This is a genomic window from Sphingobium bisphenolivorans, from assembly GCF_000412635.1.
In the GTDB taxonomy this organism is placed as follows: Bacteria; Pseudomonadota; Alphaproteobacteria; order Sphingomonadales; family Sphingomonadaceae; genus Sphingobium; species Sphingobium bisphenolivorans.
In genome coordinates, this window is sequence record NZ_ASTG01000031.1 from 1 (window position 1) to 41,335 (window position 41,335).

35 protein-coding genes are annotated in these 41,335 nt (G+C 62.0%); 19 read left to right on the forward strand and 16 right to left on the reverse strand.

Annotation, left to right across the window (positions count from 1 at the left end; all coding sequences use genetic code 11):
* Positions 1-77 precede the first annotated feature (77 nt).
* The 3 genes from L858_RS0117825 to L858_RS0117840 all read right to left on the reverse strand — a co-directional run bounded on the left by L858_RS0117825 (position 78) and on the right by L858_RS0117840 (position 3,412).
* Positions 78-842, reverse strand: coding sequence for an IS6 family transposase (locus tag L858_RS0117825; protein WP_006949122.1), 765 nt, complete (start codon positions 840-842; stop codon positions 78-80).
* A 394-nt stretch (positions 843-1,236) separates the two neighbouring features.
* Complete coding sequence (locus tag L858_RS0117835; protein ID WP_022684453.1) at positions 1,237-2,484, reverse strand: MgtC/SapB family protein; 1,248 nt, start codon at positions 2,482-2,484, stop codon at positions 1,237-1,239.
* Positions 2,485-2,539: 55 nt separating this feature from the next.
* Positions 2,540-3,412 (reverse strand): MBL fold metallo-hydrolase, encoded by an 873-nt coding sequence (locus L858_RS0117840; RefSeq protein ID WP_022684454.1) that lies wholly within the window; start codon positions 3,410-3,412, stop codon positions 2,540-2,542.
* Positions 3,413-3,478: 66 nt separating this feature from the next.
* Between L858_RS0117840 and L858_RS0117845 the strand changes: the two genes are divergently transcribed.
* From L858_RS0117845 to L858_RS0117855, 3 genes are read left to right on the forward strand one after another with little or no spacing between them, the layout of a single operon-like run.
* Positions 3,479-3,796, forward strand: coding sequence for an ArsR/SmtB family transcription factor (locus tag L858_RS0117845; protein ID WP_152639871.1), 318 nt, complete (start codon positions 3,479-3,481; stop codon positions 3,794-3,796).
* A gap of 4 nt (positions 3,797-3,800) precedes the next feature.
* Positions 3,801-4,322, forward strand: coding sequence for a rhodanese-like domain-containing protein (locus L858_RS0117850; protein ID WP_022684456.1), 522 nt, complete (start codon positions 3,801-3,803; stop codon positions 4,320-4,322).
* A 9-nt stretch (positions 4,323-4,331) separates the two neighbouring features.
* On the forward strand, positions 4,332-5,111 hold the full coding sequence (locus L858_RS0117855) for a sulfite exporter TauE/SafE family protein (protein WP_022684457.1): 780 nt from the start codon (positions 4,332-4,334) through the stop codon (positions 5,109-5,111).
* 9 nt (positions 5,112-5,120) lie between these two features.
* On the opposite strand, the gene L858_RS0117860 is transcribed toward L858_RS0117855, so the two are convergent.
* The 5 genes from L858_RS0117860 to L858_RS0117880 all read right to left on the reverse strand — a co-directional run bounded on the left by L858_RS0117860 (position 5,121) and on the right by L858_RS0117880 (position 10,029).
* Entirely contained in the window at positions 5,121-5,747 is a 627-nt protein-coding gene (locus tag L858_RS0117860) for an ABC transporter ATP-binding protein (protein ID WP_238564995.1), read from the reverse strand.
* Between the two features lie 62 nt (positions 5,748-5,809).
* Positions 5,810-7,060, reverse strand: coding sequence for an ABC transporter permease (locus tag L858_RS0117865; RefSeq protein ID WP_022684459.1), 1,251 nt, complete (start codon positions 7,058-7,060; stop codon positions 5,810-5,812).
* Positions 7,057-8,055, reverse strand: a complete 999-nt coding sequence (locus L858_RS0117870; RefSeq protein WP_022684460.1) for an efflux RND transporter periplasmic adaptor subunit — start codon at positions 8,053-8,055, stop codon at positions 7,057-7,059. Before L858_RS0117870 ends, L858_RS0117865 begins: the two co-directional genes overlap by 4 nt.
* Before the next feature lie 61 nt (positions 8,056-8,116).
* The gene (locus tag L858_RS0117875) at positions 8,117-8,611 is read right to left on the reverse strand and encodes an Hsp20/alpha crystallin family protein (protein ID WP_022684461.1); all 495 of its coding nucleotides are present in this window, start codon (positions 8,609-8,611) and stop codon (positions 8,117-8,119) included.
* A 428-nt stretch (positions 8,612-9,039) separates the two neighbouring features.
* The gene (locus L858_RS0117880) at positions 9,040-10,029 is read right to left on the reverse strand and encodes a zinc-dependent alcohol dehydrogenase family protein (RefSeq protein ID WP_022684462.1); all 990 of its coding nucleotides are present in this window, start codon (positions 10,027-10,029) and stop codon (positions 9,040-9,042) included.
* Positions 10,030-10,176: 147 nt separating this feature from the next.
* Between L858_RS0117880 and L858_RS0117885 the strand changes: the two genes are divergently transcribed.
* Positions 10,177-11,214: a zinc-dependent alcohol dehydrogenase family protein gene (locus L858_RS0117885; protein WP_022684463.1), complete on the forward strand. Its 1,038-nt coding sequence runs from the start codon at positions 10,177-10,179 to the stop codon at positions 11,212-11,214.
* Between the two features lie 12 nt (positions 11,215-11,226).
* On the opposite strand, the gene mgtA is transcribed toward L858_RS0117885, so the two are convergent.
* Positions 11,227-13,836 carry a magnesium-translocating P-type ATPase gene (gene mgtA, locus L858_RS0117890; RefSeq protein WP_022684464.1) on the reverse strand — a complete coding sequence of 870 codons (2,610 nt, stop codon included), beginning with the start codon at positions 13,834-13,836 and terminating at the stop codon, positions 11,227-11,229.
* Between the two features lie 172 nt (positions 13,837-14,008).
* Between mgtA and L858_RS20585 the strand changes: the two genes are divergently transcribed.
* Positions 14,009-14,989, forward strand: coding sequence for a lysylphosphatidylglycerol synthase transmembrane domain-containing protein (locus tag L858_RS20585; protein WP_051132684.1), 981 nt, complete (start codon positions 14,009-14,011; stop codon positions 14,987-14,989).
* A 14-nt stretch (positions 14,990-15,003) separates the two neighbouring features.
* Here the strand turns inward: L858_RS20585 and L858_RS0117900 are convergent, their stop codons facing one another.
* A complete protein-coding gene (locus L858_RS0117900; RefSeq protein WP_022684466.1) occupies positions 15,004-17,688 on the reverse strand; it encodes a bifunctional acetate--CoA ligase family protein/GNAT family N-acetyltransferase in 2,685 nt (894 codons plus the stop codon).
* Between the two features lie 202 nt (positions 17,689-17,890).
* Here L858_RS0117900 and L858_RS0117905 point away from each other — a divergent pair, with 202 nt between their 5' ends.
* The 3 genes from L858_RS0117905 (at position 17,891) to L858_RS0117920 (ending at position 20,356) form a co-directional block, all read left to right on the forward strand.
* Positions 17,891-18,646: an ATP-binding protein gene (locus L858_RS0117905; protein WP_022684467.1), complete on the forward strand. Its 756-nt coding sequence runs from the start codon at positions 17,891-17,893 to the stop codon at positions 18,644-18,646.
* On the forward strand, positions 18,618-19,271 hold the full coding sequence (locus L858_RS0117910) for a BON domain-containing protein (RefSeq protein WP_022684468.1): 654 nt from the start codon (positions 18,618-18,620) through the stop codon (positions 19,269-19,271). Before L858_RS0117905 ends, L858_RS0117910 begins: the two co-directional genes overlap by 29 nt.
* Before the next feature lie 284 nt (positions 19,272-19,555).
* Complete coding sequence (locus L858_RS0117920; RefSeq protein ID WP_022684470.1) at positions 19,556-20,356, forward strand: universal stress protein; 801 nt, start codon at positions 19,556-19,558, stop codon at positions 20,354-20,356.
* Here the strand turns inward: L858_RS0117920 and L858_RS20590 are convergent.
* On the reverse strand, positions 20,336-21,931 hold the full coding sequence (locus L858_RS20590; RefSeq protein WP_051132679.1) for a bifunctional aminoglycoside phosphotransferase/ATP-binding protein: 1,596 nt from the start codon (positions 21,929-21,931) through the stop codon (positions 20,336-20,338). The two genes, L858_RS0117920 and L858_RS20590, sit on opposite strands and share 21 nt — an antisense overlap.
* 247 nt (positions 21,932-22,178) lie before the next feature.
* On the opposite strand from L858_RS20590, the gene L858_RS20595 reads away from it, so the two are divergent.
* From L858_RS20595 to L858_RS20605, 9 genes are all read left to right on the forward strand, one after another.
* Entirely contained in the window at positions 22,179-24,158 is a 1,980-nt protein-coding gene (locus L858_RS20595) for a PAS domain S-box protein (RefSeq protein ID WP_338010746.1), read from the forward strand.
* Complete coding sequence (locus tag L858_RS0117935) at positions 24,127-24,747, forward strand: response regulator transcription factor (RefSeq protein WP_022684473.1); 621 nt, start codon at positions 24,127-24,129, stop codon at positions 24,745-24,747. Before L858_RS20595 ends, L858_RS0117935 begins: the two co-directional genes overlap by 32 nt.
* Positions 24,748-24,834: 87 nt before the next feature.
* Positions 24,835-25,218, forward strand: a complete 384-nt coding sequence (locus L858_RS0117940) for a response regulator transcription factor (RefSeq protein ID WP_028056267.1) — start codon at positions 24,835-24,837, stop codon at positions 25,216-25,218.
* An 8-nt stretch (positions 25,219-25,226) separates the two neighbouring features.
* Positions 25,227-25,502 (forward strand): response regulator transcription factor, encoded by a 276-nt coding sequence (locus L858_RS0117945; protein ID WP_028056268.1) that lies wholly within the window; start codon positions 25,227-25,229, stop codon positions 25,500-25,502.
* A 167-nt stretch (positions 25,503-25,669) separates the two neighbouring features.
* Positions 25,670-27,007, forward strand: coding sequence for an erythromycin esterase family protein (locus L858_RS0117950; protein WP_022684474.1), 1,338 nt, complete (start codon positions 25,670-25,672; stop codon positions 27,005-27,007).
* A 2-nt stretch (positions 27,008-27,009) separates the two neighbouring features.
* On the forward strand, positions 27,010-27,666 hold the full coding sequence (locus L858_RS0117955) for a dienelactone hydrolase family protein (protein ID WP_028056269.1): 657 nt from the start codon (positions 27,010-27,012) through the stop codon (positions 27,664-27,666).
* Positions 27,663-28,340, forward strand: coding sequence for a phosphoribosyltransferase (locus L858_RS0117960; protein WP_022684476.1), 678 nt, complete (start codon positions 27,663-27,665; stop codon positions 28,338-28,340). The genes L858_RS0117955 and L858_RS0117960 overlap by 4 nt, the downstream gene beginning before the upstream one ends.
* Before the next feature lie 660 nt (positions 28,341-29,000).
* Complete coding sequence (locus L858_RS0117975) at positions 29,001-29,951, forward strand: 1-phosphofructokinase family hexose kinase (protein ID WP_022684479.1); 951 nt, start codon at positions 29,001-29,003, stop codon at positions 29,949-29,951.
* Between the two features lie 49 nt (positions 29,952-30,000).
* Positions 30,001-30,420, forward strand: coding sequence for a CBS domain-containing protein (locus tag L858_RS20605; RefSeq protein WP_022684480.1), 420 nt, complete (start codon positions 30,001-30,003; stop codon positions 30,418-30,420).
* On the opposite strand, the gene L858_RS0117985 is transcribed toward L858_RS20605, so the two are convergent.
* The 4 genes from L858_RS0117985 to L858_RS0118000 form a co-directional block, all read right to left on the reverse strand.
* The gene (locus tag L858_RS0117985) at positions 30,417-31,301 is read right to left on the reverse strand and encodes a ribose-phosphate diphosphokinase (protein ID WP_022684481.1); all 885 of its coding nucleotides are present in this window, start codon (positions 31,299-31,301) and stop codon (positions 30,417-30,419) included. The genes L858_RS20605 and L858_RS0117985 overlap by 4 nt on opposite strands.
* Positions 31,298-32,785, reverse strand: coding sequence for a thymidine phosphorylase family protein (locus L858_RS0117990; protein ID WP_022684482.1), 1,488 nt, complete (start codon positions 32,783-32,785; stop codon positions 31,298-31,300). The genes L858_RS0117985 and L858_RS0117990 overlap by 4 nt, the downstream gene beginning before the upstream one ends.
* A gap of 103 nt (positions 32,786-32,888) precedes the next feature.
* Positions 32,889-33,560, reverse strand: coding sequence for an NAD(P)H-dependent oxidoreductase (locus L858_RS20610; protein ID WP_022684483.1), 672 nt, complete (start codon positions 33,558-33,560; stop codon positions 32,889-32,891).
* A gap of 20 nt (positions 33,561-33,580) precedes the next feature.
* Entirely contained in the window at positions 33,581-35,107 is a 1,527-nt protein-coding gene (locus tag L858_RS0118000) for an MBL fold metallo-hydrolase (RefSeq protein ID WP_081643394.1), read from the reverse strand.
* 206 nt (positions 35,108-35,313) lie between these two features.
* On the opposite strand from L858_RS0118000, the gene ppsA reads away from it, so the two are divergent.
* Positions 35,314-37,743, forward strand: a complete 2,430-nt coding sequence (gene ppsA / locus L858_RS0118005) for a phosphoenolpyruvate synthase (RefSeq protein ID WP_022684484.1) — start codon at positions 35,314-35,316, stop codon at positions 37,741-37,743.
* Positions 37,744-37,817: 74 nt separating this feature from the next.
* Positions 37,818-40,391, forward strand: a complete 2,574-nt coding sequence (locus L858_RS20615) for a cation-translocating P-type ATPase (RefSeq protein ID WP_051132682.1) — start codon at positions 37,818-37,820, stop codon at positions 40,389-40,391.
* Between the two features lie 768 nt (positions 40,392-41,159).
* On the opposite strand, the gene L858_RS21425 is transcribed toward L858_RS20615, so the two are convergent.
* A partial coding sequence (locus L858_RS21425; RefSeq protein ID WP_152639872.1) for a hypothetical protein occupies positions 41,160-41,335 on the reverse strand: 176 nt, incomplete at its 5' end.

Consider the following 41,335-nt stretch of genomic DNA (forward strand, 5'->3'; position numbering starts at 1 on the left):
AGGGCTCGCATGACTTCGAATCCCTGGCTCTGTTGCAAACATGGGGCACGGCCGCGCGGCGTCACCCAGTTGGGGGATTAGGCAGCATTGGCGAAATGCTTATTGAGCATAATCATGGTTTCGGTCAGGGCCGAGGGTCCAATTCCGAATGCTCTTTCAACCAGGCGCACCTCCCCCATGATACCTGGCTGCAGGCACCATGCCTGGGCCTGTCCTTTGCGTAGGGCGCGCATGACCTCGAAGCCCTTGATCGTGGCGTAGGCCGTTGGCATCGACTTGAAGCCACGTACCGGCTTGATCAGCATCTTCAGCTTGCCGTGGTCGGCCTCGAGCACGTTGTTCAGATATTTCACCTGCCGGTGCTCGGTTTCCGCCGCCAGTTTGCCTTCGCGTTTCAGCTCAGCGATTGCTGCGCCGTAGCTGGGTGCCTTGTCGGTATTGAGTTTGGCCGGCTTTTCCCAGTCCTTCAGGCCACGAAGAGCTTTGCCCAGAAAGCGCTTCGCCGCTTTGGCGCTGCGTGTCGATGACAGATAGAAATCAATCGTGTCGCCCCGTTTGTCGACCGCCCGGTACAGGTAGGTCCATTTGCCCCGCACCTTTACGTAGGTCTCATCCAGACGCCAGCTCGGATCAAAGCCGCGCCGCCAGAACCAGCGGAGACGCTTCTCCATCTCCGGCGCGTAGCGCTGCACCCAGCGATAGATCGTCGTATGATCGACATCGATCCCACGCTCGGACAGCATTTCCTCGAGATCACGGTAGCTGATGCCGTATCGACAATACCAGCGCACCGCCCATAGGATGACCTCGCCGGTAAAATGCCGTCCTTTGAAATCGTTCATCGCAACTGACCTTGACAGTACATGAGCCCAATCTTGGAAACCGTGTCAGAGTTTGCAACAGAGCCGGATTTTGGGCGTGATCGAGGGCGCCAACGGCATTATTCTGATCGGCTGGTCGACCGCGTTCTTCTTTTCCATCGTGGACCGGCTAAAGCTTCTTGAACGGGATCTCGAGAAAGGCTGAGAAGCAAAGTGTAGAGAAGGAGGAAATGATAACCATCATCACTCTTCTGGAACGATTTCCTTCGCGCAGGCAACAGCTCGTAGCGTCGCAAACTGATTGAGCAGCGGTGGCGATCAACGCCAAGGACGAGCCGCTGCACAGAGACCGCCTTGTCAATGCGAGTTGGGCCTGCCGTGCGGGAGCCAATTGTCCCCCAACAGCGTCTGTAAATCAGCTGATCGCGATCCAGGCAGCAAGGCTCGCAGCCGCGGCTACAAGAGCGGCGAATAGCGGTAGCGCGGCTCTCATGCCGCCATGACCCCAACCGATGACTACAGTAATGACGCCTTTCGCCAAAGTGTTAGCGAGGACCGCGCCCCCCAGTACAAACCCGGCCGTCCGATCGCCGATCGCATGGGGCGGGAGCCCGGCCATGGTCATCACGGCTGCGTCCACATCTGATATGCCTGTCAGGGTCAGGACGACCGCCATGCCCTCCTGCCCAAAATGTTCCAGTGCCCACCGCGCGGCAAGTGATAATCCTGCCACCAGTGCAGCCAGGATGAGGGCGGGCGTAAAGCCCAGTGGATTGGCGATCGCCGTGCCATCGCTGCCCTTGCCAAATGTTCGCCAGGCAACCACGGCGAACATCACGGCCACAAGTGTTGCGGGCGCCATGGTCAGCGCCAGAGAGGGTAACGCGCGTGGAACGAGTGCCATTGCTACCAACTGGACTCGCACGAACATCACGATGGAAGCCACCGCGATGCCAGCTGACAATAGCTGCCGTCCGCCGGGTTCATCGCGCAGCCGCCGGGCATAATCGGCGGTGACTGCGGTGGATGAGACGATCGCGCCGGTCAGCGCCACCAGCAGCACGCCGCGGTCACGGCCGAAGCGCCTCGAAATGGCGTAGCCCGCGAAGGACAACCCCATCACGAACACCACCACCATCCAGATTTTCCGGGGGTTCCAGGCGTCATAGGGGCCGTAGGCGGCATCAGGCAGCAGCGGCAGGATGATGAGGGCAACGAGCAGGAAGCGAGAGACGCCCTCTATTTCGCTTTCATCCATTCCCCTGAGCAGCGCGTGCATGGATTGCCGCGCGCTCAGGATCGCAAAGATCGCCGCACCGGTGGCGAGGCCAAGCGTGGGCGAGACTCTCGTGGCGCAAAATCCCGCCCCGAACGTCAACAGGCCTGAAAGCGTGGTCGTTGCGGAGAGATTGTTCTGATCGGCGCTCCGGCCGTAGCCTACCGTCAGCACCGCCGCTGTGCCAATGCCGAGAGCCGCCGCGACCATGTCGGGCACAAGCCCGCCTATCCCTCCCAGCAACCCGATCAGCCCAAAGGTGCGGAAGCCCGCTACCCTGCGGCCCTTGCCGAAATCCCGTTGCGTCCAGCCCCGCTCAAGCCCGACAAGCAGCCCAACGGCAATGGATGCGATCAGGGACAGATAGGGATGGGTGATATCGGGCATGGGACGCTGCTAAGCTATACGCATCGGGGCGGATCGCGATAGGTATAAGCCACGATCAGATCGCCTTCGTCTTCACCGGAATTTTGAGATAGCGAACGCCATTGCTCTCGGCTTCCGGAAAACGCCCGGCACGGATATTGACTTGGATCGAGGGCAGCAGCAGCCGGGGCACCGCGAGCGTCGCATCCCGCGCCTCGCGCCTCGCGACGAAACTATCCTCGTCCACACCGTCATGGATATGGACGCTTGTGCGCCGTTCTTCGCCTACGGTCGTTTCCCAACGATAGTCATCGCGCCCCGGCGCCTTGTAGTCGTGGCAGAGAAACAGGCGGGTTTCCTCGGGCAGGCTCAAGAGCCGCCGGATGGAGCGGTAGAGGGTGCGAGCGTCGCCACCGGGGAAATCGGCACGCGCCGTGCCATAGTCGGGCATGAACAACGTGTCGCCGACAAAGGCTGCGTCGGCGACCAGATAGGCGATGTCGGCGGGCGTGTGGCCGGGCACGTGCATGACCGTGAACCGCAGCGTGCCGACCGAAAACTGCTCGCCCTCGCGAAAAAGCCGGTCGAAGTCCGATCCATCCGTCCGCAGTTCATCCAGGCCGAAGACCGGACGAAAGATCTTCTGCACGTCGCGGATATGTTCACCGATGCCGATCGGGGCGCCGGTCCTCGCCTTGATGAAAGGTGCGGCAGAGAGGTGATCGGCATGGGCATGGGTTTCAAGCACCATCGAGATCCGCCAGCCCTTCTTTTCCGCGAAGGCCAACAGCTGCTCGGCCGAGCGCGTGTCCGCCTCGCCGCTGGCGATGTCGAAGTCCATCACCGGGTCTATGACCGCCGCCTCGCGGGTTTCGGGATCGGCGACCAGATAGCTCACGGTAAAAGTCGTTTCGTCGAAAAAGGCTTCGATCAGGGGCTTCGCGTCCATGCCATCCTCCACTGCTTCTTGACAATATATTCACAAGAACTAAATTAGCAATAGCTAATGGAGTGCATGATGATCCGTCCGCCAATGGACCTCGCCACCTTCGAGACGAAGGCCAGCGAAGTGTCGAACCTCTTGAAAGCGATGGGCAACGCCCGGCGCCTGATGGTGCTGTGCAAGCTCGTCGAGCATGGCGAGATGACGGTGGGCGACCTCGCGCGCGAGGTGGGCCTGTCGCAATCCGCCTTGTCCCAGCATCTCGCCCGGATGCGGGAGGAGGGGCTGGTCGCCTTCCGGCGGGAGAGCCAGACGATCTGGTATCGCATCGCCGATCCGCGGACGGAACAGTTGCTCGCCAGTCTCTATACCATCTTCTGCAAGGAATGATCCGATGCCGATCACGACCATCACGCCGCACGATGCGGACAAAGCCATGGCGAAGGGCGCCACGCTCGTCGACATCCGTGGCACCGACGAACATGCCCGCGAACATATAGCCGGCGCGATCCATGTCCCACTCGATCGCCTTGGCGCGTTGCCGAACCTGCCAGGGCCCATCATCTTTCATTGCAAGTCGGGCATGCGCACCAAGGCCAATGAAGCGGCGCTGCAAGCCGCCGCAGGTTTCACGCCCTGCCACATTCTTGAAGGCGGCCTCGACGGCTGGCGGGCGGCGGGGCTGCCGACGCGCCTCGACCGCAAACAGCCGCTGGAGATCATGCGGCAGGTACAGTTGGCGGCTGGCGGACTGGTACTGCTGGGTGTCTTGCTCGGCTTTCTGGTCGCACCGGCCTTTTTCAGCCTGTCGGCCTTTGTCGGCGCGGGATTGATGATGGCGGGGGCGACCGGCTGGTGTGGCATGGCGAAGCTGTTGCAGCTGATGCCATGGAACCGCCGCGCCCTTGGGGCATAAGAGGCAGCCATGCCCACGGCCATGATCGCTGCGGCTCTGGCTTCCGGCGGCCTTATAGGTGCTGTCCTGGGCTTGATCGGGGGCGGCGGGTCGATCCTTGCCGTGCCGCTTCTCGTCTATGTGGTGGGCGTTGGTTCCGCCCATGCCGCCATCGGGACGGCGGCGGTCGCGGTCGCCGCCAATGCCGCCTTCAGCCTGATCGGTCATGCGCGCGAGGGCACAGTGAAATGGCCCTGCGCTCTGGTCTTTGCAGCAGCGGGGGTCACCGGCGCGGCGATCGGCGCTGAAATCGGGAAGGCCGTGGACGGTCAGCGGCTGCTGATGCTGTTTGGCCTGCTGATGATAGGGGTCGGCCTCTCCATGCTGCGGAAAAAGCGGGCGGCTGAGGCTCCCGATGTCCGCCTGTCGCGCGCGACCGCGAGCCACCTGCTGCCCCGCCTTGTGCCGATCGGCCTGGGGGCGGGCCTCGCGGCGGGCTTCTTCGGGATTGGCGGCGGCTTCCTGATTGTGCCGGGACTGATGATGGCGACGGCGATGCCGCTCAAGAATGCGGTTGGAACTTCGCTGGTCGTCGTCACGGCGCTGGGCCTCACCACGGCGGCATCCTACGCGCTGTCGGGCTATGTCGATTGGTTGCTGGTGGGGATGATGATCGCGGGCGGAACCGGCGGCGCGGCGATCGGCATCACGCTCGGGCGCAGGCTGGGCGCGCGCAAGGGGCTGCTGGGGCGGCTGTTCGCCGTCACGGTGATTGCCGTAGGCGCTTATGTCACGCTGCGTGGCGTCTAACATCACCGCTTACTGTTTCCGGATGTCGGTTTCGCTGATGCGGCCGTCCAGCATCGAGATCTGGACATCGGCAGCGGCGGCAACATCGGCATCATGGGTCACGCACACGACCGCGCGGCCCTGATCATGGGCTAGGGTATGGAACATCTCGACCACGCGGGCGCTGTTCTGGCTATCGAGGTTGCCGGTCGGTTCGTCACACAGTATCAGGACCGGGTCGTTCGCAATCGCCCGTGCGATCGCCACGCGTTGCCTTTCGCCGCCGGACAGGCGGTTGGGCGTCTTGTCCAACTTCTTGGCCAGGCCAACATCTATCAGCAGGTTCTGCGCCTTCTCCCGCGCCTGCGCTTGCGACAACCGGCCCAGCCTGCGCATCGGCAGCATCACATTTTCGAGCGCGCTGAACTCGGGAAGGAGGAAATGGAACTGGAACACGAAGCCGAAGCTCGCCAGCCGGATCTGTGCGCGCTCGTCGCCGTCCAGCGGGTTCATGTCCTGTCCCTCGAACAGCACAGATCCTTCCGTTGGGCGGTCTAGAAGCCCCAGCAGATAGAGCAGAGAGGATTTGCCGCATCCCGACGGTCCGACAATGGCGACGAAGCTGCCCGGATCGATCTTCAAGGAAACGTCGCTCACCAGTATCACCGGGGGTGTTCCCACCAATTCGCGTGATAGCCCCTGAGCCTGCATGATCGCGCTCATACCGCGCCCCGCAATATGTTGACGGGATCGACGCGTGCAGCCTTTCGTGCTGGGAGCCAGGCCGCGATTACGCCAGAAAATAGGGAAGCCGCAGCGGCTATGGCATATTGACGGGCCGAGCGGTCGAGCGGCAAGCGCTCATTTTCGCCGCCAATGGGAAAGTGGAGCGAGCCCAGGATCGCCAGCAGCCCGTAGCCAAGCAGCCATCCTGCAAGGATGCCCACCAGCGCCAGCGCCAGTCCTTCGAATACGAAGATCAGTTGAAGGTCGCCTTCGGAAAAGCCGATGGAACGCATGATCGCGATATCGCGCCTTTTGTCCGACACGCTGTTCGATACGACGGTGTAGATGCCGAAGCTGGCGACCAGCAGAATGGCTGATACGACGCTATACATGATGACGTTGCGGGTCACGAGGAGCGAGAGCAGGTCGGCGGAGCGTTCCTGCCAGCTTTGGGCCTTATAGGCGAAGCGTGCTTCGAGACGCCGGCTGATTGGCTGTGCATCATAGGGATCGCTAAGATGCACGCCGATGCGATTGATGATGAAGGGCCGGCCCAGCAGCGACTGCGCCTCTCGCAGTAGCACATAGCCGAGCGCAGAGGATAGCTGGGTCTGGCCGCGCTTAAACAGGCCGACGATGCGGAGCGAGCGACTATTGCCCGATGCGGAAGTCGCGCCCACCACATCGCCCATCGCAAGACCGAGCCGCTGCGCCATCTCCTCGCCGAGGATGATGCCGCCTTGCGTGCTTTCCAGATCGCGGAGGCGGCCGGTGCGCAATTTGTCCTCGATGGTGCTGACCTTCTCTTCGACCGCCGGATCGACGCCGACGATGGTCAGAGCTTCCTCTCGCCCACCGCTGCGCAGGGTGATCGCGCCCGTCAGGCTGGGAGAGCCTATCGCGCCGGGCAGCGTATTCACGGCTCGGAGGATTTCGGGCCAGCCTTTGAGGCCGCGCACCTCATTGCGGACCTTGTAGTGGCGCAGGTCGATCGCAGCGCCCTTGTAGAGCCTGACGCCTGGCTGCGGCGGCGGGCTGCGCAGCTCGTCGGAAATGATGATGTGCGGCGCGGCGTCGATCAGCGTCTTGATGAAGTCATTCTGGCTGCCGATCATCATCGCGGAGACGGCCAGGAAAAAGCCCACGCCCACCGCAACGCCGCTCACGGCGACGAAGGTCTGCCGTCTTCGGCCTGCCAGATGCCGCGCGGCGACGCTCGCCAACAGCCGCAGCTGGCCGCTCATCGCGCTATCCGCACCCGCATATTGTCCGAGATCTTGCCCTCAGGCGTCCTGACGACGATCTCGCCCCGCGACAGACCTGAAAGGATCTGTATTTCACTGGATCCAGCAATGCCTGTGCGGACCGCCCGTGGACGAGCCCGTCCGTCACGTACGACCCAGACCTTGCCGCCTTCTATTGCACTCGCCGGCACCAGCAGCGCGCGATCCGCGCGCCGGGTCACGATATTGACTTCAAGCGTCAGTCCGAGCGGCAGCGCCATGGGCTTGTCCGTCATGATGCGGGCGCGAAAGGCGCGTTGTTCGGGATCGCCGCCAGGCGTCACTTCACGTATATGGCCGCTCAGCACCCGGCCTGGCCACGCATCGCTCGACATCAGCGCAGCTTGTCCAGCATGGATACGTGGCACGTCGCGCTCGTCTACCGTCGCGGTGATGCGGATGCGTGCCGGATCGCCGAGCGTCATCAATGTGCGGCCAGGAACAGCGAGATCGCCCGGCTCCACGTCCCGGCGCAGGACGATGCCGTCTATGCCCGATCGCACGACCATCTGATCGAGCCGTGCACGGGCACTTTTCTCCGCTGCCTTCGCGCTGTCAGCTGCCGCTACCGCTGCATCGCGCGCTGCCCGCGTGACCCACCCTCTGGCGAATAGCGCCAGGATACGCTGTTCGTCCTGCAGGGCAACGCGGCGCTGTGCTGTGATTTGTTGCAGCGCATGGCGCTGTTCCTCGTCATCCAGCAGTACAAGCGGCTGCCCCCGCGCCACGCGCTGGGCTTCTTCGACGAGCACCAAACGGACCGGCGCGGTGAGGCGGGCGGAGACGGTGACGGGATGCTCGGCCTCGACAAAGCCCGTGGCATACACCAGTTCGATCGCCTCCCCCATGCGTGCGGGCATGACCGTCACTTCGGGCGCTCTTCCGGCGAGCAGCCAATAGGCTCCTGCTGCCGCCGGCAGCGCCAGCGGTAGCAGCCAGAGCGCGATGCGTTTCATCCCAGCTCTATAGCATCAGGCGGAAATCATTGCGCGTTCGTATCGGAACGACCTTCGCCCGTCACTTGGGTCCGATCGGAATCTGGCGCGGCTTGCTTGCCTCTGTTGCGAGACGCGGGACGATGACCTTCAAAAGCCCTTTCTCCAGATGCGCGTTCGCCTTGTCGGCATCCGCTTCAAAGGGCAGGGCGACCCGCCGCAAAAAGCTTCCCCGGCTGCGCTCAACCAGATGATAATGCTTCTTTTCGTCCTTTTCTTCGCGCTCTTCCTTATGTTCCGCCTTGATGGTGAGGATGCCGTCGTGGACATCGAGCGACACATCCTTCTCATCGAACCCCGGCAGTTCGGCCGTCAACTCAAGGCCTTTGTCAGTTTCGGCGATATCGACCTTGGGCAGGAGAAATCCTTTGCTGTCGCCATTGCCGCTGGTGAGCCAGCCTCGACCAAAATCATCGGTCAGCCGGTCCATCTCCCTGCGCATATCGGCGAACGGATCAAATCCGCTGCGGAACATGCTGTTGCGTCCAAAGGGGATCAGTGAACGAAAATCAGTCATTGTCCTTCTCCTGCTTTTTTGTGAGGTGATTGCTGGCCCGACGGGTGCATTGAATGTGGCTGTCCCCGGGCGGCAGCTGAACTGTGCAGGGCGCTGCAATGCTCCATGCCATCCGGCATCCGATGCGCTTGTCCCATTGACGAAGGCGCGCCATCCGGCCCCATCATTGGGCCGCCTTCTCCCTTCATCATGGGACAATCATGCCCGGCATCCGCAGATGCCGAGGGCGGCTGCTTTGGTCCTTCTGCCGGGTGGTGTTCGGCGTGCGGCTTTACGGTCTGTGCTGACACTCCTGCAATGAACATGAGGTTCCAAAGGCAGGCAGTTGCGAGGAAACGGCGCATAAACGGTCCTCCATACAAGACTCTCCATCGAAGTTTCGCGCCGACGGCAGTTGCGCGCCATAAGTAGAGTCACGCATGTGCCGATCAGGGCACGAGCACCGCGGCGCCCTTCACCTTGCCCGTGCGCACGCTTTGCAGAGCCTCATTGGCATCTTCGAGCGGGAAGGTTTGCGTGACGGTGTGCAGGTCGATGCTGTCGGCAAGTTCGAAAAAGGAGGTGCCGTCTTCCCGCGTCAGGTTGGCGACGGAGCGGATCTGCCTTTCCTCCCACAGGTCCGCATAGGGGAAGGAGGGGATGTCGCTCATATAGATGCCCGCACAAATAACGCGGCCTCCCTTCCTTACCGCTCGCAAGGCTCGGGGCACCAACTCGCCCACAGGCGCGAAGATGAGCGCGGCATCGACCAACTGCGGCGGGTCGTCGGAAGAGCCTCCCGCCCAAGCGCAGCCAAGTGACCGCGCGAAATCCTGCCCTTCCTTGTCACCATCCTTTGTAAAGGCATAAACCGTGCGTCGCTGGTGCCGGGCGACCTGCGCGAGAATATGCGCCGCAGCGCCGAAACCATAGAGGCCGATCACGGGTGCCGCGCCAGCGAGTCGCAATGCTCTCCAGCCGATCAGCCCGGCGCAAAGAAGGGGAGCGGCTTCGACGTCGGAAAAACGCTCGGGCAGATCGAAGCAATAATGGGCGTCCGCCACCACATGGCTGGCATACCCCCCATCGCGTGTGGCGCCCGTGAAGAGCGGCGCGTCGCAGAGATTTTCCCGGCCTGTCCGGCAATAGGGGCAGGTGCCACATGTATGTCCCAGCCATGGCACGCCGACGCGCTGACCGAGCGTGAAGCCACTGACGGTGGGGCCGATCGCAGCGACGCGGCCGACAATCTCGTGCCCGGGTATGACCGGGTAGCGTGCCGAAATTTCGCCATCGAGCACATGCAGATCGGTTCGGCACACGCCGCAGGCTGCGACCTCGATCAGCAATTCGCCGGTATCGGGTTCGGGCAGGGGCCGCTCGATGCGAATCAGAGCTTTGCCAGGGACGCGGACCTGCATGGCAACCATTCCGCTCATAGATGGCGTTCCTTCCTTGCCAGAGGAGTCAAGAGCCTATCCGATTGCGCGCGCAAACGCCGTTCGTGAATCTACGCATAGGCTGACCGGCCTGATGACCCGATATTGGGCTATTAAGCTGAGCGGTTCGCAAAGGAACGCACGGTCATGAGAGCGTTGATCTATGATGGCCCGGGCCAAAAGCATCTTGGGCAACGGGAAGCGCCAAGGATTGCGGACGTCGGTGACGCGATCGTCCGCGTGACGCACACGACCATATGCGGAACTGACCTTCATATATTGAAGGGCGATGTGCCCATCTGCGCGCCGGGACGGATCTTGGGGCATGAGGGAGTTGGGGTGGTCGAGGCGGTCGGCGCTGCGGTCGCCAACTTCAAACCGGGTGACCATGTCCTGATTTCCTGTATCACCGCTTGCGGCAGATGCGATTACTGTCGGCGGGGCATCTATTCGCATTGCACAAGCGGCGGGTGGATATTGGGGAATGCCATAGACGGCACGCAGGCTGAATATGTCCGCATACCGCATGCCGATACGAGCCTCTATCTGGTTCCGCCCGGGACCGACGAGGAAGCCCTTGTGATGTTGAGCGACATTCTGCCGACAGGGTTCGAATGCGGCGTCCTCAACGGCAAGGTGGTGCCCGGAAGCACCGTCGCGATCGTCAGCGCGGGACCGATCGGTCTTGCCACCTTGTTGACCGCGCAATTCTATTCGCCCGGTCAGATCATCATGATCGACATCGACGCGAACCGGTTGGCGATCGCTGAAAAATTCGGTGCGACGCGAACGATCGACAGCCGGACGGAAGATCCGGTGGCCGCCGTCAAGGCACTGACGGGCGGACTGGGCGTCGATACTGCTATTGAGGCGGTCGGCATCCCCGCGACATTCGAACTGTGCCAGGATCTCGTTGCCCCCGGTGGCGTCATCGCCAATATTGGCGTGCATGGGAAAAAAGCGGACCTGCATCTTGAGCGTCTATGGGCGCATAATATCACCATCACGACCCGGCTGGTTGACACAGCGACCACCGCGATGCTGCTGAAGACGGTGGCGAGCGGGAAGATCGACGCGAAGAAACTCGTCACCCATCGTTTCACGCTTGATGCCATCATGGAGGCCTATGAGGTCTTCGGCAGGGCAGCCGAGACTCAGGCGCTCAAGGTCCTGATCACGCCCTGAGCCGCTCACGCACTATTGCCGCATCGCCACTCGCTTCAGCGCTTCGGCGGACAGCAGGTAAGCGGCGACCAGTAGAGCCGTCACCGCGATGATGGAAACGCCCGGCGCGGCGAAGCCTAGTGTGGAAGCGATCGGCAGGAAAGGCAGCATGACTGCTGCGCCGAGGCAAAGACCGGCGGTCGTCACCAGGAGGCGATGAGGCCGTTGCCGCCACAATGGCGCAGATGTGCGGATGACGAAGACAACCAATATCTGCGTTGCCATTGATTCGATGAACCATGCGGTGCGGAAGGTCGGCACATCGACATGGAAAAGGGCGATCAACGCGCCGAAAGTGGCAATATCGAATAGCGACGATAAAGGTCCCATGATCATGGTGAAGCGCACAAGGCCCGGCATGTCCCAGCCATGGGGCGACGCAAGATCACGGCTCTCTGCGCTGTCGAACGGAATGCCTGTCTGGGAGAGATCGTAGAGCATGTTGTTGAGGAGGATCTGCACCGGCGTCAGCGGCAGGAAAGGCAGGAACAGGGATGCGAGCGCCATCGTCAGCATGTTACCGAAATTGGAACTTGTGCCCATGCGGATATATTTGAGGATATTGGCATAGGTGCGTCGTCCTTCCGCTACCCCCTCGGCAAGCACCGCAAGATCGGGCGCCAGCAGGATCATGTCCGCTGCCTCGCGCGCCACGTCCGTTGCGCCATCGACGGAAAGGCCGACATCCGCTGCCCTGATCGCCGGCGCGTCGTTGATGCCGTCACCGAGAAATCCCACGATGTGGCCGCGTGCCTGTAGCGCTCGTACGATCCTCAACTTCTGGTCGGGGGTGACGCGGGCGAACAAGTCAGTCTCCCCGACGCGCACCGCCAGTGCCTGATCGTTAAGCGTGGCGATCTCCTCTCCCGTGAGAAGGCTGGAGGATGGGCTTCCAAGGGCAGTCATGAGATGCTGTACGGCGGGGGCGGAATCCCCTGAGATGACCTTGGTGCCAATGCCTGCCGCCTCCAGCCGCCCGATCGCGGCCGCGGCGGAGTTTTTGGGTGGATCGAGGAACAGGCAGAAGCCGACGAATATCAGATGGTCGTCATCGTCCGTCTCGATGCGCTCGCGGCTCTCGGCGGCTTTCCAGGCTATGCCGAGCAGGCGGAGGCCCTGACCGGCATGGTCATCGTGCAGCCCCATGAGACGCGTCTTCAGTGCAGCGTTGAGTGGCAGGATCGTGCCGTCCTGCGCTTCAGCTTGCGTGCAGAGGCTGATGATCGTTTCGGGTGCACCCTTGACGATCTCGATCCTTGCGCCCTGCCATTCGGCCAGAACGGACACGCGCCGCCTTTCGAAATCGAACGGCCGCTCGTCAAGCTTCCGCCACCCGGTGAGCGGATGATGCCCCGTGTGCGCCAGCAAGGCGTCGTCGAGCGGGCTGCGCAGGCCGCTTTCAAACCGGGCATTGACGGCGGCAAGCTCAAAGACGCGCTCACTGTCCGTGCCGTCGATCCCGGGATGGCCCGTCATCAAAATCCGTGCCTCGGTGAGCGTGCCCGTCTTGTCGGTGCATAATATGTCCATTTCGCCCAGATCATGGATCGCCGAAAGCCGCTTCACCACAACCTTTGCGGCTGCCATGCGCTGCGCGCCGCGCGCCAGACCGATCGTCATGATCATCGGCAGCAACTCGGGCGTGAGGCCGACCGCCAGCGCCATCGCGAACAGGAAGGATTCAACCGGCGGCCGGCCGAGCGCCAGATGGGCTAGGATCACGAAGAGCACGAGGAAGATCGTCATCCGCACGATCAGCAGTCCCAGCCGGTGGATGCCCCGTTCGAAAGCGGTGGGAGGCTGTTTATCGCCCAGTGATCTGGCGATGCCGCCGAAATGCGTGCGGTCGCCCGTCTGGACCACCAACATGGTCGCGCTGCCGCCGATCATCGAACTGCCGTGCAGCAGGAGGTTTCTTGCCTCGCCCATGGCGGCGTCGGGTTCGACGCCTGGCGATTTCTCGACCGGGAAGGGTTCTCCTGTCAGGGCAGCCTGGTTGACCTGGGCCGCGTTCGCCGACAGCACGAGCCCATCGGCGGGCACCAGATCGCCGGCCGCCAGCAGGACAATGTCTCCCGGTACCAAAGCGCGCACCGGCAAGGTGGCTGTGGACCCGTCCCGCAGCGTCCTTGCGGTGAGGGCAATCGCTTCCTTGAGCGCCGCCGCCGTCGCTTCCGCTCGCCGTTCCTGCACCGTGTCGAGGATTGTGGACAGCAAGACCATGGCCACGATCAGGAGGAAGCTGGGCAGGTCGCCGGTCGCGCCCGCCACGGTGGCAGCGGCAAGCAGCATCAGCACAAGCGGATTGCCAAGCCTGCGCGCCAGATCGACCGCAAGGCGCCGCCGGGATTGCTGGAAGAGGATGTTGGGTCCAGCCAGCGCCAGCCTGCGGCCGGCTTCGATGGAAGAAAGACCCCTTTCAGTCGCGGCGAGTGCAGCAAGCATCTTGGTCGGGGGCAATCGCCAATATTCGGGCGGCAACTGGACCGCTGCACCTCCCGCGATTATGTCGACAGGGCCGTGATCCCCTCCGGGCGCCTGAAAATCGGCATGTCGGAGCTTCTGGGGAATGGGAAAAGCCATCGCGGCTCCGCAAGGACAAGGTATCGGGTTTTACGAAATGAACTATCCTGCGCTCTGCTCGAATCCGTTAAGCTACGTAACTGTCCGAAGTTCGCTAGCCATCCGGCACCCATAGTCTCCGGGGGCACAAGATAACCGTTGGGCTCAAGCATCGGGGAGCCCGGAGGTGGATATGGCATCTGCGCGATGGCGAAGCTGGTTCCTCGCGGTTTTGATCGTGGCCGGGTTGGTTGCTGCCCTTGCCCATTGGGGAGAGGTGAGGCGGTTCGCCGCTCTGCTCCGGGAAGCCGAGCCTGGCTGGATCGTCCTCGCGCTGGCCCTTCAGTTGACCACCTATGCCAGTGTGGCGAGAGGCTGGTCCGCGGTGTTGCACCAGGCCAGCGCCCCAAGGCCTATACGGCCGCTGATGCGGCTAGCCCTCACCAAGCTGTTCGCCGACCAGGTGCTGCCCAGTGCGGGCATGGGTGGGAACATCCTGCTCGTCGATCAGCTTCGGGCGCTTGGCGTGCCGAAGGGGACGGCGGTTGCGGCCCTTCTTCTGTCCATGATCGGCTTCTATGCGGCTTACGCCTTCTTCGCTCTTGTGATGCTGATCCTGCTCTGGCTCCATGACCGTGCCACGCCAATGATGGCTGGCACTGTCACGATCTTCCTCCTTGTAGCGCTCGCCATTCCTTCGCTCGCGCTGTGGCTGCGCAGTCGCGGAAGCCGGCCTTTACCTGACCGGATCGAACAGATCGACTTCGTGCGCAAGTTATTGGAGACAGCAGCGCAGGCGCCAGCAGTAGTTTTGCGGGACAGGCGGCTGATCCTTACCGTCACGGGCTGCAACGCCATGATCTTCCTGGCCGATGCCGGGACGCTCTACGCCTGCCTGCATAGCCTCGGTCAGCAGGCCGCGTTCGGGACGGCCTTCATTGCCCTCATCATGGCGTCGGTCGTTGCGACGCTGGGGCCGATCCCACTCGGCCTTGGAAGTTTTGAAGCGACATCGGTCGCGATGCTGCACCTGTTGGGCGTCGCGCTGGAGGCGGCCTTTGCAGCGACCATGCTGTTGCGTCTGTTCACGCTCTGGCTGCCGCTTATACCCGGCATGGTGATGATGCGAGCCGTCGCGAAGAGAAAGCCGGCTGACGGCAGGCCGTTGCAATAGCGACGATGCGGTGATCAGCTGGCGGGCTTGGCTCCAGCCATGTCTTTCCTGGCGACCCGGATGGTCGGGTCGTCTGGATCGACGATGGTGACAAAACCAAGTTCGCGCTCCATGCGCAGGGCCGCATCATGATCGGCGCATTCAATGGACTCGACAGTCTCGATGCCTTCCGCCCTCGCGTAGCGCAACACATGTTCAAGCAGCGTCCAGCTTATGCCCTTGCCCTTCATGTCGGCGCGTGTGGTGAGCGCGATCTCTGCCCGGCTGCGGTCCGGATCGGTCGCCAGCATGGCGAGGGCGACAACTCCGCTTTCTTCATCGTCGAAGGCAAGGAAGCTGATCGTGCGCAGATAATCGACCCTCGTCATCATGATGATCTGCTCATGACGCACTTTCGGGAGGCCAGACATGAAACGGAAGCGCAGGTCTTCAGGCGAAACCTGGTCGAAGAAACTTGCCACGGCTGGCTCATCGTCAGGCCGCACGGGCCGGACATGGAAGCGAAAGCCATGCTCCGTTACAAGGTCAGATGCCCAGCCTTCAGGTGCGGCGCGGATGACCAAGCGGGAAGCAATAGCTGGCTCTGGCGTGATCCGCGCCCGCGCGTCGAGTGCTATGACACCCGCCGCGCTCACCACCAAGGGGTTGATGTCGAGTTCGAGGAGGTCCGGGAGATCGACAGCCATCGCTGACACCGCATTGAGCACATCGGCCAGCCCTGCCACATCGGCGGCCGGCACGTTGCGGTAGCCCGCTAACACTGCCGAGATGCGCGTCCGCGCTATCAGGGCGCGCGCCTGGGCATGATCGATGGGGACCAGGTCGATGGCCTTGTCGTCCAGAATCTGCGTAGCGATGCCGCCTGCGCCAGCCATGATAATGGGTCCGAATGCCGGATCGGCCGTGATGCCGACGATCAACTCGGTGCCGCCATCGACCTTGATCATGTCTTCGACCGCAAATCCCTGAATATGCGCGTCCGGGAAATCGCGCCGGATCCGTTGCTCCATGTCCTGCGCAGCCGCGACCGCGGAACGGGCATCGGGGAGATTGAGCGCCACCCCGCCGACATCGCTTTTATGTGGAAGATCGCGAGAGACGATTTTGACGGCATAGGGCGCGCTCAGCCAGCAGCAGGCTTCCTCCACTGCTTGTGCCGAGGCGGCGAAGCGCGTGGCCGCGATGGGGATGCCATAGGCCTCCAGCAACTTCTTCACCTTGATCTCCGAAAGCAGCGTGCACTTTTCCGCCTGCGCGCTGGCGATGATCGCGCGTGCAGCGGCCCGGTCGACCTTGATCTCTCGCGTTTGCGCGGGTGCATCGGTCAGGTGTCTGCGCAGGCGACGCGCCTCAGCCAAGTAGCCAAAGGCACGCACGGCATCGTCAGGCGTGGAAAAGACGGGAATGCCGGCTGCTGTGAAGACCCGCCGGACGGCATCGGCGTTGGCATCGCCGAGCCAACAGGCCAGGACAGGCTCGCGAATGCGCTCCTGTGCCGCCGCCGCGATCTCCTCGCATATGGCGCGGGCCGTCTCGCCTGCTTCGCTGCGGGCGGTTGGGCAGTTCATGACCAGTACAGCGTCACTGCCCGTGTCTCGCAAGAGAAACCGCAATGCCCTGCTGTATCTGTCCGCGCCGGCGTCGCCCAACACGTCGATGGGATTGCCGTGCGACCAGCCAGTTGGCATGTCCGTTTCAAGTGCGGCCAGTGTCTCCGGCGCCAGGGCAGCCAACTGGCCGCCGGTCTTCGCAATAGCATCGACCGCCAATATGCCCGCTCCGCCGCCATTGGTGAGGATTGCCAGCCGGTTGTCCGGAATTGGCTCGCAGGTGCAGAGGATTTCGGCGGCATCGAAAAGCTCGGTCAGGGTGTCGACTAATATGATACCAGCCCTGGCAAACGCGGCTTCATAGACATCATAGGAGCCAATCATTGCTCCCGTATGGGAGAGCGTCGCCTGCGCCGCGAGCTGGCTCTTGCCCGCCTTGATTGCAATGATGGGTTTGGTGAGCGCCGCCGCCCGTGCGGCGGCCATGAACTCGGCCGCCTGGGTCACCCCCTCTATGTACAGAAGAATGGCATGGGTGTGCGGATCGGCCGCCAGAAGGTCTATAAGGTCGCCCAGGTCAGCATCAGCCATGTCTCCGGCCGAGATGATCGCGGAGAAGCCGACGCTGCGTGTCTGCGCCCAATCCAGCACGGCGGTGATGATCGCGCCGCTCTGCGATATGAGGCCAAGATGCCCTGGCCGCGCCGGAGTTCGCGCGAAGGTGGCGTTGATCCTGGCATGAGGCGCCATGATACCAAGGCAATTAGGCCCGACGAGACGTAGGTCGTGCCGCATCGCTGCATCCAAGACCGCACGGCGATGGCCGCCAATATCGCTCAGGCCAGCTGAAAGGATTACAGCGCAGCGGGTGCCAAGGCTCCCCAACTGGTCGATGATTGACGCCACGGTCGATGCCGGTGTCATGATGATCGCGAGTTCAGGCGTCTGCGGAAGAGCATTGACCGTGGCGAACCACCTCACGCCTTCTCTGGCGATGGGACGTGGATTAACGACATAGATCGCGCCATCGAATAGGCCGGCAAGGAGATTGTCGAGGACGAGCGTGCCTACGGCGCCCTTCCGGTCCGATCCTCCGACCAGAACTATGCTTCGTGCGTGCAGAAGGGGTGGCAGGTTGTGGATCGTCATGGAGCTTCTCGCCTTTCGCAGAAAAGCGCCTTTCGACGCCTGCGTGTGTGATCCTATGGGGCGCGGTGCTCAAACCGATATTCGTAAATGCCGCAGGCCTTGTCGTTCGGACCGAAGATGATGGGAGGCTACTTACGGGAAGTTGCGAATAGGGAAGCACCGCGCATTAACTACAATCGCCTCGACCAGCGAGGAGGCGATCATGCGGCATACGGGCGACGCGAAGGGCAGCCTTTCCAATCAAGACCCTGCGCGGGAAATCATTCATGATCTTCGCAACCTATTCGCGGTTATCGCCTCGATTCAGCACCTGTTGACCAAGAATATTGACGGACGTGAACGGGAAAATCTGCTGCGGGGTTTGGAGGAAGCCGCCGGGCGGGGCGGTGAATTGGCTTCCCGATTGCTCTCGAAGGAGGCTCAAGGAGAGCGTCACCTCTTGGACGTGGGCACCCAAGTGGCGGAGGCTGCGCCTATGCTCCAGGCGATCGTCCGGTCTCCGGCTTCATTGGAGATCGACACCCAGGTGGCCGTCCCGGCCGCGCTCGTGAGTGCAGATCCCGCGGAGCTTGAAGGGGTGATGCTGGAGCTTGTCGCGAATGCCACAGCTGCCGGCGCCCGCCGGGTCATGCTGCGTTGCCGCAGGATTGGCAACTGGATCTGGCTTATCATTGCCGATGACGGGCCCGGCCTACTTCAAAATGGAATCACGAAATGGCCAAACGCCGCGCAGGGGTCAGGCCATGGCATCGGCCTCGGCCGGGTTCGGCGAGCGGTCCGCGACATGGGCGGCAAATTACTTGTTCGCGGCAGTGCTGGCGCAGGCGTCGGCACAGCTGTCGCCCTGCTTTTGCCGGTGGCGCTCCACGCCCTCAGCAAACCACGCGCCCGGGAATGGCGCGCATCCCACCTGCACAAGGAGAGTTGTGATGAAAACCGACGGACAGTTGCAGCGTGACGTCATGGACGAACTCGAATGGGATCCAAGCGTCGATCATGCTGACATTGGCGTGGCCGTGAATGACGGTGTTGTCACCCTGTCAGGCTATGTAACCAACTATGTCGAAAAGATGGCTGCCGAGAAGGCTACAAGGCGCGTGAGCGGCGTCAAAGCGATCGCCGAGGAAATCCACGTGCGCTTTACGTCCGAGCCGCACACGGCCGACCATGAAATCGCCAAGCGTATCCTCGATATCTTCTCCTGGAATGTCTCCATTCCGCACGAGAAGATCAATGTGAAGGTGGAGAAGGGCTGGGTCACGCTTTCCGGCATGGTGGACTTTTATTATCAGAGCGCTGAGGCCAGGAAGTCGGCGGCGAGAATTTCGGGTGTAACAGGGGTCAGCAACCTCATTGAGGTGAAGAAGCTGCCTGTCGCCTCCGATGTTCGCGAGCGAATAGTGGCCGCTTTCAAGCGGCAGGCGGATTTGGATGCCGCAGGCGTCACCATATACACCGACGGCAACACGGTTCGGCTGGGTGGCCGGGTGAAGGCCTGGCACGAACGCGGTGTTGCCGAGCGAGCGGCCTGGGCAGCTCCGGGTGTGACCAAGGTTGAGGACAATATCATAGTCAGCTTCTGACCATGGCGGCCCCCGGTGAAATCCGACTTGCTGACAGCGGTCGGTCATCGGGGGCTTCGTACCCAGCGCGGCATTAATGAACTGTGTGATGGAGGACAACATGCCTCTCATGGATCGCCTGCGACAGTCCTTGGACGTTATCTTTCTCGCGGGTCTCTCATTTGGCCTCATGGCCGCAATCGCCGCCATGATCCTCGCCAAATTGCCGGGATGACGGTCGCTATTCAGGTCGTGCACGCCGCGTCATCGGCATCGACCGGACGCGCAATAATGAGGAAATTGACATGAAGAACGTGCTTCTGCCCATTCATGAGGATGCAGGCCAGGAGGCGCGCCTTCAGGTCGCGCTGGATCTGACCCGATCGATGGCTGGCCATCTGACGTGCCTTGACATCGTCCAAATTCCTCTGCTGGCCGGGACAGAATATTATCCTGATGCGGAATTGATGCTGCTGGCCCAGGCGCGCGGCCGCGAAGCTGCCAATGCGCAACATGTCAGAAAGCGCCTTGAGGTGGAGGATGTCGCCTGGAGCTGGATCGATCAAACGGGACATATCGCCTCCGTCATCGCTGATGCGGCCGCTCTCGCCGACGTGATCGTGCTCAACACATCGCTTGCTGACCGTATGGAACCCGAAATGCAGTCAGTCGTGTCGGACGTTGTGCTGAAAGCCGGCAAGCCGATCCTGGCGGTTCCTGAGACAAAACGAGGCATCGAGCTTCGCGGCCATGTGCTCGTCGCTTGGGACGGCTCGCGTCCCGCGGCCGAAGCCCTACGCGCAGCAACGCCACTCGTCCAGCAGGCAGTAGGTGTGACGATCGTGCAGATCGGCGCGATTACGGGTGATCCTGCCGAAGAAGCTGCATCCTATCTCTCCAGGCATGGCATTCACGCGCGTGTCGATCGTCTGGATGAGCTCGAAGGCGGCGTCGCGGGAACGTTGCTCATGATGCTGGAACAGCGCCAGCCCACTTATTGCGTAATGGGCGCTTATGGCCATTCCCGTTTGCGGGAGAGCCTGTTCGGCGGGGTCACGCGCCGCATGCTGGCAGAGGCGCCCGTTTCACTGTTCCTCGGCCACTGAACTGGATGGCTCCGAGTCCGTTCCGGTAGTTGGCAGCCGCAGCGCGCCGACTGCGCTGGCAACAGCTTCGTCGATGGAGCCTCCAGCGCTGATCTGCTGCCAGCCTCCGAGCATGCCAATGTCATATCTGGATTGGGTACGTGCCACCTCTGCATCGGCATCCGACGCATCAGGTGCGCGCGACTGGATGCGTGCCGTGCGTTGGCTCTCCTCGGCGGTCAACCAGATTCCATCGAACGCTACGCCAGCGGCGTGCGCCAAGCTCTCGGCGGCGGCGCGCTCCCCTTCATCTGCGAAGACGGCATCGACAATCACGGCGCTACCCTGCCGGATTGTGTCACCGGCTAATTCATTGAGCCGCAAATAAACCTGGCGGGAGGCGGCAGCCGAATAATGCTTGCGCGGCAGGTGGGCCTCTGGCGCCATGCCAGCCAACTGCTTGCGGATCACGTCGCTGCGCAGGATACGCGCGCCGGGCGCGCGGCCCAAAAGATGGCCGATATGACGCGCCAGAGTAGACTTGCCGGACCCCGATAGACCGCCAATGGCGATCAGGCGCGGCTGTACCGGGTCAAGGAGTGTCCGTGCGAAAGTCAAATACCCCCTCGCTTGCTCGGCGATCTGGAGATTTCTGCCGCATCTCAAGCTTTGCGCGGCAAGGACGTGCGCCCGTATAGCAGCGCGCACCGAGAGGAACAGGGGCAGGAGTTCGATCCCTGCCTCGTCAATGGCGGAATGGTCGAGATAGTGGTTAAGGACGATGTTTGCGCCATGCTGCAAACGCTTGTGCCACAGGTCCATGAGCAGGAAGGACAGGTCGTAGAGCACATCCACCTGTGCGAGTGCCTCGCTGAACTCCAGGCAATCGAAGGGCGTGGGTTCGCCATCGATCATGGCGATATTGCCCAGATGCAGATCGCCATGCCCCTGCCGGACCCTGCCTTCCCGCCCGCGTGCCTGAAGCAGCCCCTGTAGCCTGTCGCATAGCGACTGATGCCCTGAGGCAAGCAAGCCTGTCTCCTTTACGCCCAGTATATCGGCGACGGCAGCCATGCTGGCGGCATTATCCTCGATAACCTTCTTGAATGACGCGGCCGCGTCCATCCAGGTCACGATTTGGGCTTGCTGGTGGAACTGCTGAAGGCGTTCAGCTAGGCGCATCAGCACTGCGGCATCGAGATTGCCTGCCTCTGCCTGCTCGCTCAGAAGCGCGTCGTCGGCGAAACGGCGCATTTCCAGCACCCAATCGATAGGACGGCCCTCGCCACCGATCGACAGTTTGCCTTCGCTGTCGCGCGCGATCGGGTGAACAGCGATATAGAGCGTTGGCGCGGTCCGGCGATTTAGGGCGAACTCTGCCTCGAGGGCTGCCTTGCGTCGGTGCTGCGTCGTGAAGTCGAGATAGCCAAATCGGACGGCCTGCTTGAGCTTCCAGACGCGGTCGGCCGTCAGGAATATGCTGGCCGCGTGGGTGTCGATCCTTCGCGTGCCCGGTCCGCATATGCCATGCATGAAGGCGGCGACCTCTGACTGGGACTCGCTTGTCGGTATGGTAACGCTGGGCCTTGCCCTCATCGCATCAGCCCCTCTCAATAGGGATATTCATGGGGATGCCGTCGCACTTCCATCCTGGTCCGCCGTCATTTCCAGGCATCTTCCTCAAGCCGCGCGGTGATCCATGTTTTGAAAAAGCTGGGAAATCCAACGCCGGAGAACCGGCGCGCAGCCTTGATTTACCATTAGCATCATTTTCAATGAGCCGACATCGAACGGTAAAAAATATCTCATTTACTTTCGGAACATTGGGGAGCTTATCTTCAAATTGTGTTTCTCTTCAAAACTCAAAGTTAAGAAGAGGCGCTCGAACAATCGTAAGCTGAAGCGGATACGTTTCAGTAGGGGTGAGTCTATGCTGAGATGGATGACCGCTCCTCCGGTTCGATATGGCGCGGCCGTTTTTGCTGTCGCGATCGCATCGGCGGTGCGGATTGCTTTCGATCCCTGGCTCGGCGACCGCTCCGCCTACATGACTGACATCCTGGCGATCATGGCCGTCGCCCTATGGGTCGGTAGAGGACCCGCCATCATAGCGACATTGCTTGGCATTGTCGCAGGTTCTGCTTTTCTGCGCAAATCACTCGGCCAAAGCCCGGACATATTCGAAGTCGCCATGTTTGGTGCGACTGCCGCGGGCATCATCCTGATGAGCAGCCTTATCCGCAGGTCGAACCAGCGACTGGAGAAGGCTGAAAGGACAGCTGAGCAGCGCGGTGCTGCGAGCGAACGGTTAGCCGAAGAACTGAACCTTCTGATCGAGGGTGCCCAGGGGCTCGCCATATACATGCTTGATCCCGACGGCCGAGTAGCGATCTGGAACCGCGGGGCCGAGCGTCTCAAAGGGTGGAGTGAGAAGGAGATCCTCGGCAGGCACAGTTCGATCTTCTATCCTGCCGATGCCGTTGCTGCGGGCAAGCCTGAAGCCGACATCGTGAGGGCGTGCGATATGGGCAGGTTTGAGGAAGAGGATTGGCGGCTGCGCAAGGATGGCACGGAATTTCTTGCCTCCGTCAGTTGGACAGCCCTTTTCGAGGATGGCGAGCTTCGCGGATTTGCAAAGATCATTGCCGACATTACGCAAATGCGAGCCGCCGAAGACCAACTGCGCGCGCATGAAAGTCAGTTGACCGCGATCCTCTCGACCGTACCCGACGGGATGGTGGTGATCGATGAAAGCGGCAAGATGCTATCGTTTAGTGCCGCTGCCGAGGCGCTTTTCGGGTATAACGAAGCTGAGGTGCTGGGCAGTAATGTGCGCATGCTTATGCCTTCGCCCGATCGCGAACGCCATGACAACTACATCCAGCGTTACCTGGAAACCGGCGAGAAGCGGATCATCGGCAAAGGACGGGTTGTCCTGGGCCGCCGTAAGGACGGTTCGCTCTTTCCCATGGAGCTTTTCATCGGCGAGGCGACGCGTGGCAATGAGCGGATATTCACCGGATTCATCCGCGACCTTACGGAACGGCGGATGGTCGAGCAGCAGATGGCGACCTTGCAGGCCGAGCTCATCCACGTCGCCCGGGTGAGCGCGATGGGCACCATGGCTTCAACGCTTGCCCACGAACTCAACCAGCCGATCGCGGCCGTCACCAATTATGTCGAGGCGGTTCGGGACCAGATGTTGCAACCTGAAGAAGATGAGTGGCCAATGATGCGCGAAGCGCTCGGCGAGGCCGCCAAGGAGGCGCTCAGAGCCGGTCAGATCGTGCGGCGGCTTCGGGAATTTGTTTCGCGAGGCGAAGTCGAGAAAACCGTGGAAAATTTGCCAGACCTCGTCAACGAAGCTGCCTCGCTAGGGCTCGCCGGGACGCGAGAGATGGGAATTGAGGTGCATCTTGAGCTTGACCCCAACGCCTCGCCGGTACTGGTCGACAAGATTCAAATTCAGCAGGTGCTTATCAATCTCATCCGCAACGCATGTGAAGCCATGGGCGACAGCCCGGTGAAGAGGCTGACGATATCCAGCCACGCCGAGACGGAGGGCTATGTTCAGGTGACGGTGTCCGACACGGGCTGTGGCATTCCCGCAGGGGTCGCCAACCAGCTGTTTTCCGCGTTCGTGAGCACCAAGCCGACCGGGATGGGCCTTGGTCTTTCCATATGCCGCACGATCGTGGAGGTGAATGGCGGCAAGATATGGATGGATACCCGCGAGGGAAGGGGCACTGATTTCCATTTCACCCTTGTTCGAGCGCAGGCGGAGGAGGCTTATGACCGACAAGAAGCTTATTCACATCATTGATGACGAGGATTCCGTTCGCCGGTCAGTTGGCTACATGCTCAAGACGTCGGGCTATGGGGTCGAGCCCTGGAGTTCGGGCATCGGCTTTCTGAAGAGCGTTCCGTCGGCCGAAGAAGGCTGCATCCTCCTCGACATCCGCATGCCTGAGATCGACGGCCTGGAAGTGCAGCGCATATTGGCCGAACGCGGGGTCACGATGCCGATCATCATAATGACGGGGCATGGTGACGTTTCCGTCGCCGTGCAGGCGATGAAGGCCGGTGCGGTGGATTTTTTGGAAAAGCCGTTTGAGAAAGCTGTCTTGATCGACGCCATCGAGCGCGCTTTCGATCGTATCCATTCTGACCAGGATATGGTGGCGCGGGCGGCCCGTGCCGATATCATCATCGGCGCTCTCACGACGCGCGAACGCGAGGTTCTGGACGGGCTGGCGCAGGGTTTGCCCAACAAGACAATCGCTTATGATCTGGGCATCTCATCGCGGACGGTGGAGGTGCATCGGGCCAATCTGATGACGAAGCTGCACGTCCATAGCCTTTCAGACGCGCTTCGGATCGCCTTTGCGGCCGGGATGGGCACGAGGGCCTGACTGGGACCAATACGTAATGACCTGGCAGCCGCGGCGTGCCACCTTTCATGCATGTTGCTGAATCCTGCGGCGCAAGGCGCGAAGAGCATGGCCGATCCCGAGATCCCCATAGTGATTCTGGACGATGATCCGGGGGCAAGGCGATCCATGCAGTTGCTGTTGCAGGGCCGGGGCTTCCAGGTCCGCTCCTTTGCCACTCCTGAGCTGCTGATAGCCGATGTGAAGACCAATAATCCGGCATGTCTGGTGACGGATTACAGGATGACAGGCCATGATGGCCTCCAGGTGCTCGATGCGCTCCGCGCGGCGGGGTGGATGGGCAAGGCGATCCTCGTCACTGCCTTTGGCTCCCCGGAACTGATGCAGAAGGCCATTGCTCACGGCTTTGCAACTGTCCTCGACAAGCCCTGCAAGGAATCCGCGCTGGTCAACGCCGTGACTGAGGCGACAGCGCGCAACAAAGATCCATAGGGACGGCCATGATGGGTAATCGGGAAAAGGCCGAACGCTGTCGTTCTTCCGCTGCTTCCTTGGAGCTCCTGACGCCCCGGGAGCGGGAAGTGTTTGCGGCGGTGGCCAAAGGCCTAACCAATAGGCAGACGGGCGAATTGCTGGGGATCAGTCACAGGACTGTCGAGGTCTATCGCGCCAAATTGATGCGGAAGCTGAAAGTGGAATCCGTTGCCCAACTTGTTGCGCTTTATGTCCTCAAGGACTTTTCAGGTTCCAAAGCGCGAAGGCCTCTGCCTCACTGACGACCGAACTCAAGCTGAGCGATTGCGGCGAGCCAATTCGTATAATCCCCAATTTCGGTCCTCGCCGATTTCGCCATGATAGATTCGATCCAGGATGATGGCGACAGGCTGGAGAAGATCAATGGCTGTCGCGTTCCACCGTGCCCACATTGTCGGGGATTGACAGGATGACGCAGGCAACCCTTCGATCGACGACCCTAGCGACCGACGCACTCGTCGAGACTTTGAGACGACACGCGGAGCCATTACCATCCCCTGACAAGGCGGACGATTTCGGCGCCTGCTTCGACCGGTTCGGGGACGCCAGGATCGTCCTGCTGGGGGAGGCGACGCATGGAAGCTCGGAATTTTATCGGGCGCGTGCCGCGATCACCCGCCGTCTGATCGAACGGCACGGCTTTACGGTGGTAGCGGTGGAAGCGGATTGGCCCGATGCGGCGCGCATAGACGATTATGTCCGGCATCAGGCGCCGCGCCCTCGACGATGCGACGTGTTCGTGCGCTTCCCAACGTGGATGTGGCGCAACCATGAAGTGTTGGCCTTTGCCGATTGGCTGCGGCGGCATAATCAGGCTTTGTCGAAAGGGCGTCAGTCCTCGTTCCACGGCCTGGATGTCTATAGCCTCAGGGAATCCATCCATGCGGTGCTTGCCTATCTCGACAAGGCTGATCCCCAAGAAGCGGAGGAAGCCCGACGCCGCTATGGATGTCTGACGCCATGGCAGGATGAACCGGCCCATTATGGGCGGGCGATGATGCTTTCGGGCGGCAGCGGATGCGAGGATGGTGTGGTGACGCAGCTCCGCATGCTCCTTGATCAGCGGCTCGAACTACTGCAGCATGATGGGGAGGGATGGTTCGATGCCTATCAGAACGCGCGGATTGTCCGCGCGGCGGAGCGCTATTATCGCGCCATGTATCGCAGTTCGACCGAGAGCTGGAACCTGCGCGACAGGCACATGTTCGAAACGCTCCAGGCCCTGATGGCGCATCGCGGCGATGGGACGAAGGCAGTCATCTGGGCTCACAACAGCCATATCGGCAATGCAGCGGCCACCGCGATGGGCTGGCAGGGAGAATTCAACATCGGCCAGCTTTGTCGTCTCGCTTATGGCGACGACGCGGTGTCCATCGGCTTCGGGACCGACACCGGGCTGGTGGCGGCGGCGAGCGACTGGGGCGGCGCGATGGAGATCAAGTCCGTGCGTCCCGCTCGTCCCGACAGTTATGAACATGCCTTCCGGCGCACAGGCGTTGTCCGCAGCCTGACCGACTGGCGCGGGCGGGAGAAGGCGGACTTGAGAGATGCGCTCAGTCACCCGCGGCTGGAGCGAGCCATCGGCGTGGTCTACCGGCCCGGAACGGAACGGCTCAGCCACTATTTCGAGGCGGTGATGTCGGAGCAGTTCGACGCCTGGGTCTGGTTTGAGCAGACATCTGCGGTGAGCCCGTTGGGACCGGAAAGACCTATGGGCGCGCCAGAAACCTGGCCGTTTGGACTTTGACCATGACACAGCAACTTGTGAACCGACAGGATGTGCCCATCGGCAGGCATCACCTTCGGGGATTTCTGGATGTGCCGGAAAACGCGACGGGGTTGGTGATTTTCGCCCATGGCAGCGGGAGCGGCCGATATAGTCCGCGCAATCAATATGTAGCGGCAGGGCTGCATCGCTCGCGGTTAGCCACGCTGTTGGTCGATCTGCTGACCCCGCAGGAAGAGATGGACAGGCGCAACGTGTTCGACGTGCGCTTGCTTGCCCGGCGATTGCGGGAGGCAGCCGATTGGGCGGATACGGTGGAGCCGCTAGCGAAGCTGCCGCTCGGCTATTTCGGTGCAAGCACGGGCGCGGCCGCGGCGATCATTGCCGCATCAGCGCCCGACGACCGGTCGGCCGCCATCGTGTCGCGTGGCGGGAGGCCCGATCTCGCAGGGGCCGATGCGCTTGGCCGGGTTCGCGCGCCGACGCTCCTGATCGTCGGCAGCCTGGACCATGATGTGCTGGGACTCAATCATGATGCGAAGTCACTGATGATGGCACCGACAGAGCTGGTGGTTGTGCCGGGTGCCAGCCATTTGTTCGAGGAACCCGGAACGCTCGACCAGGTGATCGGTCTTGCGGAGCACTGGTTCCGCTCTCACCTCAAAGGGGAAACCCAATGAAGCTCAAGCCCATGCTGTTCCACGACCGGCGCGATGCCGGCATTCACCTGGCAAAGGCGCTGGCCCATCTGGCGCCCAGCCATCCCTTGATAGTCGCCCTCCCGCGCGGAGGCGTCCCCGTCGCCTTCGAGGTGGCACGCGCTCTGGAAGCTGACCTCGATCTGTTGTTCGTACGCAAACTCGGCGGGCCGGGCTATGAGGAACTGGGAATTGGTGCCGTCGCCGATGGCGCCGATCCGCAGTTGGTCCTCAACGAGGAAGTCGTGCGGCAGCTGGGGCCGACGCCGGAATATATCCGCGCCGAGATGCGCAGGCAGTTGGCGGAAATCGATCGGCGGCGTCACGTTTATCTCGGTGACCGCGTGCCCATTCCGGTGGCGGGCCGCACCGTCATCGTGGTGGATGACGGGATAGCGACGGGCGGCACGATCAAGGCTGCGCTCAAGGGGATGAGCAAGGCGCACCCCGCGCGGCTCATCCTGGCGGTGCCTGTAGCGCCTGCCGAGGTCATCGCAGCACTGCGGGAGGAGTGTGACGAGGTGATCTGCCTCTACGAGCCTTATCCTTTCTACGCGGTGGGCGCGCATTATGTCCTGTTCGATCAGACGAGCGACGAAGAAGTCGTGAGACTGCTAGAGACCGCCTACCGGGAGCGCAGTGGCCAGTCGGCTTGATGCTGTAGCACATGGGAGCATAGGTTCAGCCCAATTCGCGCTGCCATATCGCGTTAAGGAAGACCCACAGCCATTCGCTGCGGGCCATTCGCCAGGCCAGGATCAGGAGGATCAGCAAGACGGCCATCTTTGCGAACAAGATCCAGAGCCGTGTAATCTGACTATTTCTGTTCGTCATGCCGATCCGCCAAAGCTCTAGAGGATATGCGCTGTGGCTTAGGGTGTGGTCCGGCTGGCGACCACGGCTGAACCATCAGGCTTGATGTGAATAAGATGATAGGCTTTGTCCTCGCACTGTGCCCGCCAAGTCACAGCTGGCGGTGGAGCACCAGGCATGGGCCTGCTGTCGATGACCTGCTGGCAAGGCAGCCCAGCATCCCGGATGGCCCGAAAGAGGGCAGCGTCCCTAGCCTGTCTGGGCAGTTTGGCGATCTCGTTGGCATAGTTCATCCCCTGCTCAGCAGTGCGGGATGTGGAGGCTTTTTCCTCCTCGGCTGGTTTGCAGCCGCTCATAATTAGAAGGGCTGCCAATAAGGCCGATGTTCGCACCGCGCTTCTCCTGCTCGAGGGCATTGTGGAAGTTCTCCCATGCCGTGAGCCTGTCTTCCATTGGGACATCTACTTATTCCGATGGCATGGCTGCGCAGATAGCCTCATCCCATGAAAAGGATCGTCACCCTCACGATGAATCCGGCCATAGATGTTGCCTATGAGGCGGATCGGGTCTTTCACACCCGCAAGATCCGGGCGCGCCAGGAACATTATGACCCAGGCGGCGGCGGGATCAACGTGGCCCGGGTGATCGCGCGGTTGGGAGGCACGGCCCGAGCCTATTATCTGTCCGGCGGGGCAACCGGATGCGCGCTCGATGGATTGCTGGATCAACATGTGCTGGTCCGTAGCTGCATTCCCATCAAGGGCGACACGCGCGTCAGCACATCGATCTACGAGCGAGAGACCGGCAAGGAATTCCGCGTGGTGCCACGTGGACCAGAACTGACTGCCGAGGAATGGCAGGCGGCGCTTGGTCATCTGGAGAACGCGCGTTCGGACTTCCTGGTAGCGAGCGGATCGCTGCCGCCGGGTGTACCGGACGACTTCTACAGCCGCGTCCAGCAGCTTGCGCAGCGTCACGACACGCAGCTCATCCTCGATACCTCGGGCAACGCGCTGTGCGAAGCCGTAAGGGGCGGTGGTCTTTATCTGATCAAGCCGAGCATTGGTGAGTTGCGGCAGCTGGTCGATCGGGCTCTCAGCGAGGAGCAGGATATTGCGGCAGCCGCGCAGGAGATCGTCGATAGCGGCAAGTCGGAATTTGTGGCGGTAACGATGGGACGCGACGGCGCCATCCTGGCGAGCCGTGCAGGGACATGGCGACTGCCCGCGCTTGCAGTCGAGGCGAGGAGCACCGTAGGCGCAGGAGACAGCTTTCTGGCTGCAATGGTGTTCGCGCTCGGATGCGAGCGTGATCCGATCGAGGCGTTCCGCTACGGAGTTGCCGCGGGCGCGGCTGCTGTACTGACGCCGGGGACGGACCTGTGCCATCGCGATGATGTCGAGCGGCTGCTCGCCCTCGTGCCATCCCTTGTCCCGGCGTTCCCTGGCGGGTGAGAGGTCATTCGCTGACGGAACGCCAGCCCAGAGAAAAAGGATCAGTGCGATGAAGGCCAGCGACATCATGACTATGGGAGCGGCCACGACCACCGCTACCAGTTCCTTGGCAGCGGCGATCAAATGTATGTCCGATCACGGGATCAGCGCGCTCCCCGTCCTTGATGAGGATGGGCATCTGCAGGGCATCGTCACGGAAGGCGATTTCTTCCGGCAGGATCTTGGGCCATTTCGGCTTGATGCCTTGGTCGGGATCGGAGCCGAGGAACGAGCGCGTTCGTTGGGGTCCATGACGGTTGCCGAGATCATGTCGACGCAGCCGATCACAGTGGATGGAGGTGAATCGCTGGAGGAAGCGATTGCCATCATGGAAGGACGGGGGGTGAAGCGTTTGCCAGTCACATCCCACGGCAAGCTGGTCGGCCTGCTCAGCCGCGCCGACATTTTGCGCGCGTTGATAACGGACTAAGTGAAACCGTTCTCCTGAAGCGCACGGCAGATCAGTGGCGCCAGTTGAGCCTTGCTTGTGGGTCCATCGACACTGTCGCTGCTGGCGATTGGCGCGATGCCGTTCGCTTCCAGAACCGCTAGGTCGTCGGCGCTGGCGAGGCAGTGGGTGACGAGCGCTTCGACCGAAGTCGCGCCAGCGCCGTAAAGAACCCCGGCTGCCTCGACCAACGTGCGGCCGCTGGAGATCATGTCATCGACCAATATCGCGCGGCGTCCCTTCACCTGATCCACGTGGGGGATTGCAAGGCTTACCTGGCGGTCGCCGAGACGTTGCTTCGACGCGACGAGTGTTTCTAGGCCCAGAGGCGCAGCGATCGTCTCTGTCCACTGGCGGGATTCGCTGTCCGGACCGACGACGACGGGGCTATCCCGGGCGTCGACAAGCGTGGCCAGCACCGGCGCAGCGGACAGGCTTATCGTCGGGATGCCGGTGACAACTTCGTTCAAGGCGGAAATGCGATGGAGATGGGGGTCCACGGTCACCAGGCCGTCGAAATGTCCGGCGATCAAACCGCCAATCACCTTCTGGCTGACCGCTTCGCCTGCATGGAAGGCTCTGTCCTGGCGCATATAGGCGAGATAGGGCGCGACAAGGATGACGCGCTCCGCGCCTTGATCCCGCGCGGCTGACGCAGCAAGCAGCAGTTCGATAATTTTGCGGTCCGGGTCATCGAGCGAGCGGTAGAGTATGACGGTCCGAGCCGATGCCGGGACGCGGATCAGGCATTCCTTATCCGGAAAGCGGTGGGTTTTCACCTCATGAACTGACACGTTCAACACAGCGCCCAGTCTGCGTGCAGCAGCCATGCCGTCAAAAAAGCCCAGGACGGTCGTGCTCACGGCGTCACCTCATAGCCTGAATCTTCCGTCGCCAGGTCACGCGCAAAGCCAAGCCCGGTGCGGGATTGGGCGTGAATGCGATAGAGGGTCTGCCCTTTGCGGACCTCGGCACCAACCTTGTACAGAAGGTCGATCCCAGCCCCCTTGTCCATGGGCGCGCCGGCGAGGCGGGCGATGCGCGCTATTCTGTGGCAATCGATCGCGCTCACGCGTCCTTCACGAAGCGCGTGCACCTCATGGATATGCTCGCCCAGAGCAAATCTGCTTGCTTGCCGTCCCTGCGCCTCGATCAGCCGCTCCATGGCGACAAGCGCCTCCCCCGAAGCGAGCAATTCCATGGCCCGTGCATAGCCTCTGCCGCCGCGAAGCGCCGGGTCGAAGTCCAGCACGCGGCCCGCCAAAAACAGGGCATGATCGCGAAGATCCGCGGGCGCATCGGCATCGTTATGGAGGACTGCCATGACATCGCGCGCCTCCAGCACCGGTCCGACGCCGCGCCCAACCGGTTGCGATCCGTCCGTGATCACAATATCAATGACAAGGCTGATCTTGTCGGCGACATGTTCGAACAACTTGCGCAGTCGGACCGCATCGTCCTGCGTGCGGACCTTCGCTGTCGGGCCAACGGGTATGTCGAGCACCAGATGCGTGGAGCCTGCCGCGAGTTTCTTCGACAGGATGGATGCGACCATCTGGTCGAATGTGTCGATCCGCAACGGCCGTTCGACGGAGATCAGCACGTCGTCCGCCGGCGACAGGTTCACCCGGCCGCCCCAGGCGAGCACGGCCTTTTCCCGAGCGACGATGGCACGCATATCCTCTTCGCACAGATCGACATTGGCCAGCACTTCCATCGTGTCGGCTGTGCCGGAGGGCGAGGTGATCGCGCGGGACGAGGTCTTGGGCATGATCAGGCCATGCGCCGCCACGATGGGCACGACGATCATCGACGTGCGGTTGCCGGGAATTCCGCCAATGCAGTGCTTGTCGACGACGAGCGGGGCTTTCCAGTCGAAGCGGTTGCCGACATCGGCCATCGCGCGCGTGACGGCCAGCGTTTCCTGAGTACTCATGAAATTGGCGCAGGCGACCAGAAAGGCCCCGATTTCCATGGGTGAGTAGCGGTGTGCGGCAATGTCGCCGATGATGGCCGAAATCTCGTCATCCTGAAGCGTATCGCCGTCGATCTTGCGGCGAACAAATTCGAGGCTGGTCGGCGGCATCGCCTGCTCGATGGCAACTGGGGAGCCCTCGGGAAGGCCCAGCCGCCGGAAGGCCTGCTCGCCAAGGCCAATTTCCCCCGGCTTGAGCATTGCTGGTTCGTCTACCAGCGCCAGCGTGGCCAGAATCTCGGCAGCCTCGCCACTGATACGGATCTTGCGCAGGGCCTGAAACTGCTCAGCGGAATAGCCATTGCTTTCGCGCAAAAGGAAGGCGGTGTTTTCCGGATAGGTATCGATCGCGAGGCGCTTGATCGTCAACATGAGATGGCTATCCGCCTTGCGTTTCTTCTACCCCGCCAAGCTATCGGGGATGAGCGGTTGCGCGATACGTAATCGCCCGAATGCGGGAGCCGCTGCTTTTCCATCAGCTTCCATCGCCCATTTGCGGCGGCAGCGGCGTTCCATATAGTTCCTCCGCCACCCTTGCACTGATACTCGTGGCGCGGTTGCGCACCCGCTGCAGATTGTCTTCGACGAACGCGATGCTCGCACCCTCCACCACGTCTCCGATGTGCAGCGCCTCGCTCGACCGCATGGCGAAGGCACGGAACAGATAGGTGCCGGCAAGCTCGCGCAGCGCTTCGGTCTGGCCCTGGGCCTCCAGCCAGTCCGCCGACGCGCCGGAGGTCGTGATCGCGCAGAGATGACCCTTGCCGAGCGGCCCCTCGGCCGAGCTATCCTGAACCTGGCGCACCGTCGTTCCTGCTCCCAGCACGCGATCGATATAGCCGACCAGCATCGCTGGAGGCATTCCGAACCAGATCGGAAAGATGAACGTCACGACATTCGTATCGCGCAGAATGTCCAGTTCCGCGCGCACGTCAAGAGACGGAGAAAAGGGCTTTCGGCGCGGCCGTTCCTCGTTCTTCAGCACCGGATCGAAGTGCATGTCGTAGAGGTCGCGCAGGATCGCTTCCTGCCCGGCAGCTTGCACGGCCTGGCAATAGGCGCGGGCGATCGTGGCGTTGAAACTATTCGGATCAGGATGCGCGAGCACCACGGCGTGGCGAATGCGTGCGGGAGCGACGCTGCTCATGGGGTTCCTCCATCATCAGCTTAGCGGCGATGCCTCGCCTCCTCATATCCGTCGAGTATGCGCCGCATTTGGACGAGCGCATCGCGGCGTGCCCGCTCATTCCTGATCCGGCCGAGATGGTGTTTCAGATGGGTGATGAAATCGGCATAGTCATTCTGCCAATCCGGCCCGGCGAGCTGATCCATATCGACGCGGCCGGTCTGGGTTCTTCGGGCAGGAGTTCCTGGTTCCAGAGCATAGGTCTCGCCGATTTGTGGGGCAATGATGCTGGCGGCAGGATCATCGGCCTGGACCAGCTCTCGCAGGGATGCGACCGCTTCCCGCTCGCCATGGTCCAGGAACAGGCTGCCCGCTATGGGACGGCGAGCGGTGATCCAGTCGTGCAGTTCATCGCGGTCGGCATGGGCGGAGTAGCTGTCGATGCGCCGGATACGCGCACGAACATTGATGTCCTCGCCCGAAATGCGCACCCTCTGCGCGCCGTCCAGAAGAACCCGGCCCAGCGTGCCCTTCGCCTGGAAGCCGACGAACAGGACCGTCGAATCCCGGCGGAACAGATTATGCTTCAGATGATGGCGGATGCGGCCTGCTTCGCACATGCCGGAGGCCGCCATGATGATCGCCCCCGACATGGTGTTGAGCCGGACCGATTCCGCTACATCCTCGACATAATGGATCGAGGGGTGGCGGAAGATGTCCTTGCCCTCGGTATCCTCCAGTTCGGCAGCATGGGCCGCGAAAACCTTGGTCGCGCGGCTGGCAAGCGGCGAGTCCACGAAGATCGGAACATTGGGAATGCGATTGGCGTCGGCGAGGCGCGCCAGATCGAGCAGCAGCTCTTGCGTCCGCTCCAGTGCGAAGCTCGGGATGACGAGATTGCCGCCGCGCACCAGCGCATCCTTGATCTCGCTTTCCAGCTGGCTGCGCCGCTGCTCGATCGTGAATTTCTCGCGCGCCCGGTCGCCATAGGTGGCTTCGCAGACGATATGGTCTAGGCCCGATGGCGCCTGCGGATCAGCGTGGAAGGCCTTGTTCTCCGGGCCAAGGTCGCCGGAAAACAACATATGCACGCCTGCTGCCTCGATTTCGGCGGAAGCGGCGCCCAATATATGTCCGGCATTCCAGAAGCGGGCGCGGAAGCCGGGCGCCGGATCGAACCATTCCGATAGCCCGACGGGCCGACTGAGGCGCCATGCCCGCAACGCATCCTCTTCGGTGTACAGCGGCTCGAAACGGTTCTCGCCGGCACGGTCGCGCCGACGGTTGCGGCGGTCCGCTTCGCTTTCCTGGATGCGCCCGGCATCGGCCAGCATATATTCCAGCAGGTCAGACGTGGCAGGGGTGCACCATATCGGTCCTTCAAAGCCCTGCGCCGCCAGCTTGGGTAGCAGCCCGCAATGGTCGATATGGGCGTGGGTCAGCACGACCGCTTCGATTTTGCCCGGATCGAAGCTGAACGCGCCATGGTTCAGCGTCTCCAGCGTGCGCGATCCCTGGAACAGGCCGCAGTCGATGAGGATGGCGCGATCGCCCTGACGCAATTCCATGCACGAACCCGTGACTGTACCTGCCGAGCCGTGAAATGTCAGAGTGGGTGACGACCTCTCCAATGGGCTTCTCCTTTCTTCCCCTCGCATCTTCTGAGTAGATCATAACACGCGCGGGCTGTCCGTACTTATCCTGATACGGCGCATTTCCTTCATCCGTAAAATCCCTAATGTCGAAGGGGACAGAGCGCGAGCAAAGTGGCGCCATGGCGACCGAAACCCAGCCCATGCCCGTGCCCCCCAAGGATGACGCGATCGTCTGGTTCGACGCGCTGGGGCGCGCTGACGTGCCACGCGTGGGCGGCAAGAATGCTTCGCTCGGTGAGATGGTGGCGGTGCTTGGCGAGGCAGGCGTCGAAGTGCCGACGGGCTTTGCGACCACGGCATGGGCCTACTGGGCGCTGGTTGACCATAACCGGATCGGGGATCGGCTGGCAGCGATCATCACCGAATATCGCGAAGGAGCGATTCCGTTGCACGAGGCGGGTGAATCGGCACGGCGCCTGTTTCTCGACGCCGAGATGCCGGCGCATATCTCCAATCCCCTGTTGGCGGCTTATCGAGATTTGTCGCGCAGGGCGGGAAAGCGAGAAGTGGCGGTTGCAGTGCGGTCGAGCGCAACCGCGGAAGATTTGCCTGACGCAAGTTTCGCCGGACAGCAGGAGAGTTTTCTTAACGTCGTGGGCGAGCGGGCCCTGCTCGACGCATGCCGGCGCTGCTTCGCCTCGCTCTTCACCGACCGGGCGATCGCCTATCGCGAGGCCAAGGGTTTCGATCATCTGCGCGTTGCGCTGTCGATTGGCATACAGATCATGGTGCGGTCGGACCTGGCTGGGTCAGGCGTTATGTTCTCGATAGACACGGAGACGGGCTTTCCCCGCGTGGCGGTCATCAGCGCTGCCTGGGGCCTTGGCGAGACGGTGGTCCAGGGACGCGTCGATCCCGACAGCTATCTAGTGTTCAAGCCCTTTCTGTCGGACGCGCGGTTGAAGCCGATCGTCGAGAAGCGGCTCGGTGCCAAGGCGCAGAAGCTGATTTACGCGTCCGGCGGCAGTGCGCGCACCGAATTGGTCGAATGTAGCCGGTACGAACGCGAGCACCTTGTCCTCGAAGATGAGGAGATATTAGAACTGGCGCGCTGGGCCGTTCTGATCGAGCGGCATTATGGCTGCCCCATGGACATGGAATGGGCGAAGGATGGGGAGAGCGGCAAGCTCTTCATCGTGCAGGCGCGTCCAGAAACCGTGCATGGCGCGCGATCAGCAACCGCGATGAAAAGCTGGCGACTGACAGGGAAGGTGCCAAAGCCGATCGCCACCGGCGCAGCGGTGGGCGATGCGATCGCTTGCGGAACGGCGTGCATCATTCGAAACACCGACGACATTGCAAACTTCGTCGACGGCGCAATCCTCGTCACCGACAACACAGACCCTGACTGGGTGCCGATCATGCGAAGAGCCGCTGGCATCATCACCGATCACGGCGGCCCGACCAGTCATGCGGCCATCGTCAGCCGGGAACTAGGCGTGCCGGCCGTCATCGGCACGGGAGACGCTACCCGCACCATTGCCCCAGGACAGGAAATCACGCTTTCCTGCGCCGAAGGAGACCGGGGCCACATTTACCCGGGCCAGCTGCCATTTGCGGTTGAGGAAGTGGACACCGCCAGCCTGCCGACAACGCGCACGCAGCTGATGCTGAACGTCGCCAGCCCGGCCAGCGCGTTCCGCTGGTGGCGGCTACCCTCGCGAGGGGTGGGACTGGCGCGTATGGAATTCATCATCGGCAACCTCATCCGCGTGCATCCAGTGGCGCTTGCCCATCCCGATCAGGTCGAGGATGCTGCGGAACGGCGGGAAATCGAAATTCTCACTCGCGGCTACGAACATCCGAGGGATTATTTCATTCAGACATTGGGCCGCGGCATCGCGAAGATCGCCGCCGCACACCATCCCTACCCGGTGATCGTCCGTCTTTCGGACTTCAAGACCAACGAATATGCTCATCTGCTTGGGGGCGCTGCGTTCGAGCCGCATGAGGAAAATCCCATGCTCGGCTTCCGGGGGGCCTCGCGTTACTATCATGAACGGTATCGGGACGGGTTCGCGCTCGAATGCCGAGCCATCAGGTTCGTGCGCGAAATCATCGGCTTCGAAAATGTCATTGTCATGATACCATTTTGCCGGACCCTCGCCGAAGCGGACAAGGTCGCCACCGAAATGTCGCGACATGGGCTGATGCGTGGCGAGAAAGGGCTGCAACTCTACATGATGGCGGAGATCCCGGCCAATGTCGTGCTGGCCGAGCAATTTGCGGCGCGCTTCGACGGGTTTTCGATCGGTTCCAACGACCTGACGCAGCTCATCCTTGGTGTCGACCGAGATTCCGATCTGCTGGCGCCACTGTTCGATGAGCGCGATCCGGCGGTGACGAAGATGATCGGCGATCTGATTGCTCGGGCCCGGAAGGCGGGCGTCAAGGTCGGTATATGCGGCCAGGCGCCCAGCAACTATCCCGATTTCGCCGAATTTCTCGTGCGCGAGGGCATCGACAGCATCTCCCTCAATCCCGACAGTTTCGTAACCACGCTGAAGACCGTCGCCGACGCGGAAGCAAAGGCTTCCATGCCTGCGTAAGCTGGGGTGCAAGCGAGGAGTTGGCGCTGCCTGACCACGGCGTTATACCAGAATTCAGATGGGAAAAAAGCGGGGTGAGGGTGGGCAGCCAGCTTGATCATGTCGGTCTCTCCGCTTCACAGGCGCGCGAGCGGCTGGCCGAGGGGGGAGCCAACGAACTGCCCCGCCCGAACCGGCGGACGCCTTTGCGGATCACGCTGGAAGTGTTGCGCGAGCCCATGTTCGCTATGCTGCTGGCGGCGGGGGTCATCTATCTGCTGCTCGGCGACAGGACCGAGGCGCTTATCCTGGTGGGCTTTGCCGGCTTGTCCATCCTCATCACGATCGTGCAGGAGGCGCGTACGGAGCGCACGCTGGAGGCGTTGCGGGACCTGTCTGCGCCGCGCGCGCTGGTGATACGCGATGGTGAAACCGTCCGCATCCCAGGCCGCGAAGTGGTGATTGGCGATATCTTGGTGCTGGAAGCGGGGGACCGCGTCGCGGCAGATGCGCTGCTGATTGAGGCGCAGGAACTGGAGGCGGACGAATCCCTGCTGACCGGGGAAGCGGTTCCAGTCCGAAAGCGCGCAGCGCTGGCAAGCGATCCGGAACAGGCGGAACCGGGCGGTGACGATACACCCCATCTCTTTTCGGGCGCCGTCATCACGCGCGGCAGCGGCATTGCGCGGGTGAGCGCCACCGGCCGGCGCAGCCGTATCGGTCAGATCGGGCGGTTTCTCGAGACATTGGAGACAGAAGCGCCGCACCTCCAGAAGGAAACCGCCCGGATGGTCAGCCTCTGCGCGGGCGGCGGCGTGGCTATCGCGCTGCTGGTGGTCCTGCTTTATGGCTGGCTGCGCGGCGACTGGATGGCTGCGCTGCTCGCCGGCATCGCCACCGCCATGTCGTTATTGCCTGAAGAATTCCCGGTGGTTCTCACGATCTTCCTGGCGGTGGGCGCATGGCGCATCGCGCAGGTGGGGGTGCTAACCCGGCGCGCGTCCGCCATAGAGGCTCTGGGCGCCGCAACGGTCCTGTGCACGGACAAGACCGGGACGCTGACCCAGAACCGGATGACGGTAACCGAGCTTTGGCTCCCGTCAGGCGCCGTGACAAACCTGGAAGACAGATTGCCGCGGCCTGAGTTTCGTGAGTTGATCGGCGCGGCGGCGCTGGCGAGCGCCCCGGTCCCGGTCGATCCTATGGAGGTTGCGTTCCACAGCATTGCGAAGGATATCCGGGTTCCCGCGCGCGCGGACTGGGAGCTGGTTCACACATATGGTCTCCGGCCGGACCTGCTCGCGATGTCCAATGTATGGCGGTCGGCGGAAATGGGGGAGCCGCTGACTGTGGCCGCCAAAGGGGCTCCGGAAGCGATAGCACGCCTGTGCCGGCTGGATGGGGAAGCTCGGCAGGCGCTAGAGCAAGCCGTCGAGGCGATGGCGGCGCGGGGGATCCGCGTCCTGGGGGTAGCCTCTGCGCAGACGGTCGATGATGATCTGCACAAGGGGCATGACGTGCATGACTTCGCTCTTCTAGGACTGGTCGGCCTGTCCGATCCGCTGCGGGCAGGAGTTCCCGAGGCGATCGCCCAATGCGGCTCAGCCGGAATCCGGGTCGTCATGATTACCGGTGATTATCCCGTCACCGCCCAGGCGATCGCGGCGAAGGCGGGGATCGGGTCGGGCGGCATCCTGACGGGCGATGAAGTGCGGGCCCTCTCCGACGCTGAACTCTGCGCGCGCGTGAAGGATGTGGCGATATTCGCCCGCACCATGCCCGAACAGAAGCTGCGGATTGTGTCAGCGCTCAAGGCTGCGGGCGAAGTGGTTGCAATGACAGGCGACGGGGTCAATGACGCGCCGGCGCTTAAGGCGGCCCATATTGGCATCGCCATGGGCAAGCGCGGCACCGATGTGGCGCGGGAGGCAGCGGCCATTGTCCTGGTGGAGGATGATTTCGGCGCCATCGTCGTGGCCATTCGCCTCGGCCGTCGCATCTATGACAATATCCGCAAGGCTATCGGTTTCATCTTCGCCGTGCATGTGCCAATCGCGGGGCTTGCCGTTTCCCCGCTGTTGCTGGGGCTGCCGCTGGTGCTGGGACCAATTCAGATTGCCCTGCTTGAAATGATTATCGATCCGGTGTGCGCTCTCGTCTTCGAGGCCGAGAGGGAGGAGAGCAGGATCATGCGCAGACCGCCTCGTGATCCGGCCGAGCGCTTGTTTTCCATTCGGCTGATACTCCCCAGCGTCATTTACGGCGGTATTGCCTTTGCCCTTCTCTGTGCCCTTCAAGTCGCAGGCACCTACTGGGGCTTTTCTCCTGATCGTGTGAGGGCGCTCGTTTTCGTCTCGCTGGTTGGCTCAATCATGGCGCTTGCTCTCGTCACTCGCTCGTTCAGCGCATCTCTTGGCCGGGCCGTCTGGAGGCACAATCTTACGCTACGCTACGTCGGGACAGCTGTTGTCATAGGCTGTTTCTCGATATTGGCGTTCGCACCTCTGAGGGACCTGCTCGGGTTCGCACCGCTCGCCTCGACCGATCTGCCATTTCTGCTACTGACTCCCGCAATCACCCTGCTGTTGTGCGAGCTCGTCAAAGGATATGGCTTAGGGGCCTCACGTTTGGGAGAGGCCAGACGCGCGGCTGTTTCAGTCAAAAGATAAGCGAAGGCGCCGGAGACCCGCCTCAGGTGCAGAGTTGGGGTGTTGATCGGCCGAGTTGCAGACCGCTTGACCCCCTCAACTGCCCTTTGACGATATTGATCAGTTTCCCAATCAGGTTGCGGGAACATGCGCGAAAGAGATTAATTCTCAGGGTTGCCGGGATGGAACAGGGGAAACCGGGCAGGTCATTGGCGAGAAGCCTTGCAAGAGCCGAGAATTATGCCCCTACAGCTCTTATTATGGATTGCAGCATCTTGGTTGCTCGTCTTCCCGGCCGATAAGGCGAAGGACAGTGGTGAACGTCCCCGGGTTGCTGTCGTACAGGTAAAATGTGCAGGCGAACGCCATTTCCTCCTGCGCATCCAACCGCAACGTGTGAAAGTTGTTGTTGACCGCCGGAGCTTTGAACTCCGCCGCCAACCCTCGTCACTCGGCTACTACCGCAGCGGAGATACGACACTGATCATATACGGCGATTTCGTTGCTTTTGTGTCTCGAGGGAACTTCGGTTGGCAGAATTGCCACATTGAGCGCCCTCGGGATCATCTTCGCCGCATGGTTAGATGATGCCGGAGGTGGAGCGGCTTCTCGCCTTCGGCCGCGTGGCTTTGGCGAAATGACGCGAGTCGCGCATCGGCACCCGGTGCCGGGCTAGGGAGGATAGGTGATTGGAGGAGCCGGTAAGTGGAATACGGTTCAAGTCCGCTACCTCACTGCGGCAGGCAATCTGAACTGGCGCGGCATCCCACTCCGGCTACCGATAGAAGATCATGCTGCTTTTGACAGTTGCTCAATAACCTCAAGATCCAGACAGCTCTCGCCAGGCGCCACCCTAACCGTAGACCCATCCGGCACCTCGCCGCGCAGGATCAGGTCCGCCAGCGGGTCCTGCAGGTGACGCTGCACCGCGCGCTTGAGCGGCCGTGCGCCATAGACCGGGTCAT

What these genes read in the sequence shown, in the direction of transcription:
- L858_RS0117920 (WP_022684470.1), top strand. Translation starts at nt 19,556, where the DNA reads ATGAAGAACGTGCTTCTGCCCATTCATGAGGATGCAGGCCAGGAGGCG.
- L858_RS0117835 (WP_022684453.1), bottom strand. Translation starts at nt 2,484, where the DNA reads ATGCCCGATATCACCCATCCCTATCTGTCCCTGATCGCATCCATTGCC.
- L858_RS0117900 (WP_022684466.1), bottom strand. Translation starts at nt 17,688, where the DNA reads ATGACGATCCACAACCTGCCACCCCTTCTGCACGCACGAAGCATAGTT.
- L858_RS0117850 (WP_022684456.1), top strand. Translation starts at nt 3,801, where the DNA reads ATGCCGATCACGACCATCACGCCGCACGATGCGGACAAAGCCATGGCG.
- L858_RS0117870 (WP_022684460.1), bottom strand. Translation starts at nt 8,055, where the DNA reads ATGAAACGCATCGCGCTCTGGCTGCTACCGCTGGCGCTGCCGGCGGCA.
- L858_RS0117840 (WP_022684454.1), bottom strand. Translation starts at nt 3,412, where the DNA reads ATGGACGCGAAGCCCCTGATCGAAGCCTTTTTCGACGAAACGACTTTT.
- L858_RS0117905 (WP_022684467.1), top strand. Translation starts at nt 17,891, where the DNA reads ATGCGGCATACGGGCGACGCGAAGGGCAGCCTTTCCAATCAAGACCCT.
- L858_RS20605 (WP_022684480.1), top strand. Translation starts at nt 30,001, where the DNA reads ATGAAGGCCAGCGACATCATGACTATGGGAGCGGCCACGACCACCGCT.
- L858_RS0117960 (WP_022684476.1), top strand. Translation starts at nt 27,663, where the DNA reads ATGAAGCTCAAGCCCATGCTGTTCCACGACCGGCGCGATGCCGGCATT.
- L858_RS0118000 (WP_081643394.1), bottom strand. Translation starts at nt 35,107, where the DNA reads ATGGAATTGCGTCAGGGCGATCGCGCCATCCTCATCGACTGCGGCCTG.
- L858_RS0117880 (WP_022684462.1), bottom strand. Translation starts at nt 10,029, where the DNA reads ATGAGCGGAATGGTTGCCATGCAGGTCCGCGTCCCTGGCAAAGCTCTG.
- L858_RS0117990 (WP_022684482.1), bottom strand. Translation starts at nt 32,785, where the DNA reads ATGTTGACGATCAAGCGCCTCGCGATCGATACCTATCCGGAAAACACC.
- L858_RS20585 (WP_051132684.1), top strand. Translation starts at nt 14,009, where the DNA reads ATGGCATCTGCGCGATGGCGAAGCTGGTTCCTCGCGGTTTTGATCGTG.
- L858_RS0117940 (WP_028056267.1), top strand. Translation starts at nt 24,835, where the DNA reads ATGGCCGATCCCGAGATCCCCATAGTGATTCTGGACGATGATCCGGGG.
- L858_RS20590 (WP_051132679.1), bottom strand. Translation starts at nt 21,931, where the DNA reads ATGAGGGCAAGGCCCAGCGTTACCATACCGACAAGCGAGTCCCAGTCA.
- L858_RS0117825 (WP_006949122.1), bottom strand. Translation starts at nt 842, where the DNA reads ATGAACGATTTCAAAGGACGGCATTTTACCGGCGAGGTCATCCTATGG.
- L858_RS0117975 (WP_022684479.1), top strand. Translation starts at nt 29,001, where the DNA reads ATGAAAAGGATCGTCACCCTCACGATGAATCCGGCCATAGATGTTGCC.
- L858_RS0117855 (WP_022684457.1), top strand. Translation starts at nt 4,332, where the DNA reads ATGCCCACGGCCATGATCGCTGCGGCTCTGGCTTCCGGCGGCCTTATA.
- L858_RS0117875 (WP_022684461.1), bottom strand. Translation starts at nt 8,611, where the DNA reads ATGACTGATTTTCGTTCACTGATCCCCTTTGGACGCAACAGCATGTTC.
- L858_RS0117945 (WP_028056268.1), top strand. Translation starts at nt 25,227, where the DNA reads ATGATGGGTAATCGGGAAAAGGCCGAACGCTGTCGTTCTTCCGCTGCT.
- L858_RS20610 (WP_022684483.1), bottom strand. Translation starts at nt 33,560, where the DNA reads ATGAGCAGCGTCGCTCCCGCACGCATTCGCCACGCCGTGGTGCTCGCG.
- L858_RS0117885 (WP_022684463.1), top strand. Translation starts at nt 10,177, where the DNA reads ATGAGAGCGTTGATCTATGATGGCCCGGGCCAAAAGCATCTTGGGCAA.
- L858_RS0117845 (WP_152639871.1), top strand. Translation starts at nt 3,479, where the DNA reads ATGATGATCCGTCCGCCAATGGACCTCGCCACCTTCGAGACGAAGGCC.
- ppsA (WP_022684484.1), top strand. Translation starts at nt 35,314, where the DNA reads ATGGCGACCGAAACCCAGCCCATGCCCGTGCCCCCCAAGGATGACGCG.
- L858_RS0117910 (WP_022684468.1), top strand. Translation starts at nt 18,618, where the DNA reads ATGAAAACCGACGGACAGTTGCAGCGTGACGTCATGGACGAACTCGAA.
- L858_RS0117935 (WP_022684473.1), top strand. Translation starts at nt 24,127, where the DNA reads ATGACCGACAAGAAGCTTATTCACATCATTGATGACGAGGATTCCGTT.
- L858_RS0117955 (WP_028056269.1), top strand. Translation starts at nt 27,010, where the DNA reads ATGACACAGCAACTTGTGAACCGACAGGATGTGCCCATCGGCAGGCAT.
- L858_RS0117950 (WP_022684474.1), top strand. Translation starts at nt 25,670, where the DNA reads ATGACGCAGGCAACCCTTCGATCGACGACCCTAGCGACCGACGCACTC.
- mgtA (WP_022684464.1), bottom strand. Translation starts at nt 13,836, where the DNA reads ATGGCTTTTCCCATTCCCCAGAAGCTCCGACATGCCGATTTTCAGGCG.
- L858_RS0117865 (WP_022684459.1), bottom strand. Translation starts at nt 7,060, where the DNA reads ATGAGCGGCCAGCTGCGGCTGTTGGCGAGCGTCGCCGCGCGGCATCTG.